This is a genomic window from Ancylobacter crimeensis (assembly GCF_023016805.1).
Classification (GTDB): Bacteria; Pseudomonadota; Alphaproteobacteria; order Rhizobiales; family Xanthobacteraceae; genus Ancylobacter; species Ancylobacter crimeensis.
Map to the genome: position 1 here is coordinate 1 of NZ_JALKCH010000002.1, position 56,268 is coordinate 56,268.

Below are 56,268 nucleotides of genomic sequence, written 5' to 3' on the forward strand. Positions count from 1 at the left end.
CATGGCCTAATCGCCAAGGGGGGTGTTTCCTTGCGCACCCACACAAACAACGCGCGACACCAAACCAAAAACCGGAAAAACCAAAAGCACGCCGCTTCCTCAGTCGGCAAATAAGCGGCCCACCACGCAAATCGCCAATCGCGGGCGAGCAGAAGACCCGCCGCAGCGCGGTCGGGTGGATCGGAAACGGATGCTCCCGACGCCTCCGGCGGAACAGCCGGTTGTTCCAGCCAGGAGCGCGCCGCTCGGGTGCTGTGAAGCGCCTCCGGGAACAGGCCGGCACACGGAAGGTCAGCGGCAGACATCCAGCGCGGTCAATGTCAGCACCCGCGCGACTTTCTCCATTTCGCTCAGCACCACATAGGCGCCTTCAGGGCCACCGGCGGCGAAGGCTGCGGTCGGGCCGTAATTCACGGCGGAAATGCCGGCCTTGCACAGCCAGGAGGTGTCGCAGGCCGAATAGGCGGTCGGTAGGATAGCGCCGATCGTCTTCGGCGGATGACCTTCCAGCTCCTCATACGCTTTCGCCAGCGCCTGCACGACGGGGGAGTCGACGGGCAGATCGACCGGCTCCATCACAAGGCGGCGGCGGCCTTCGATAAAGTCCGGCACCGGCATCTCGATGCGGTATTCGAAATCGGGATCTTCGGCCTTCAGGCCGTCGAGCACCGCGCGCACGTCATCGAGCACACCCTCGACGGTCTGGGTCGGCACGAAATGCACATCGACGACGATGGTGCACATGTCGGGAATGTAGGGCGGCTCGGACCGGTAGGTCTCGCCACGGCCCCCGATGATGCTGCCGACATTCAGGCGCGGCAAAGCGGGCAGGGGCGGATAGGGCTCGCAGGAAAAGCGGATCCCGTCGAGCGCCAGCAGCACCTTCGCCATCTTGTTGACGGCGTGCACCGTGTTCTCCACCTGGCTCAGATGGCCCGAACGGCCGATGACGTGGATCGCGAAATGCATGATGCCGCTGTGAATCGTGGCGATGTTGTCGGCGCCGAACGGCTCGGTGATGACCGCCATATCGGTGCGGAAGCCGCGATTCATGAGGTGGTTCATCCCTTCGCCGCCCTGCGTCTCGCCGACGACGAAGGCGAGCACGAGATCGCCGGAGAGCCGCGCACCCGACCGTCGAACGGCTTCCGCGGCCACCATGAAGGTCGCGAGCCCGCCCTTCATGTTCTGCGCGCCGTGCCCGTACACCCTGTCGCCCTCCACCCAGCCGGCAAACGGGTCCCGTTCCCAGCCGCGGGTGAGCGAGTTGGTGTCGAGATGGCCGTTGAACATCAAGCTCCTGCCGCCGCCGCTGCCCCGCAGCGTGGCGATCACCTGGAAGCGTCCCGGTTCGACCTCGTCGAGCTCGACCTCGTAGCCGCGCTCGCCGCACCACGCTGCGACATGGTGCGCGAGCGGCGTTTCCTGGCCCTTGAAGCTCGGAATGGCGACGAGTTCGCTGGTGAGGTCCACCAGGTCCCGGCGTGAGACGAGGCCGAGAGCGGCCGAACGAATATCCATGACGGTCATCGGTACTGGTCCTTGCGCTCAGGCGGACAGGCTCTCGATCAATCGATCGAGAAGCATGTCGCAGGCGGTAATCTGGGAAAGGAGGAGATATTCTTCCGGAGTATGGCATTGGGCGACATCGCCCGGGCCGCAGACGACCGTGGTGATGCCGAGCGTCTCGCGGAACAGGCCTGCCTCGGTGCCGTAGGCCGCCTTGCCGACGCCGTTTGCCCCGGCGAGCCGCTGGACGAAGGCGACGCCCGGTTCGTCGGGATCGGTGGCGAGGCCGGGATAGCGGTTACTCACCGCCACCGTCACCGCGCTGCCGGGATGGCGCGCCGCGAGTGCCCGGGCTGCCTCCGAGAGCTCGTCGAGAATGAGGTCGGGGTCGTCTTCGGGATGATTGCGGATCTCGAAGCCGATCGAGCAGTTCTGTGGAATGATGTTCACCTTGGTGCCGCCGGAGATCACCCCGACATGCAAGGTGGTGTAGGGCACCGACAGATCGGGATCCGGCCGTGCCGACGCCTTCAGCCGCAGCTGGATGGCGCGAGCCACCTGAATCATGTCGCTTGCCAGCAGAATGGCGTTGACGCCCTTCTCCGGTTCGCTCGAATGGCCGGCAACTCCCGTGATGTCGATCGAGCCCATCACCTTGCCTTTGTGGGCGGTGAGCACCCGCATGCCGGTGTTCTCGCCCACGATGCAGAGATCCGGGCGCGGCTCCAACCCGGCAAGCGCCGGCAGCAGCCGGCGCACGCCTATGCAGCCGATCTCTTCATCATGGGAGAGCGCGAGGATGATGGGCCGCGCAAGGGGGCGGCTGGCCGCTTTCGCCACCGCCCGCAAGGCGCAGGCGACGAAGCCCTTCATGTCGGCGGCGCCGCGGCCGATGGCCCGGTCCGGCGTCACGCGGAGCCGGAACGGATCGTCGAGCCAGGGTTGGCCGGCGACCGGGACCACGTCGGTGTGGCCGGAGAGGATAACGCCGGGCCGATCCGGCGGCCCGACAACCGCGAACAGGTTGGCTTTCTGACCGTCTTCCGTAGGAATACGGGTCGCTGTAACGCCGTGGCCGGCGAGAAAGCCTTCCACGTAGTCGATCAGCGGCACATTCGTGTCGGCGCTGATGGTCGGAAATGCGACGAGATCGGCGAGAAGGTCGAGGCTGTCGGGAACGACGGTCACGGATCGCCCTCGCATCAGACCGTGTCCGAGGCCGGAGCTTCGGCGGGTCGCAACGCCCGGGCGAGATAGAGCGGCAGGCGCGGCTCCCACACCGCCCAGTGGCGTCCGAGCTCGGCTATCGGATCGGCCTCGTGCCAGTCGACCCGCAGGTCGACCACCGGCCAGGGCAGGTCGGCAACGACAACGATGCCGGCCGAGCGCACCATCTCGGTCTCGCCACCCGCGGCCAGACCCGCCGCAAGCCCGGCCACCAGTCGGGCGGCAAGGTGTCCGCCCGTCGCCTCGAAGGCGGCGACCATGGCGGCGGGAACGCCCGTTGAAGCGAGCAGATTGCCGACCGCTACGCAGTCGCTGCCGAAATGCTCCGCGGTCTGCGCGAGGCAGCTTGCGCCGGTGAACGCCGCCGGGCTTGCGTGCGGTCCGATCGCGGCGAGCTGGCGGAACGGCGCGTCGGAGGCCGTGGCCGATACGATGTCGATGGACTGCGCCGCCGTGGCGCCTTTCTCCATCAGATCAAGGCCGCGACGTCCCAGCGTCGGATCGGTGAAATTCTGCGTCGCGAAGGCGCCGATGCCGGCCCGTGCATGGATGCAGCGGGAGGCGACGGCGGGTGAGGACGAGGACACCGCAAGGCCGAGCATGCCGGTATCGCGACAGCGTGCGACGAGTGTGAAGGTCACGCCGCGGCCTCCTTGCGTCCGTCGACGGCCTCGGACAGGCCCGCTGCCCTGGCGACGATACCGGCCGAGCGCTCCCAGTCGAAATTGCGGTAGACGGCACCGGCCTGCGCATAGGGCGGGCTCTGCGCGAACAGGTGGAAGGTCAGCCGGTGACCGCCATAGTCCGAGTTCATCAGATCGCGTGCATAGGCGAGAAGCTTGCGCCGGTCCTCCGCCTGCCAGTTCTCGTTCACGGAATAGAACTTGTTGAGCCAGGCCTCAGTTTCGGGATTCGCGAAGTCCGCGGCGCTCGGGGTGACGCAGATCTGACCACCGCACAGCTCCCGCGCGAGGTGGATGGCGTTGTGCATCTCGCCGCAGCCGAGCAGGCGGCCGGTATAGAGCAGGGACTGGTTGGGCATGCAGAGGCCGCCGGGGCTCTCCTGCGCCGTCTCGATCGCCGCGATGAGATGAGCGTCGATCCCCTCGCGGTAGCGGGCGAGCTGAACGAGTTTGTCCTGGACCGCCGGCTGCTTGTCGAGCCCCGTCTGCCGCACGTTGAGGAGCGCGGCGCCGATGAGCAGATCGGCGAAGCGCAGGATGCGCTGCAGGAAGGGGAAGGCGGCGTAACGATGCAGGGTCGAGCGGATGAAGGCCGCGGCCGCGGTGTGGCGGTTGAACAGCACGTTCTCCCACGGCACCAGCACGTCGTCATAGATGACCAGCGTATCGATCTCGTCGAGACGGTTGGAGAGGGGATAATCCTCCACCGACCCCCTGCCGGCGAAGCCGGCGCGGCAGATGAACTTCATGTTCGGGGCCGAGAAGTTCGAGATGAAGCCGACGGCATATTCCGACAGCTTGGCGTCGCCCCAATTGGCGATGGTCGGCTTCACGAAGGCCTGGTTGGCATAGGCGGCGGCGGTCTCATATTTGGCGCCGCGCACGATGATGCCGGCATCGGTCTCCCTGACGACATGCAGCAGCATGTCGGGATCCTGTTCCTGCGGGCGCTTGGAGCGATCGCCCTTTGGGTCGGTGTTGGCCGAGACGTGGAACAGATCCTGGTCGAGGATGCGGTCGATATGCGGCTGGATGTTGCCGGCGAAATGCGTGTCGATGGAGGTGAGAACGCCCGCGCCGTCATGCAGCGACCACATTTCGCCGATGGTTTCGTCGCCGAGCCGGGAAACCACGCCGCCGAACGCGTCCATCATCGTATCGACCGCCCGGCGCTTGGCGTACCAGTCCGCTTTGGCATAGGGCAGGGCAAGACCGGTCGCCACCTCGCGCCCCGTCGCATCCGTCGCGACCATCACCTCGCGCGTCGCAGCGTCGTGCTGCATGTCGTAGATGCGGGCCCGGATATCGACCAGCGGCCGAAAGGCGGGGTGAGCGGCAACGTCGTTCACGCGTTCGCCGTTGATCCATACGCGACGGCCGTCACGGATGGAATCGCGATACTGAGCGCCGGTGCGAAGCATGTCCGATTGTCCAATCTGTTCAAGGGCGTGCCGACGGGGAGTCCGCGATGCACACGCAAGAAGAAGTGAAGAGAAGATGTCGAGCTGTTTGCGGAGCGCCAGGCCGCCCCGTCGTCTTCATGTCCGCGGTCTTTTCATCCGATGGCTTGGGAACAGCGTGCTGCGCATTGCTCGATGCAGCAATTTGTTCTTGATGAAGTCGAACTTCGGAATTTCCGATCCCCTTCTCAGCGTGATTGCGACAGTTTCTCGAGGCCGATGACGCGATTGAAGAGGATCACCAAAGCGAGGGTGAGTGCCGAGAGCAGCGTCGACATCACCGCCACCAGCGGGTCGTCGAAATCGCGGATGTGCTGGTAGGCGACGATCGGCAGGGTGTTGCTGTCGAGATCGACGAGGAAAACGTTCACCGCGAAGTTGTCGATCACCTCCACCAGCACGAACACCCCGCCTGCGAGCAGGCCCGGCTTCAGCTGCGGCAGTGTCACCTTGAGATAGGCGAGCAGGGGGCCGGCGCCAAGATCGCGGGCGGCCTCCTCCGTAGCCCGGTCGACGCCGCCATAGTTGGCGGACACGGCCCGCACGGCATAGGGCAGGCAGACGACCATCATCGCGATCGACATCCGCACCAGCCCGATATCCTGGTGAAGAATGCGGAACAGGCTGAGGAAGGCGACGCCGGTGACGACTCCGGGTACGATGAGCGGCGACAGGATCAGCGAATCCACGAGGCGTTTTCCGCGAAACTCCCAGCGCGCCACCGCATGAGCGGTGCATAGCGCCGCCGCCAGGCAGCCGGGGGTCACGATCAGTGCGAGCAGGCCGGTCTCGATCGCCGCTTTTTGAAACTTGGCCGCGCCGAAGAACGCCGTGTACCAGCGCAGCGAGTATGACTGCATCGGAAAGCTGAAATAGCGGGCCTCGCTGAAGGAGAACAGTACCGTGAAAAGCGTCGGGGCCAGCAGGAATGCGAGCATCGTGGCGCCGAAGGCTGTCCAGAGCGTGCGGGAGATCAAGGTCCTCATGCCAGCCCGCCCATCGGAATCCGCCGCCGGGTGGCGATGCCCTCCAGCCAGAAGAAGCCGCACAGCGTGGCGACGGCCACGATGAGGAAGATGGTCGAGCTCGCCGCGGCGAAGGGCAGGTTGAAGGACACGAAGAGCTGGTCGTAGATGAAGTTGGAAATCAGCCGCACGCGTCCGCCTCCGAGCAGCAGCGGGAAGGCGAAGGCGCTGATGGCAAGCGAGAACACCAGCGCGGCGCCGCTGATGATCGCCGGCACGGTGATCGGCACCGTAATCCGGAAGAAGGTCGTGAGGGCACCGGCACCAAGGTCGCGCGCGGCCTCCTCAACCTGCGCCGGCACCGACCGGATGCTGCCGAACACGGTGAGGGCGAAATAGGGCAGCGTGAAGTGGAGCAGGGCGATGAACACCCCCGTCCAGTTGTAGACCAGCGCCACCGGCCGATCGACCAGCCCGAGCGCCAGCAGCGCATCGTTCACCACGCCCCGCCGGCCGAGCAGGATGAGCCAGCCATAGGCCCGGTTGATGCTGCCGGACAGGAAGGTCAGCACCAGCGCTCCGAGCAGGAGGCTGCGGATGATGCGGTGAGGAGAGCGCGCCATGATATAGGCGAGCGGATATCCCAGGAGGATCGAGACGATCGTCACGGCGATGGCGAAAACGATGGTTTCCGCCAGGATGCCCAGCGCCGTCGGGTCGGTGAGGAAGCGAACATAGTTTGCCACCCCGAACGGACCCTGATAGCCCGGCATGCCCGAGGCCGGCTGCAGGAAGCTGACGAACGCAAACACCGCGAAGGCGCCGAAGAACAGCGCCATCAGCACCGTCATCGGCAGCAACAGCCAGGGCAGCCCGCCGATTCTCATCGCGCCGCCCCTCATCGCGGGAACAGCTGGAGCTGTTCTTCGGCGATGGCGAGGCCGACGCGCTCGCCGATGACCGGTCCGCTGCCGTGTCGCGGTATCAGCGCGGTGAGCACCGCATCGTCGACCTTGATCTCGCAGCTCAGCCGGCTTCCCACCAGCGAGGTGAAGGCGACCGTGCCGGCCAGACGGCATGCGCGGTCGTCCAGCGCGCACAGCCGGACAGCCTCCGGCCGAATGGCAAGCGTGACGGGGCCGGACGGAAGCGCGCTGGCAACCGCCAGCGCCGCGCCACCGGGGAAGCGGAACGATGTCTCGCCGCCTCGCTCGAGCGTGCCGTCGATCAGGTTGGAGACGCCCATGAAGCTGGCGACGAAGCGGTTGGCCGGCCGGTCATAAAGCTCGATCGGCTCGGCGAACTGCTCGATGGCGCCGGCCCGCATCACCGCGATGTAGTCGGACAGCACGAGCGCCTCCTCCTGATCGTGGGTGACCACGACCATGGTGACGCCGAGCTGGCGTTGCAGCTTGCGCATCTCCACCTGCATTTCCTCGCGCAGATGCCGGTCGAGTGCGCCAAAGGGCTCGTCGAGAAGGAGAATCTCCGGCTCCACCACCAGGCAGCGGGCCAGCGCCACACGCTGCTGCTGACCACCCGAAAGCTCCGAGGGAAAACGCGCCTCGAAGGGGTCCATGCGGACCAGGGCGAGGGCGCGCCGCACCTTGTCGCCCAGCTGCGCGCGGGGCGTGGCGCGCAGGCGCAACCCGAATGCCACATTGTCGAAGACCGTCATGTGGGGAAACAGTGCGTAGCTCTGGAACACCATGGCGGTCGGCCGGCGCTCCGGCCGCAGCGGCAGGATGCTGCGGCCGTTTATCAGGATGTCGCCTGCGCTCGGCTCGACGAAGCCCGCGATCATGCGAAGAAGTGTGCTCTTTCCGCAGCCCGAGGGGCCGAGCAGGGTCAGCAGCGCACCTCGCGGGAGCCGAAGATCGACCTCCTGCACCACGGGGTGGTTGCCATAGCTCTTGCGCAGGCCGGCGAGTTCGAGGGCAGCGACGTCACCGGGCATCAGCGGGCGATCTCGGCCTTGAAGCGCTCGTTCCACCCGCCGATCGCGGCGTTGACCTTGGCTTCGTCGAAGCTCACCTGATCGGCGACCGCAGGCAGGACCGCCGCAAGCGACGGCGATGCCTTCACCGTCTTGTTCACCGGGCCCATGTCGATCTTGTTCGAGATGATCTCCTGGGCCTTGGGCGACAGCACGTAGTCGATGAATGTCAGGGCCATATCCTGTCTGGGCGTGTTCACCAGCGTCATGACGTCGAACATCACCGGCGAGGGCTTCGGGCTCAACACGGTCACGTCGATGCCATCGGTCCGCAGGGGGGCGGCCTGCGAGGGCGGGCCTACCAGGACCGAAACCTCCCCCTGGGCAAGCGCCCGTCGCGAATCGGAATCCGAGCCGTAAAACATCGCGATGTTGGGGCGCAGCTCCTTCCACGCCTTGAAGCCGGGCTCGACATTGTCGATGCTGCCGCCGTTCAGTAGCGCGGCGACCAGCAGCATGCGGCCCGCGTAAGTCTCGACATCCGGCACCGCGAGCGAATCCTTGAACGCCGGATCCCAGAGATCCTTCCAGCCCGTGATCGGCTTCTTCACGAGGCTGGGGCGGTAGATGATCGAGAGCGGGTAGTAATAGGCGGCGACATAGGCTTCCATCTTGGCGCCGTCGATCAGACTGCCGGCATTGGAGAGCTTGTCGGCAGGAATCGGCGCGAACAGCTTGCGGTCCGCGGTGGCGCGGGCGGCGAGGGAAGAGGTCGAGAACCACACGTCGATCTTCGGAGCGTCCGCCATCGACTGCAGCCGTGCGAGGCCGTCACTGGAGCCGGACTGCGTCACCGGAACGACATGGATGCCGGTCTCCTTCTCGAAGCCGTCCGCAACCTCCTGCAGGCCCTGTTCCCAGGTTGTTCCCCAGGCCTGAACGGTGATTTCCTTGTCGGCGGCGCCGGCAGGTCCCGCGAAGGCAGACATGAGGCCCAGCGCGGCCACGGCGAGAACGGAAACGGACTTCCACAAGGCGGGCTGAGTCATAGCGTGTCCCATCTGGATTTTTGGATGTGCCGCTTCAGCTCGGCGACAAAGCGCGTGCGCCGCGGGCCATCGTTTGCATAAAAATCCTTGCAGAACCAAAGGGGGTTGACCAGCCAATGCGGCCTTTCCGGCTCAACGGATTTTCCACAATACGACATAGATTTTTTATTGTTTGCTCCCGCGCGCCGCTTCGTCGATGATCGATTTTTAGTCCTGACCTATTTCTGCGCATAACCCCGAGGCGCCGTCTTGGCCACCAATTACTCGTTGCGACAGCTCCGCTATTTCGTCGCTGTGGTCGAGAGCGGCGGCGTGGCCCAGGCATCGCGGCATCTCAACATCTCGCAGCCCTCCGTCTCGGTCGCGGTCAAGGAACTCGAGACCAGTTTCGGCATGCAGATGTTCGTCCGGCAGCGCTCGTCGGGCATGACGCTGACGCCGGTGGGACAGCGGGTCTATCTGCATGCGCTGCAGCTCCTGAAGCACGCCCGGGAGTTCGAGCAGCGCGCGCTCGGCGAAAATGACGTCGTGGCGGGGGAAATATCGCTGGCCTGTTTCGAAACGCTGGCTCCGCTCTATGCCCCGGGGCTCATCGCTTCGTTCAAGGAGCGCTTTCCGGATGTCACCATCCGCCTGCATATCGGCGCACAGGAAAAGATCCTCGAGGGCCTGCGCTCGGGCGCCTATGATCTGGCGATCTGCTACGTGCAGGGCTTGAGCGCGAGCATCGAGCATGTCGCGCTTTTGCCCGATCTCTATCCGCGAGCGGTGCTGCCGAAGCGTCACCGCCTCGCCGCCCATGCCAGCCTTTCGCTCTCTATGCTGGCCGATGACGATCTCATTCTTCTCGATATCTGGCCGAGCAACGAATATTTCCTGACCCTGTTCGACGATGCCGGCATCACCCCGCGCGTGGCCTATCGGGTACCCTCGATCGAACTGGTCCGCGGGCTGGTCGGGCAGGGCCTTGGATTTTCCGTGCTGGTCACCGAGCCGCCGCACGCCATGACGTTCGACGGGCAGAAGGTCGTCACGGTGCCGCTCACCGATCGCATGATCCCGTCGCGAACCGTCATGGCCTGGCATGGCTCCGCCGCCCTCACGCGGCTGACCCGCGCTTTCCTGCACCATTGCCAGGCCGTGATCGAGATTCCGGCGCATATCGCGCCGCCCGAAGGTTACGTCGCCGCCCCCATTCCGCCCGGCTTCACCAGCAGGCCGAGCAAAGCCAAGCTTTCGACCTGAGAGGCCTCCATGAACAACCTAGCAATGCTCCGGAACATCGATGCCAGCGAACAGAAGCTGCGCTCCGACCTCGCTGCGGTCTTCCGCATGGTCGCCCGGCTCGACTGGCACGAGGGTGTCGCCAATCATTTCAGTGTCGCCTTGCCCGGACCCGGGCGCCGGTTCCTCATGAACCGGAAATGGCGCCACTTCTCGCTGATGACGGCGTCCGACCTCCTGCTGCTCGATGCCGACGATCCGAGCGTGATGGAGGGGCCGGAGGCGCCGGATCCGACTGCGTGGGCGATCCACGGAACCATGCATCGCGTTCTGCCCAACGCCTCCTGCATCCTGCATGTGCATTCGCCCTATGCGACGGCGCTGTCCGGCCTGAAGGATCCCTGCATCCTGCCGATCGACCAGACCACCGCGCGCTTCTTCAACCGCATGAGCATCGACACCGGCTATACCGGCATGGCCGACGATACCGACGAGGGCACGCGCCTCGCCCATATGCTCGGCAACAATGAAGTGATGATGATGGGCAACCACGGTGTGCTCGTCACCGGCAAGAGCATCGCCGAAGCCTATGACACCCTCTACCATCTGGAACGGGCCTGCCGGACGCTGATGCTGGCCTATGCCAGCGGGCAGGAACTCTCCATCCTGTCCGACGCGGTTGCCGAGCAGACCGCCCGCGACTGGGAGAGCTTCACCGATTCGTCCTTCACCCACCTCGCCGAAGTGCGCCGGATCCTGGATCGGCACGAGCCCGATTACGTCAACTGAACAGGCGCTTCGTCATCCGGCACCGATGACGGCCGGCTTGCTTCCATCGGCATCGGATGATCGCGATCATCGCGGCGCAGACAAGGGACCCGGCCGATCGCTCGGCTGGGCACATCATGCCGCGGCGCGGGCGCGGTTAGGCTGGCTTCACCCTGGCGCGGGGGAGCGGTGGCGAGGCGCTTGCTCGATCTATTGGGTGGGGGCGAGGCGTCGCCGTCTCTGGCGCCATCACCGCCTTTCGCTTGAGGCTCCCTTGCGCTCCCGCCCGCTTTTCGACCCTGTCGGAGCAATGGGCCGGCCGTCGATGATCGGGACGACATCGACCGCGACACCCAGTTTCTGTCGGCCGGAGCCGACCAGCACGCCGCCCACCGGCGCAACGTCGGAATAGTCCCGACCTACCGCGAGAACGACGTGATCGGTCGCCACCCGAAGATCGTTGGTGGGGTCGAGGCCCTGCCAGCCGATGCCCGGTCCGCACCACACATTGACCCACGCATGGGTCGCGTCCGCACCCTGCAGGCGCTCCTGACCCGGCGGGGGTTCGGTGCGCAGGAAGCCGCTGACATAGGCGGCTGGCAGGCCGAGGCCGCGCAGGCCGGATATCATGATATGCGCGAAATCCTGGCACACGCCGCGACGGATCGCGAAGGCTTCGCCCGGCGGAGTCGAGACGTCGGTCGCCTTGGAATCATAGGTAAATTCGTTATAGAGCCGACTCATCAGATCGACGGCTCCCGCAAGCATCGCCCGCCCGGGCGGGAAGCTCTGCTCGGCCCAGGCGGTGATCTCTGGATCGAGACGGATCAGCGGGCTCGGGAAAAGGTGATGCACCGGAGAGGCGGGGCCCAGGTCTCCACTCGCCGCCCCCTGCTCCCGCACCAGTTCCCAGGGCGGGCTGTCCTCGGGGGCCGGCAAGGGTCCGGCAACGACCTCGACCCGGACATGGGTGGTGACGACGAAGCGGGTATGGGGCGTTTCGATGCGGATGTGCGAGACGCGGTTGCCGAAGAAATCGGTGCTGTCCGTCCATTCCACCGGCTCGGGCTTTACGATGAAGCGGGTGCTCTCGATACGCTGGCCGAGGCGCTCCACCGGCATCATCCGCACCACGTGGCGCGCCACCGGCACCGGGGAGGCGTAGCTGTAGGTGGTGGTCTGGTGGATATCGTACTTCACGCGAGCTGTCCCCACGCCGTTTCAACCGGCGAGCGGTGAATGAAATAGCGCCCTGAAATATCATTGGAGAGCGCCATGAGCTGGCCCTCGATTTCCATCAGGCGCGCGGCGTCGAAATCGGCTGGCTCATAGGCCTTCATCGCGGCGGCGAGGCGGGCGGCGAGGCGCTCCTCGTCCTTGGGTGGCTCGTCCACATGATGACCGGGCATGGCCTCCAGATGGGCGGCGATGCGGTCGATCTGGAACGCGAGGGAGCGCGGGTTCACCGGGTCCAGCAGCACGAGGTCGACGACGGGAGCCTGCGCTTCCACCATCACATAGCGCGAGCGATAGGTGATCTGGCTGTCGCAGAGCTCCAGCAGAACGTCGAGCGTGCCGGCATGCACCGGCTCAGCGGTCAACGAGCGGGTGAAGCGGCAGACCGCGATGCCCCGCTCGATGCGTCGGCCGAGGTCAAGAAAGCGCCAGCCGGACAGCCGGTTCATGTTCTCGGAAGCGAGGCCGGAAAAGGCCGAGAGCGCGCGCAGGGCCCGGTCGGCGCGGTCATAGACATCGGGCTCGGCGCTACCGACGGGCATCGGTTCGCCCATGCTGACGGCGAGATCCTCCAGCGTTCGCCAGGCATCGGGGGACAGCCGGTCGCGGATCACCGAGGCGGTGTTGCGCGCCGCTTCGACGAGGCCGCGAATGGCGCCCGGCGGATCGCGCCGCGTCAGCGCGGCGATGGCGAGGCGCGAGGGGCGCCCGCGCATCAGTTCCGGCGGCACAGAGCCCCAATGATCCAGCAGGCCCACCAGCTTGCCGATCGAGCCGCCGCCGCCCTCGGCGGAGGAGGAGAGCCGGCCGGCGAGCGTGCGCAGCAGACGCAGCGTCGCCTCGGCGCGCTCCACATAGCGGCCCAGCCAGAAGAAATTGTCGGCCGCACGGCTCGGCAGCGGGCCGGTCTGGCGGCGCACGCTTACCTGCCCGGCCGCGGGCAGCAGGGTGGTCTGTTCGACTGGTCGCTCGTCCAGCACCCAGACATCGGCGGATCGCCCCCCATGCTGAATGGTGACGGCGCGGGAATCCCGGCTTTCGGACACGCGGCAGAAGCCGCCGGGCATCACCTGCCAGCCTTCCTCGGTCGCCGCGAGGAAGATGCGCAGGATGAAGGGGCGCGGCTCCAGCTTGCCCTTGCGCCAGACCGGCATGGTGGAGAGATGCACCGCTTCCTGGCCGACGAAGTCGACGCCGCGGGTGCGGATGGCCTGTTCGAGCTCGTTGCGCTCCTCCTCGTCGAGATCGGCGCCGATGCGCGGGCCGCGGGCCATGGCGCCACGCATCGGGCGGCCGAAGGCCGAGGCCACGACGAAATCGTCCAGCCCGGAGAGCACGGTCTCGCGCTCCAGCGGCTGGCCGCACCACCAGGTCGCGATATTGGGCAGGATGAGGTCTTCGCCCAGCACCTGCCGGCCGATCTTGGGCAGGAAGCTCATCATGGCCGGGGATTCGATGAGACCCGAGCCGAGGGCATTGGCGATCGCCACGCCGCCGGCACGGACCGCCTGTACCAGCCCCGGCACGCCGAGCCGCGAGCGGGCATTCAGTTCCAGCGGGTCGGTGAAGTCGGCGTCGAGGCGGCGCAGCAGCACGTCGGCGCGCTTCAGCCCCGCGACGGTGCGCATATAGACCTGGTTGTCGCGCACGGTGAGGTCTTCGCCCTCCAGCAGCACGAAGCCGAGATAGCGGGCGAGATAGGCGTGCTCGAAATAGGTCTCGTTCAGGGGCCCGGGGGTCAGCAGTCCGACGCGCCCCTCGCCGGAGCGATCCAGCCGGGTGAGGCTGGCGCGCAGCGACTGGAAGAAGCCGGCGAGCCGCACCACGTTGAGCGAGCGGGCAAGCTCCGGCAAAGCGCGCCCGACCGCGATGCGGTTCTCCAGTGCGTAGCCGGCGCCGGAGGGTGACTGGGTGCGGTCGGAGAGCACCCACCAGCGCCCGTCCGGTGCGCGGCCGAGATCGGCGGCATAGAGCCGAAGGAAGCTGCCGCCATGGGGGTCGACCCCTTTGAGCGGGCGCAGAAATTCCGGGCTGCCAGCCACCGCCGCCGCCGGCATGGCGCCTGAGCGGACGAGTTCATTGGGGCCGTAGAGATCGGCCAGCACGCTTTCCAGCAATTGCGCGCGTTGCACGAGGCCGCGGGCCAGCGCCCGCCATTCGCCGGAGCCGATGACGAGCGGAAGATGCGAGAGCGGCCAGGGCCGTTCGCCGCCGGTAGGATCGTCATAAACCCGGTAGAACACGCCGGAGCGGTAGAGATGACGGTCGGCCGCGGTGAAGCTGCGCTCCACTTCCTCGCGGCCCATTTCGGCGAGGCCGGCGAGCAAGGGCGTCCAATGTGACCTTGGCTTCCCGTCGGCATCCACCATCTCGTCATAGACACCGGGCAACGGGCGGTAACCGGCGAGCAGGGCCTCCACGGCCTCTTCCTCGAACCGGCGCGCGCGTGCCTGCGGTTCCGTGCTTCCCGCCATAATGCTGTGCGTAGCTCCCGGCCCTTGGCCTGTTTACCGTTCCCCTTGCCGAAGAGTAGCCGCCACGCCCCCTCTTGCGAAAGCGCCTGTGACGTAAACCATGCAGTAAACCGCATGAAAGCTGGTCCGCGCGCCTGTGGACGGCGTGCGGTCGGCGCGAAGGCGGGTCATATTCCTGCGGGGCGGCGCAGGTCGAGCGTGGTCGGAAACTCCGGCGCCGGCTCTTCGGCGGGCACGAAGAGATAGCCCGGCGTGTGACCATGGGGCTGGAAGCGGGCAAGGCGACGAGCCTGCGCTTCGTAGGAGTTTACCGGGAACGTGTCGTAGTTGCGCCCCCCAGGATGGGCGACATGGTACATGCAGCCGCCCAGCGAGCGGTTCGACCACAAATCCACGATGTCGAAGGTGAGAGGCGCCTGCACCGGGATGGTTGGGTGCAGCCCGGAGGCCGGCTGCCACGCCTTGTAGCGCACGCCGGCGACATATTCGCCGAACCGTCCGGTGGGAACGAGCGGAAGCCTGCGGCCGTTGCAGGCGACGATGTGGCGGGATGGATTGAGCCCGTCGACGCGCACCTGCAGCCGCTCGACGGAGGAGTCGACATAGCGCACCGTGCCGCCGACCGCGCCTTCCTCGCCCATGACGTGCCAGGGCTCCAGCGCCTGCCGGATTTCCAGCGTCACCCCGCCGTGCTCCACCTGCCCGTAATAGGGGAAGCGGAATTCGCGCTGCGCCTCGAACCAGAGCGGATCGACCTGATAGCCGGTGCGCGCGAGGTCGCCGAGCACGTCGAGAAAATCGGTCCAGACGAAATGCGGCAGCATGAAGCGGTCGGCCAGGGCGGTGCCCCAGCGCACCAGCTTGCCTTCCTGCGGTTCGCGCCAGAACCACGCGATCAGTGCGCGCAGCAGCAGTTGCTGGGCAAGGCTCATGCGCCAGTCCGGCGGCATTTCGAAGGAGCGGAACTCGACGAGGCCAAGCCGGCCTGTCGGACCGTCCGGGGAGAACAGCTTGTCGATGCAGATTTCGGAGCGGTGGGTGTTGCCGGTGACGTCGACCAGAAGGTTGCGGAACAGCCGGTCGACCAGCCAGGGCTGGGGGGCGTAGCCCTTGCCGGGTGCCGGGACATTGGCGAGCGCGATCTCCATTTCGTAGAGCCCGTCGTGACGGGCCTCGTCGATGCGCGGGGCCTGACTGGTGGGTCCGATGAAAAGGCCGGAGAACAGGTAGGACAGCGAGGGATGCCGCTGCCAGTAGAGCACGAGGCTCTTGAGCAGGTCCGGCCGGCGCAGGAACGGGCTTTCCGCCGGCATGGCGCCGCCGACGACCACATGATTCCCGCCGCCGGTGCCGGTGTGGCGACCATCCACCATGAACTTCTCGGTGCCGAGCCGCGAGAGGCGGGCTTCCTCGTAAAGATCGCGGCTGATCTCGACGCAGCTGCGCCAGTTCGAGGCCGGGTGTACGTTCACCTCGATCACCCCCGGATCGGGCGCGACGCGGATGACGTTGAGCCGCGGGTCGACCGGCGGGGTGTAACCCTCGATATGTACCGGCATCTTGAGTTCGGCAGCGGTCACCTCGATCGCCGCGAGCAGTTCCAGATAATCCTCGAGCCGTTCGGTCGGCGGCATGAACACGCAGATCCTTCCGTCGCGTGGCTCGATCGCGATGGCGGTACGTATGGCACCGGTGCCGGTCCCGGTGAGGATCTGGCTCACCTGATCCTGCGTCGGCTCTTCGTGATCGGTACGCCGGTAGAGCTGGTGCAACACCTCGGCGTCCGGCAGGTCGCCCGAAATCGACATCGGGTCGGCCGGGTTTACATAAGGATAGGAAGCGGGGGGAACCCAGGGCAGCGCATTCAGCGGCAGACGAAAGCCGACGGGAGAGTCGCCCGGCACGAGAAACATGCGGCCGCGCCGGAACTGCCAGACCTCGCTCTGCCAACCACGACTGCCGCGCGCCTGCCAGCGCTGGATCGGCAGTACGTAGCCCGATGGGCGGCCGAGGCCGCGTTCGAACACGCGGGCGATGCGGGCGCGTTCCTCGGCGTTCTCGATCTTGGAATCGAGCGGGTCCACATTGCCGGGCAAATCGGCTTCCTTGAGGATCCAATACGCCGGATCTTCATAGGCCGGCTGGGCATAGTCGTTCGCGAGGCCGAGCGTGCCGGCAAGGCGGCGGGTGAAGCTCTCGGCGCCTGCGATGGTGGCGCTGTTCTGGCCCTCACGCGCAACCAGATCGGGATTGCGCCAGATCGGCTTGCCGTCCTTGCGCCAGTAGAGCGAGAAGGTCCAGCGCGGCAGGCTTTCGCCGGGATACCACTTGCCCTGGCCGTAATGCAGCATACCGCCGGGGGCGAAGCGCTTGCGCAGGCGGCGGATCAGATCGTCGGCGCGCATCCGCTTGGTGGGGCCGACCGCCGACGTGTTCCACTCCGCGCCCTGATAGTCGTCGATCGAGATGAAGGTTGGCTCGCCGCCCATGGTGAGGCGCACGTCCTGCGCCGCGAGGTCGGCGTCCACCCGGTCGCCCAGCGCGTCGAGCGCCGCCCACGCCTCGTCGGAGAAGGGCAGGGTGACCCGCGGCTTTTCGGCGACGCGGCGCACCTCCATCTTGAAATCGAAGCTGGTCTCGGTGTCGGGCAGGGCCGAGAAACCGCCGGTGATCGGTGCGGCGGAGGCATAGTTCGGCGTCGCGCAGAGCGGCAGGTGGCTTTCCCCGCAGAGCAGGCCGGAAGTGGGGTCGAGGCCGATCCAGCCGGCGCCGGGCAGATAGACCTCGCACCAGGCATGCAGGTCGGTGAAGTCGACCTCCGTGCCGGTCGGCCCCTCCAACGCCTTCACGTCCGGTTTGAGCTGGATGAGGTAGCCGGAGACGAAGCGCGCAGCGAGGCCCAGCCGGCGCAGCATCTGCACCAGGAGCCAGCCGGTGTCGCGGCACGAGCCCGAAGCGCGGGTCAGCGTCTCGTCCGGCGTCTGCACGCCGGGTTCCATGCGGATGAGGTAGGAAATGTCCTGCTGGAGCTTCTGGTTGAGCTCCACCAGGAAATCGATCGTCGGGCTCGCGGCATGAGGGCGGGCCGCCTCCACATAGGCATCGAGCCGGGGTCCGCCGCCTTCCGCTTCCAGATAGGGCGTCAGCTCCTTGGCGAGTTCGGGCGGGTAGGTGAAGGGGAAGGTCTCGGCATATTCCTCGATGAAGAAGTCGAAGGGGTTGTAGACCGTCATGTCGGCGACGAGGTCGACCTCGACGCGGAATTCGGTGGTCGGCTCGGGAAAGACGTAGCGCGCCATCCAGTTGCCGAACGGGTCCTGCTGCCAGTTCACGAAGTGGTTCGAGGGCGTGACCTTCAGCGAATAGCTCTTCACCGGGGTCCGGCAATGCGGCGCGGGCCGCAGACGGATGATCTGCGGGCCGAGGGTGACCGGCTTGTCGTAGCTGTAGGCGGTGACATGGTGAAGGCTGGCGAAGATCGTCATGGGCACCCACTCGAAAGACTGGCGACGCGCGCGGGGAGACTGTATGCGGGCGGCCGCTCCGCGGCGAGGATTCGTTGCGGGTGCGGCGCCACGCTGCACGCACGATTCATGCCGTGGGCACACCGGTCCGGACGGCGTCCGGTCTTGCGGCAGGGCACGGCGCGGCATTGCGAGCCAGGTGCCGCTTTAGGCGGCAGACGGTATCTTCCATGCCGGAATGGCGGTCAGCCGGCAGCGCTCGGTTCGGCGGGCGCGGGTGCCTTGCGGCGTTGCCGCCATTCCTCGAAGCTCTGGAGCACGGTGTAGAAGGACGGCACGAACAACACCGCCAGGCAGGTGGAGGCCAGCATGCCGCTGAACACGGCGATGCCGATCGACCTGCGCGCGTTCGCACCTGCTCCGGTGGCCAGCACGAGGGGCAGCACGCCGAGGATGAAGGCGAAGGAGGTCATCAGGATCGGGCGGAAGCGAAGCCGCGCCGCTTCGACCGCCGCCTCCATGATCTCCATGCCGTCCGCGCGTTTCTCACGGGCGAATTCGACGATCAGGATCGCGTTCTTCGCCGAGAGTGCGATGAGCAGGATGAGGCCGATCTGGGTGTAGAGATTGTTCGCAATCCCCAACCCGGTAAGCGCCGCCACCGTACCGAGCAGGGCCAGCGGCACCGCAAGGAGCACGGAGAGCGGCAGGATCCAGCTCTCATACTGGCCAGCCAGCACGAAATAGACCAGCAGGACGGCGAGGCCGAACACCACATAGATCTCGTTGCCGACCGCCCGTTCCTGATAGGACATCGCGGTCCACGAACTGCCGGTGCCCGGCGGCAGGGTCTGGTGCGCCACCTGGTCCATGATGTCGAGCGCCTGTCCGGAGGAGAAGCCGGATGCCGGCGAGCCGACGATGGTGGCGGCCGGATAACGGTTATAGAGCGTGATCAGCGAAGGGCCGACGACCTCGTGGATCTCCGCGAGCGTGCCGATCGGCACCATCGCTCCCTGCGGGGTCTTCACCTTCAGCGCGAGCACCTCGGCACGGGTGCTGCGGAACGGTGAATCGGCCTGGATATAGGCCTGGAAGGTCTGGCCGAACCGGTTGAACTGGGTGACGAAGCTTGACCCGACATAGCCCTGGATGGTGGTGAAGACCTGCCCCACGGTCACGCCCAGCGTCTCGGCCTTGATGCGGTCCACCGAGATGAAGAGCTGCGGCACGCCGGCCCGGAATGTGGTGGTGGGACGCTGGATCGCCGACTGCGAGGTCGCGTTGGTGACCACCTGGTTGGTGACCGCCTCCAGCGCCGGGAAGTCGAAGCTGCCGTCGCGCTGCTCGACCATCATGGTGAAACCGCCGGCATTGCCGATGCCCTGGATCGGCGGTGGCGGGAGAACGAAGGTCGCCGCCTTCTCGATGGGCGCCATCGCCTTGCCGAGCGCGGTGTAGATCTCGAGCAGTCCCTGTCCTGCTTTGTCGCGCACGTCCCAGTCGTCAAGCATCACATAGGCGACGCCGGCATTGGCGAGGGTGGCATTGTTGTCCAGCACCGACACGCCCGAGATGGTGATGACCTCCTTCACGCCCGGCGTCGCCTTGGCATGCCGGGAGATGTCGTCCATCACCGCCTGCGTGCGTTCCAGCGAGGCGCCATCCGGCAACTGCGCGCCGATCACCATGTAGCCCTGATCTTCCAGCGGCAGGAAGCCGGTGGGGACCCGGCTGATGCCGTAGAAGGCAATGCCGATCAGAACCAGCGCGACGGCGATCGTCAGGTAGCTCGCCTTGACCATGTGGTGGATGACGCCGGCATACCAGCGCTCGGCCCGGTCATAGACCGCATTGAAGCCGCGATAGAGCGCGTTGCGCTTTTCCGGCGGCACCGGCGGACGCAGCCAGAGCGCGCATTGGGTCGGCTTCAGCGTCATCGCATTGATGGCCGAGATCAGCGCGGTGGCGGCGATGACGAGCGCGAATTGCCGGTACATCTGGCCCGTGAGCCCTGGCATGAAGGCGGCCGGAATGAACACCGACATCAGCACCAGCGTGATGCCGATGATGGGGCCGAACAGCTCGTCCATCGCCTTCTCGGCGGCGAGGCGGCCGGGCAGGCCGCGCTCGATGTGCCGCGCGACACCCTCGACGATGACGATTGCGTCGTCCACCACGATGCCGATGGCGAGCACGATGGCGAAAAGGGTGGAGAGGTTCACCGTGAAACCCATCGCTGCCATGGCAGCGAAGGTGCCGATGATCGTCACCGGCACGGTGGTCGCCGGCACCAGTGTGGCCCGCCAGTCCTGCAGGAAGACCAGGATGACGATGAGCACCAGCGCGCCGGCCTCGAACAGCGTCTTGTAGACCTCGTTGATCGAAGCGTTGACGAAGACCGTGGTGTCGAAGGGGACGGAATATTCGAGCCCCGGCGGGAAGGATTTGGCGAGCTTGGCCATGGTGGCCTTCACCTCGCCCGCCACGGCCAGCGAGTTCGCCTCCGGAAGCTGGAAGATGCCGAGCGCAGCGGCCGGTTTGCCGTTGAAGCTGAAAGACTGGCTGTAGGTCTGCGAGCCGAGCTCGACCCGCGCGACATCTTTCAGCCGGGTGATCCTGCCGCCATTGCCGCTCTCTACCTTGACGATGATGTTCTCGTAGTCGGCGACGTCGTTCAGCCGGCCGGCGAGGTTGAGCGTGTACTGGAAGTTCGTGCCGCGGGGCGTCGGGGGCATGCCGATGACGCCGGAGCCCACTTCCTGGCTCTGCTGCTGGATTGCGTCGCCGACATCCTGCGGGGTGAGGCCGCGGCTCTGCATCTTGTCCGCATCGAGCCAGATCCGCATCGCATATTGCCCGGCGCCAAACACCGAGACATTACCGACCCCGGGCAGGCGGGAGATCGGATCCTGCAGGTTGATGACGCCGTAATTGGCGAGGAACAGACTGTCATAGCGCTGGTCGGGCGAGAACAGGGCGACGAATTGCAGGATCGCGGTCGACTTCTTGCGCGTGGTGACGCCTTGCGTCTGCACCGCCTGCGGCAGCGAGGCCATGGCGATGGCGACGCGGTTCTGCACCAGCACCTGCGCCTGATCCGGATCGGTTCCGATGGCGAAGCTTACGGTCAGGGCGTAGCTGCCGTCCGAGGCGGCGGTGGACTGCATGTAGATCATGCCCTCGACGCCGTTCACCTGCTGCTCGATCGGCAGGGCGACGGTATCGACGAGGGTACGGGCGCTGGCGCCGGGGTAGCGCGTGGTGACCTGAACGGTGGGCGGCACGACATTGGGATATTGTGCCACCGGCAGCTCGATGAGCGCGATGGCGCCGATCAGCACGAACACCAGCGCCAGTACGTTGGCGAGGACCGGGCGTTCGATGAAGAAGCGGGAGATCATGGCTCGGCTCCGGAAGCGCTCTCGTCTCTGACGGGCGGCCGGCGCGATGAGCCCGGCCATGCACGGGGCGGATCGTCCGCCGGCCTCAGGGTGCGGGTGAGGTCGCCGGTGCCGGGGGCTGCGCCGCGGGTCTTCCCGGTGGTGCCGGCAGATCGTCGGGACCGGCCGGTTGCGGATCGACCTTCGCGCCCGGGGCGGCGCGCTGGATGCCGGTCACGATCACCCTGTCGCTCGGGGCGAGGCCCGAGCGCACTACCCGGTAGCCGCCCTGAAGGTCGCCGGTCGAGATGATCTTCTGCTCGACCACATTGTCGACATTGACGGTGAGCACGTAGCTGCCCTGCTGAGCCCGGCCGATGGCAATGTCCGGCACCAGGAGCACATCGGGGACTGGCCGGGTCGGCACCTTCACCCGCACGAACAGGCCGGGCATCAAGGCGTGGTCCGCGTTTTTTAGCAGCGCCCGCACCTGCAGCGTGCCCGTCGAGGGATCGACCTCCGGCGAGATGTAATCCAGCCGACCCTCGTGAGGGTAGCCCTCCTCGGTCTGCAGCCCGATGAAGACCGGTACCGCTCCAATGTCGCTGAGCGTCTGGCCGCCCTTCGCCAGTGCCTCCTTGATGCGCAGCACCTGCTGCTCGCTCACCGTGAAATAAACGTAGATCGGATCGACCTGGACGATGCTGGCGAGCGTGGTGGGGGCACCATGGCCGACCAATTCGCCCACATCGACCAGATGCCGGGTGACGATGCCGTCGAACGGCGCGCTAACCGTGGTGTAGCCGAGATTGATGTTGGCGATCTCGAGGTTCGCCTCGGCCGACTGGACACCGGCATTGGCCATGTCGAGGTTGGCCTTGGCCTTGTCGACATTGGCCTGGGAGGAGAAGTCCTGTTTGCCAAGCGTCGCCTGCCGGTTGTATTCGCCGGCGGCATTGACCTGCTGGGCCTGCGCCGAGGTCAGCGAGGCTTTGGCCGCATCGAGATTGGCGATGTAGGTGTTCTGCTGAATCAGGAAAAGCCGGTCGCCTTTCTTCACCAGCGCGCCGTCGGTGTAGTCGATCGCGGTGAGAAAGCCTTCGACCCGGGCGACGAGGTCCACCGCATTGATGGCCGCGGTGTTGCCGGTAAAGGCCAGGGCCGGGACGATGGATTGCTGGAGCGGAGCGGCAACCGTCACCCTGGCGGGCGGAGGTGGCACATAGGTGTTCTTCTCCTCGCAGCCGGAGAGCCAAAGCCCGGTTCCCGCCAGCGCGATTGCCGCCCAGACGCGCCGCGTCCGAGATCGCGCCCGGTGATCACGCCGCATTTCGCCCCTCCCGAAACCCGCCTCCACCCAGCCGCACCGAGGGCCGCGCATGGTGGACCGTCCGCCGACACCATTGGTAAAGTGTTTGCCGGTGCGTGAAAACCACCAAACGATGAGGGCGGCATGAAAGCGCGCGGGGGCATTGTCGAGCCGTTTCGGGATCCTCGGCTATCTCCGACCTATCGACCCATTTTCCTCGGCTGCCGGCGACCTTTGCGGAAGGCCGGAGCACCGGCGGAGATGCGGGGCTGGGTATAGTTCGGCATCGTGCGCGATGCTGACTTGCCAGAGCTACCGCTTTCGTTATATCTCGCGGCTCTCCGGACCGGAAGCGCCAAGCCGCCTCCCGAAGGACGGCGCCTTGGGTGCCATGGAGGGGTGGCCGAGTGGTTGAAGGCGCACGCCTGGAAAGTGTGTATACGGGAAACCGTATCGCGGGTTCGAATCCCGCTCCCTCCGCCACCTTCAAGTTGCAAACCTGCCACGAGGCCCCCAAGCGGGGCTTTTTTCTTTTTATCTCAAAGGGGTTTGGCGGCTGGGCCCGCCCTGCGGAGACTGGCGCCGCGGCTGATATTGGTCTCTGAACCGCCAGCGTCTCTCTTCGAGCGCCCTGCCCGCACAGTAGGTCGGGTTCAGAAAATGGCGCCATACCAGCATCTTAACAAAAACCAGCCTCGGCGAAGTTGAAGTGGAGACATCCGGTAGGCGGCGGATCGGAGACACCCGCAGGCGGCGTGGTCTCGCGCAGCGGCGCGGGCAAGTATGCAGAAGGCGGCCGAAATAGGATTCCCTCATTTGCCACAATCGCTTAGAGTTATCCACAAAAGGGTATGAGGCATGGCACAGAAATCCGAGATCGAGTGGACGGACGCGACATGGAATCCGGTCACCGGCTGTACCAAGGTCGGTCCGGGTTGCGACAACTGCTACGCAGAGCGCTTCGCGGAACGCTGGCGTGGCATTGCCGGCCACCCCTACGAACAGGGCTTTGACCTGAAGCTCTGGCCCTCCCGGCTAGAGCAGCCCTTCCTGTGGAAGAAGCCTCGCATGATCTTCGTCAATTCGATGAGTGATCTCTTCCATAAAAACATAGACCGCACCTTCATCGACCAAGTGTTCGACGCCATGGAGCGTGCGGACTGGCACGTCTATCAGGTGCTGACCAAGCGCAGCTCGCTCATGCGCAACTATGTCCGAGCGCGCTATTCAGGTGGTCCGGTACCACGTCATATCTGGCTTGGCGTCTCGGTGGAGGATGCTGCACATACCAGCCGTGTCGAGCATCTGAAGGGAGTCAACTCAGAGGCGCGCTTCATTTCGTTCGAGCCTCTGTTGGGGCGGATTGAGGAGGTAGACCTGCGCGGCGTCGCTTGGGCAATCGTCGGTGGCGAAAGCGGTCCTGGTGCCCGACCGATGCAGGCCGACTGGGCACGACGGCTCCGTGACATCTGCGATCGCGACGACGTGGCTTTCTTCTTCAAGCAATGGGGCGGTGCCCGGCCGAAGTCAGGCGGCAGACTGCTCGATGGCGAGGAATGGAACGGGTTCCCTTGGCAGATAGTCCCCAAACCGATTCTTGACGCTCTGCAACCCGAGAGCGTTTAATGCAGCTTAACATCAACCATTACCAGGGCCGCGAACAGTCATTTATCAAACACCTATTCTTGCAGAAGTATCTGGAGAATGCGGCCTATAAGCTTTTTCAGGGACGTTCGCCCGTCTTCAATTTTGTCGATGCTTTCGCCGGTCCTTGGCGGAATTCGGACTCCGAATCCCTGTCAGATACGTCGTTTGCTCTCGCGCTGACAACGCTCGAAAATGTCCGCGGTATCCTCACGAATCTCGGCCACTCGAATCTCAGGGTCCGTTTCCGGTTTTGCGAGAAGAACCCCGAGTCTCTCGCCAAGCTCCAAGCATTTGCTGAAAGCAAAACTGATTTCGATATCAAGGTGTTCTCAGGCGCGTTCGAGGACAACCTTGCAGGTATTCAGGCAGCTTGCAGCGACGTTAGAGACAGCTTCACGTTCACATTCATCGACCCAACCGGATGGAATGTCGATAGCCGCCCGATCTTCTCGTTTTTGAAGGATCTGCGTGGTGAGGTTCTGTTCAACTTCATGTCGGAGCATGTGAACCGTCATGCGGGATGGGATGGTGTTGCGACGTCGGTCGGGCGCTTCCTTGCTGACCCGGCCTGGCGGCCGGCCTTCGAGGCTCTTCCCGACATTTCCAACGAGGAGAAGGTTCTCAGGCTCTTCAAGGGCAAGATGAAGGAAGCGGGTGCTGCCACGCATCTGCCCGACATCATGATCCGTAAGCCTCGGGAAGACCGCATCAAGATGCGGCTGATCCTTGGCACGCACAATTCGCACGGAGTTTCGGTTTTTCGTGATGTGCAGGCACTCGTCGAAAAGGAAGCCATTCGTACAAGGCAGAACATCAAGATAACCGAGAGCGGCCAACCGTCACTGTTCTCAGAGGAACAGATCATTGAATTCGAGGCCCAACGCGATGGTGTCGGTTGCGCAGCAAACATGGGTTGGGCGACCGAAACGCTGCTCGGGCTGGTGCGATCACAACCAGGCATCGCGTTCGAGAGCGCTGCGCCTCTCGTCATGGAGCAGGTTCCTGTACGCGGGACCCACGTCAAGGATATCGCTGTGGGCCAGCACAAGGCGGGCTTTTTGCGTTTCGATCTGCCGCAGGGGAAGCGCAAGCCCCAAGCCGACACAAAGCTCTATCCCGCGGCATCAGAAGCTGCTGATGACAGGCCGACTTCTTCCCTCTAGCCTGGCGCAATGTCGAACGGGCCCTGGACGGATGAAGAGAACGACTTGATCGTCGCGGATTACTTCGCGATGCTGGCCGACGACATCGCTGGGCGCCCCTACAATAAGGCTGAGCACAACCGGCAGCTTCAGGAACGGATCGACCGCACACGCACGTCGATCGAGTTCAAACACCAGAACATCAGTGCGGTGCTGAAGGGGCTCGGCGAGGACTGGATCCCCGGCTACAAGCCAGCGTTTAATTTCCAGATGACGCTGGTCGATGCGGTGGCGCGCTGGCTCGCGTTCCATCCCGACTGGCTCGGCCGGATGCCGGGCCTGCGTCCGGTCACCGGTCTACAGGAGGCCGCGCAGCTCTGGATCGGCCCACCGCCCACGCTGTCCAACCAGCCACCGCCGCAAGAGCTCGAGCAGATGCTGCACATCGCCCGCAAATTCGATGTTGCGGGCCGAGACGAGCGCAACCGCGCTCTCGGTCGCGCAGGCGAAGAACGTGTGCTGGCGCATGAGCGGGCTTCGCTTCAGGCCGTGGGGCGGGAGGATCTGGCGCGGAAGGTACGCTGGGTGTCGGAAGAGGATGGTGACGGCGCAGGTTATGATATCGAGAGCTTTGCACCGGATGGGCTGTCTCGCCTGGCTCAGAGACGAGACGTTCGAATTTCGCGGCGACAAGCATCGCAAGCTCCTCGAGCAGCTGTTCGACGCCTACTGGGCGGGGAAACCAGTGCTGCGTGTCACCGTGACACTCGCGGAGGCCGGGTTCTCGGACAAGACGAACAGCCTGTCGAAAGCGTTCAGCGGGCGAGACGACTGGCAGAAGTTCATCCGACAATCGGAAGGGAACTGCTGGATCGAGGTCTGATCCAAGCCATTGGATTTCATGAGTAAGGCCGTCCGGAAGGGCGGCCTTTCGCATTTCCGGGGCGCCTACCGTTTCCCCTACCGCTGCCCTTCCGAAGCCCTACCAGCCCCTCTGCGATCTTCACCCCCGCAGGTTTTCGAACAAACCCGAAGGAGGTTCAGATGGCGCTCAGGCACCTGTCGCAGATCGAGCTGGCAGCTCGCTGGAACATTTCCCACCGCACGCTGGAGCGTTGGCGGTGGACGGGCGAATACCATCACTCTGACCGCGCCCTATGCCGTCGTCTCCGGCGAGGGCCTGCTCGTCGGCTCCATCTTCGGCGTGGGCGCGGGCACCGCGGCCAGTGGCGAACCCGTCGAGACCGCGCTCGTTGGCGTCTTCGACCTGACGAAGGTCGGCAGCCAGGCCTGGACCGTCGGCGCGAAAGTCTATTGGGACGATACCAACAAGCGCACCACGACCGTCTCGACCGACAACACGTTGATCGGTGTGGCCGTCGAGGCGGTGGCGAGCGGCGCGGGCGACACCATCGGCAGGGTGCGCCTGAACGCGAGCTTCTGATGAGTGCTTTCGCCGCCGCCGTCGACGCGCTCTTCGCCGATCCGAACATTGGGCGGGCCGCAGTCTACATCGCCGATGGCGGTGCGCCCGTTCCGGTGCGCGTCGTCCCCCGACGGGCCGATGCGATCACGGACTTCGGTGATGCGCGGCTCTGGTCGGAAGCAACGCGGATCGATCTCCGCGTGGGCGAGGTTCCCAACCCGCGTCCCGGCGATCGCATCGAGATCAGCGGCGACGCCTTCCTCATTCAGGGTGAACCCGTCCGCGACCGCGAACGGCTCGTATGGACGCTCGATCTGAGGCCCGCATGAAACTTGGCATCGGCATCGTCGGCGATATCGTCCGCTTGATAGAAGGGGAAGTGAAGGCCGGGGAGAAGGCCGTCACCACGGCGATGCGCGATGCCGGGACCGGCCTCAAGACCGCCTGGCGCGCGCAGATCACCGGCGCGGGTCTCGGGGCACGGCTTGCCCGCACCATCCGGTCGGAGCAGTTCCCGAAAGGCAGGACCAGCCTCAATGCGGCAGCGCTGGTCTGGTCGAAGGCGCCGGTGATCGTCGGCGCGCACGATACCGGCCCGCTGATCCGCTCGAAGAACGGGTTCTGGCTGGCGATCCCGACGCCTGCGGCGGGCAAGTCCCTGCGCGGCGGACGGATCACCCCCGGTGAATGGGAACGTCGCACCGGCCTGCGCCTGCGCTTCGTCTATCGCCGGACGGGTCCGAGCCTGCTGGTCGCCGAGGGGCGACTGAACAAGAAGGGCCGTGCCGTGGCATCGCGGTCGAAGACTGGCCGGGGACTGACCACCGTGCCGATCTTCCTGCTGGTCCCGCAGGTGAGACTGCCGAAGCGGCTGGACCTCGCGCGGGATGCCGAGCGGGTGCGCGATGCGGTGCCGGGGCTGATCGTGGCGAACTGGGTAGAAGTGCAGTTACGATAAAGTGTGGAAGATTGCCGCTTGGGATATTGGCTCGTGCGTGCTCCAGCCCAGCCGTTGTTCAATGAACCAGAACCTCGGACGCATTTCTAAGAAGTTGCCCCAGAATCGTCGCCCGCGAGTCCCCGTTGTTTGGGCGAGCCTTAAGATAGTGTCCGGCTTGCTGGATGAGATTAACGTTCCGCTTGAGCCCAGTCGGAAAAAGGGCACCGGCGTCGAATGCCACGTTCAGCCTGTCTAGAGAAGACTTACTACGGTGCGCAAGATTATTTCTCGCTGCTATCGCGGCGTTTACGACCGCCCGTTGCTGGGCGTTCATATTTGTGAACCGCTGTGCGTGTGCCGCCACGAGCCATTGCTGAGCCCGGTCTTCGATTGCTCCAAAGTCGGGAAAGGACGTGTTCCGGCCTTCCGGATCGAGAATTTCTTTGAGTTCAGCCTTCGTGAGATGATCTCTATGCTGGAAATCCCCAAACTTATTAAATGCGGCTTCTGCTTTGGGTGATGCGTGCAAGCAAGCGCGAAGGCTGTTCTCAAGGTGCTCCATGACTTTCGAGCAGTCTCTGTTGGCATATGCGAAAATTAGATCGTTTACATATCCCTCAAACATAACGCCGATGGTCAGTACGTAGTTTTCGGTCGCGATCTTTCTGTCGTCTGCTCCCGCGAGAGTGTTCCACGATTTTTGGTAATACGCGAATTGCTCGTCAAGCTGCGCAGCAAAATCGTTCCAAACACCATCCGGACTGATCTTTCGCATGTGATTCCGCCTCCCGCAGCTCCCATACTTGGCAAGGTAATCGGAACTAACTCACTGCGCCACATAGAGAAGACGGTTCGAGATGCCCACCCACCGTGAAGCCATCCTCGCCGCGCTGCACACGCGGCTTTCGGCGCTGCCCGCCGCCGCCCTCCGCGGCGAGGTCCTGCCGGAACGTGTGCCGGCAGCCGGGTTGCTGATCCTGCGCGACGGAGAACCCGGCGAGCCCGAGGTGACGCTCTCGCCCTTGCGCTATCACTACCAGCACCGTGCCGAGATCGAAGCCGTAGTGCAGGGCGCGAGCCGGGACACGGGTTTCGACACGCTCTGCACCAGTATCGGCGCGGCGCTCGCCGCCGACCGCACGCTCGGTGGTCTCTGCGACTGGGTCGAGGCGGAAGCCCCGCAGCCCGTCGATCTGCCGGTGGACGGCGCGGCCAGCCTGAAGGCGGCCGTCATTCCGGTGGTGCTGCATTATTCCACGGCCGATCCGCTCGGCTGAACCCCTTCTACAAGGAGACCGACATGGCACGCGCCCAAGGGGCGCGGGCGCGGATGGCGCTCGCGTTCGAGACGACCTATGGCACGCCGCCCGGCAGCGGCTATACGAGGATGCCCTTTGCCAGCGCCACGCTCGGGGCGGAACAGCCGCTCCTGAACTCGGAGCTTCTGGGCTACGGCCGCGATCCTCTTGCGCCCATCAAGGACGCGGTGACCGCCGATGGCGATGTGGTGGTGCCGATCGATGCCGAGGCCTTCGGCTTCTGGCTGAAGGCGGCCTTCGGCGCGCCCACCACCACCGGAAGCTCTCCCGGTCCATATACCCATACGTTCCAGTCCGGCAACTGGACGCTGCCCAGCATGGCGATCGAGACCGCCATGCCCGAGGTGCCGCGCTACGCCATGTATTCCGGCGTGGTGCTGGACCAGCTTAGCTGGCAGATGCAGCGATCCGGCCTGCTCACCGCCACGGCACGGCTGGTGGCGCAGGGCGAGACGGTTGCTACCACCAGCGGTGCGGGAACACCGACGGAGCTCGACCTGATCCGTTTCGGGCATTTCAACGGCGCGATCAAACGCAACGGCACCGCCCTGGGCAACGTGATCTCGACCGAAATCACCTATGCCAACAACCTCGACCGGATCGAGACCATCCGTGCCGACGGCATGATCGACGGCGCCGATCCCTCGATCGCCGCGCTCACCGGCCGCACCGAGGTGCGTTTCGCCGACAGCACGCTCGTCAGCCAGGCGATCAGCGGTACCCCCTGCGAACTGGAGTTCGCCTACGGCCTGACCTCGGGCCAGAGCTTCACCTTCACCGTCCACGCCGTCTATCTGCCGCGCCCGCGGATCGAGATTTCCGGACCGCAGGGCGTGCAGGCCAGCTTCGACTGGCAGGCCGCCCGCGACGCCGCGCTGGGACGGATGTGCACCGCCGTTCTCGTCAACGATATCGAAAGCTACTGACATGATCCGTCTCGACCTTTCCAGCGAACCGAAATGGCTCGATCTGGGCCACGGCCTGCGCCTGCACATTCTGCCCGTCACCACCGCGATCATGGTCGCCGCACGCAACGACCCAGTTGTCGAGACGCTGCCCGAAGGGACGAGCAAGGAGGAGCAGGCACTGATCATGGCGAAGGCGGTCGCCCGCCGCGTGGTCACCGGCTGGGAAGGTGTCGGCGATGCCGACGGCGATCCAGTTCCCGTCACACCGGAAGGGATCGACGCGCTTCTGAACATCTGGCCGGTGTTCGAGGCCTTCCAGACCCGCTGCCTCGCGCCGCACCTGATGTTGGACGCGGAAAAAAACGCCTCCGCGCCCTCGCAGACTGGCACCTCGGCGGGGGCGAAAGCTACTGCGAAGCCTGCGCGGGCCCGTGCCCGAACTGCCCGGCGCGGCTGAACTACCCGCTGACGCCGGAAGGCTGGCAGGTCTGGGATCTGGCGCTGCGCCTGACCGGGCAGCTTCGCGTCGCGGCCGGCATGGGCGGGACCATAGTGCTCGGCTGGGACATGACGGCCGCGCTCGCGATGGCGCGGGCGCTCGGGGTCGATCCGCTGATCGCCGCCGAATGCCTGCCAGAGATCGAGGCGGTGATGGTCCGCAAACTCAACGAGCAGATGGCCCGCGACGAAAGGCCGGATTTCAGGGCTTGATCTTCTCGATCAGCGTCACGCCCGGCAGCCCGTCGAAATGCGCATCGCAGGTGATCAGCGTGGCGTCCTGCGCGCGGGCGGTGGCGAAGACGATGGCGTCGGCGGTCGCGAGCTTGTGCACACGGCAGGCCTCGGCCGCCGCCAGAGCGACTTCGGTGTCGAGCGGTACGACGTGGCAGAGCTGCGTGAAGGCGATCACCTGATCGGCCTTGTCCTCACCCACCTCGCGGGCGAGCCATTTCGCCAGTTCGAGCTGCACCATGGTCGGCACCAGCCAGTCGGATTGCTCGGGCAGATGCGCAGTCACTGCCTCGCCGGTCGGCGAACCGATCAGCCATTCGATCCAGGCGGACGTGTCGACGAGACGCATCAGACGCGATCCGACCGGTCCCGGTAATCGGTCGCGGACGCACCTTTCGCGATCCCGGCCAGCGCCTCGCGCTTCGGCACCGGCACGAGCAGCACGCCGGTTCCCTTGGGGATGAAAGCGAAGGTCAGCCCGGCTTCCCAGTGCTGGGCCGCGCGGATCGCCTTGGGGATCGAGATCTGGAACTTCGAGGACAGGGTGGCGGTCTCGGACATGTTCCTACCTTCGGTTTATCGATGCAAAAAACGTAAGACAAACGCTCGCCGTTTTCAAGGACTCCCCGACAGATGAGCCAGAAACGAGTCTCCGTCCGCCTCGTCGCCGAGGGCGGCCGGCAGGTGAAGGCCGAATTCCAGGGGATCGGCGACGCAGGCGAGAACAGTTTCAAGCGGATCGAGCGGCAGGCGGACATCACCGGAGCCGTGGTGCGCCGGGTCATGGGTGTCCTCGGCGCGGCGATCAGCACGCGCCAGCTCATCGCCTATGCCGACCAGTGGACCGACCTCCGCTCGCGTGTCGATCTCGCCACCGGCTCGCAGGAAGCAGGCGCGGCCGTCATGGACCGGCTCGCCTCGATGGCGCGCCGGACCTATTCGAGCCTCGGGCAGACCACGGAGTCCTGGCTCGCCAATGCCACGGCCCTGCGCGAGCTGGGGCTGACGATGGCGGAAAGCCTCTATTTCACCGAGGCGCTGAACAACGCCATGGTCGTCTCGGGCGCGCGGGCCGAGCGTGCGGCTTCAGTGCAGAACGCGCTCTCGAAGGCCATGGCCCTCGGCACGCTCAGCGGAGACAACCTCAATACCGTGATCCAGAGCGGCGGGCGGCTTGCGGAACTGCTCGCGTCCGAACTCGGTACCACGGTCTCGGGCCTGCGCACCCTCGGTCAGCAGGGGGCGATCACCGGCGATGTCATCCGCACGGCGCTGATCGGCAATCTCGAACTGCTGCGCGAGGAAGCCGACAGCATGCCGGCGACCATCGGCGATGCCTTCACGCTGATCGGCAACGCCGCCCTGCAACTGGTCGGGACCTGGGATCAGATGGCGGGCGCCTCCTCGACGGTGGCCGAGGGGCTGATCCTGCTGGCCGACAATCTGGAGAGGCTCGCAGCCATCGGCATCGCCTTCGCGGCCTTCATGGCCGGGCGCTGGGTCGCGGCGTTCGTTGCCGCCCGTGTCGTGACCTTCAGCCTGTCGGGTGCGCTGACGCTGCTGCGCGGCGCCATCATCCGCACCGGGATCGGCGCGCTGATCGTCGGCGCAGGCGAGCTGATCTACTGGTTCGGCCAGCTCGTGAAGGGCGCGGGCGGTTTCGGCTCGGCACTCGAGCTGATGGGCAACGTGGCGCGCGCCGTCTGGGACGGGATCAAGGCCACGCTCGGCTCTTTCGTGGACGACTTCCGCGCCCTGCGCGCCGATATCGAGGCGATCTGGCTGCGGCTGATGGCCTTCCTCTCGCGGCGAGAGGCAGCGGGTTACGGCGCCACCGCCGCGCAGACCGTCAACGTCACGATCAATGCCCGCGATGCCGAGAGCTTCCGGCAGTCCCGCACGCAGATCGCGGCGGACATCGCCCGAGCCGTTTCGCTGGGGCGGAGGGGGATGTAATGGCTTTCCACGAGGTCCGTTTCCCGGACGACATCAGCCGTGGTGCGCGCGGCGGACCGGAGCGGCGCACCCAGATCGTGGAACTGGCCTCGGGCGACGAGGAACGCAACGCCAGCTGGGCGAACTCGCGCCGCCGCTATGACGTGGCCTATGGCATCCGTCGTGCCGACGATCTCGCGGCAGTGGTCGCCTTCTTCGAGGCGCGAAACGGCCGCCTTCACGGCTTCCGCTTCAAGGACTGGGCCGACTTCAAGTCCTGCCTGCCGTCGCAGGCACCGAGCGCAACCGACCAGCAGATCGGCACCGGCGACGGCACGACAACGCAATTCCAGCTCGCGAAGCGCTACGCCTCCGGCGCGCAGTCCTGGACACGCAGCATCGCCAAGCCGGTCACCGGTAGCGTGCGTGTCGCGCTCGCGGGCGTCGAACAGATGTCGGGCTGGTCGGTCGATACCACGACCGGCCTCGTCACCTTCGGCTCCGCACCCGGTGCAGGCGTCGCCATCACGGCGGGCTTCGCGTTCGACGTGCCGGTCCGCTTCGACACCGATGCGCTCGACGTCACCCTCGATCTCGAACGCCTTGGCTCGATCACTTCCATCCCGCTGCTGGAGATCCGCAGATGAACGACGAGACCGGGTTCCTCGCCGCGGTGCTGAAGGAGCTCGCAACATCGACGGCGGTGATCCTGGCCGCCTGGGGCGCGCTCGGCGGGGCGACCAACGCACTGACCACGAGGATGCGCCTGCGCGACGCGCTGCGGCACATCCTGCTCGGCGGGTTGATCGCGGCAGGGATGGGCAGCCTTTCCATGGCGCTCATCACCAGCTGGCTGGGCCTGCCGCCCGAGGCGATCCCAGCCGGGGGCGCAGCAGGTTCGGCGGCCTATCTCGTCGGCGTCTTCGGCCCCGCCTTCATCGAGCTCGTCCTCGCCCGGCTGCGCGGGGAGAAGAAAGGCGACGGCGATGCATGAGCTGCTCCGCCTCGCGCGCTTCATTCGCTGCGACCCCATCGCCCCGCGTCAGGCTTTCGCCCACCGCCTGCGCATCGGCATCGCCGTCGCAGCTCTCATTCTGACCCTCTCGCTTCTGGGGTGATCCCATGCACACGACCGATCGGGGCCTGCTGGCCCTCGTCCGGCACGAAGGCATCGTGCCCGGAACCTATCTCGATGTGAAACAGGTCTGGACCTTCGGCATCGGCCACACCGCCGAAGCCGGGCCTCCCGATCCGGCTCGGATGCCTCGTGGCATGCCCGCCGATTTCGATGCCGGCATCCGTGAGGCGTTCAAGGTATTCCGGACCGATCTGGTTGCCTACGAGGCAGCGGTGCGACGGGCCGTGACCGTGCCGCTCAAGCCGCACGAATTCGATGCGCTGGTCAGCTTCCACTACAACACCGGTGGCATCGCGCGAGCCGCGCTGACGAGGCATCTGAACACCGGCAACCGCGTGGCGGCGGCCGAGGCCTTCATGGGCTGGCTCAAACCCGTCGCGATCCGCCCCCGGCGCGAGGCCGAGCGTGACCTCTTCCGCCATGGCCGTTACCCCACCGGGACCATCCCGGTCTGGGCGGTCGACCGCAATGGCCGGGTCGATTTCTCGCGACCCATCCGACGGCTGACCGAGGACGAGGCACTTGCGCTGCTGCGACCGGATGCGACGCCTGTTCCGGCGGCCGCTGCCCCCACGCCGACCCCGACCCTGCCAGTTGCACCCACGCTGCTGTCTCGCCTCACTGCATTCCTCGCCACCCTGATCGGAGGACGTCCATGAACTGGAACCTTGCCCGCGGCCTCGTCTACCTGGCCTGTCTTGCCGCATCCGGCCTCGCTATGGCCGGGCTGGCGGATTTCGATCTGGCCACCGGCACCCTCGATATCCGGCCCTTCAACCTCTACGCCCTGACCGGCGCGGGCGGCGGCGTGGTGTCTTCGCTTCTGGCTTCCGTGGCGCTCCTGCGCGGCTGGGGGCGGAAGTGAAGTCCCTCTCGCCCGCATTTCAGGCCCATCTCGACGAAGGCACGACGACGCTCGCCTGGTGCTGGCGGATCGTGCGCGCCGATGGCGTGAGTCTCGGCTTCACCGACCACGACCGGACGCTCGCCTTCGACGGCACCGACTTCGAGCCAGAGAGCGGATTGACGGCATCGGAGGTCCGCTCGGGATCCGATCTCTCCGTCGACGCGCAGGACGCCGAGGGCGTGCTGACCTCCGACCGGATCACCGAGACCGACATCCTCGACGGTCGCTGGGACAATGCAGAGGTTGATGTCTGGCGGGTGAACTGGAGCGATCCGGGGCAGCGCGTGCTGATGCGCCGCGGGGCCATCGGCCAGATCCGGCGAGGACGACTCGCCTTCGTGGCAGAGGTCCGTTCGCTCGCGCATGTCCTCGGACAGACGGTCGGGCGGACCTTCCAGGCGACCTGCGATGCGGCGCTCGGTGACGGACGTTGCAATATCGATCTGGACGCATCGGCCTTCAGGGGAACGGGTTCCGTCATCGACCTGCTGCGTGACCGGACGTTCACGGCTTCCGGCCTCGGCGACTTTGCCGCGGGCTGGTTCACCTTCGGCACGGTCGGATGGACCAGCGGCGCCAATGCCGGTCGGCGTGCAGAGATCGTCGCGCATGACCTGACCGACGGCATCGCCGTGCTGACGCTGCTCGAAGCGCCGGTGCGGTCCATCGCCGGGGGTGACGGTTTCGTCGTTCGCGCGGGCTGCGACAAGCGCATGGAGACCTGTGGCGTGAAGTTCGCCAATGTCGCCAACTTCCGGGGCTTCCCGCATATCCCCGGCCAGGATGCCATTCTCCGTTACGCGACGAAGGACGGCGGGCACGACGGGAGCGTGCTGTGACGAGCCTACCGGAAGAACGCGCTCCGCGCGGGGCCGAGCCGAACAGGGTGATCGCGGCGGCGCGATCCTGGCTCGGCACGCCCTACCACGATCAGGCGAGCCTGCGCGGCGTGGGCTGCGACTGCCTCGGCCTCGCCCGCGGGCTCTGGCGCGAGCTCGTCGGCCCCGAGCCATTCCCCATCCCGCCCTACAGCCGCGATTGGGGTGAGACCGGACCACGCGAGGTGCTGGCCGAGGGCGCAAGGCGCATGATGATCGAAGTGGAACCTGCGGCGACCGAACCCGGCGCGCTGGTCCTCTTCCGGATGAAGCCCCGCGCCATCGCCAAGCATGTCGGGATCCTCACCGGGCCCGGCATCTTCCTCCACGCCTACGAGCGGCTCGGCGTGATCGAGGAGCCGCTCACCTCCGTCTGGCAGCGGCGCATCGCCTTCGCCTTCCTGTTCCCGCAACGCTGAGCATCTGCCATGGCCACCCTCGTTCTCGGCGTCGCCGGCGCCGCCATCGGCGGCAGCATCGGCGGTGCGATCCTCGGTGTCAGCGCCGCCACCATCGGCGGCTTCATCGGCTCCAGCATCGGTTCGGTCGTCGACAGCTGGATCATCTCGTCGCTCGCGCCCACCCAGCGTATCGAGGGCGCGCGTCTCGACACGCTGCGCATCACCTCCTCGACGGAGGGCGCCGTCATCCCGCGCCTCTATGGCCGCATGCGCATGGGCGGCAACATCATCTGGGCGACCGATTTCCGCGAGGAGACCAGGACCACCACGCAAGGCGGCGGCAAGAGTGGTGGCGGCGGCAAGGTCAGGACCACGGAATATCTCTACTATGCGAGCTTCGCGGTCGCGCTCTGCGAGGGGCCGATCACCGGCATCGGTCGCATCTGGGCCGACGGCAAGCCGATGGACCTCTCCGGGGTCACCTGGTGCTGGTATCCGGGCGACGAGGTGCAGACTGCCGATCCCTTCATCGCGGCGAAGATGGGAGGGGCGAACACGCCCGCCTATCGTGGCATGGCCTATGTCGTCTTCGAGGAACTGCCGCTCTCCAGCTACGGCAATCGCCTGCCGCAGCTCTCCTTCGAGGTGTTCCGGCCACTCGCCGATCCCGACACCGCCGAAGGACTGACCCGCGCGGTCACGGTGATCCCGGCATCGGGCGAGTTCACCTATGCCACGCAGGCCATCCGCAAATCCGCAGGCGGCGCAACACAACCCGAGAACCTGAACGCCCTACCGGACGCCACCGACATGGTGGTTGCACTCGACCGGCTTCAGGCCATGGCCCCTGCGGTCGAGAGCGTCAGCCTCGTCGTCGCCTGGTTCGGCGACGATCTGCGCGCGGAATCCTGCAAGGTGCGGCCGGGCGTCGAGGTGTCCGCCAAGTCGACCACGCCGCTGTCCTGGTCGGTCAATGGCGTCAGCCGCGCCAATGCGTTCCTCGTCAGCCGCGACGATCAGGATCGGCCGGTCTATGGCGGCACGCCGTCCGACTTCGCCGTCATGCAGGCGATCCAGGAGATGAAGGCGCGCGGGCTGCGCGTCACCTTCTATCCCTTCATCCTGATGGACGTCCCGCCCGGCAACGCGCTGCCGAACCCGTATTCCGACAATGCTGCCGAGACGGGTCAGCCCGCATTCCCCTGGCGGGGACGGATCACCTGTTCCCCCGCAGCGGGTTATGCGGGATCGGTCGACAAGACCGCCGCCGCAGCAGCGCAGGTTTCGGCGCTCTTCGGCACGGCCACGCCTGCGAATTTCAGCGTCTCGAACCAATCGGTCATCTGGACCGGCCCACCCGGCGACTGGGGCCTTCGCCGCATGGTACTGCACTATGCCCTTCTCTGTGCGGCCGCAGGCGGGGTCGACGCCTTCCTGATCGGCACCGAGATGCCGGGGCTCACCACCATCCGCTCGGGCGCATCCACCTATCCGGCCGTGCATGCCTATCGGGACTTGGCCGCCGATGTCCGGTCCATTCTCGGGGCTGGCACGAAGATCGGCTACGCCGCCGACTGGTCGGAATATTTCGGGCATCAGCCGGGCGACGACGGCGGCGACGTGTTCTTCCACCTCGATCCGCTCTGGGCCGATCCGGAGATCGATTTCATCGGCATCGACAACTATATGCCGCTGTCGGACTGGCGGGACGGGTTCGAGCATGCCGACGTTGCCGCAGGCTGGCCTGCGATCTATGACCGGGCCTATCTGCAGGCGAACATCGCGGGCGGCGAAGGCTTCGACTGGTTCTACGCCAGCGCCGCCGATCGGTCGGCGCAGGTCCGCACGCCGATCACCGATGGCGCCCACGCCAAGCCGTGGGTCTTCCGCTACAAGGACCTGCGCGCCTGGTGGTCGAACCCGCATTACAACCGCCCGGGCGGGGTGGAGAGCGCGACGTCGACGCCATGGGCGCCGCAGTCGAAGCCGATCCGGTTCACCGAACTCGGCTGCCCGGCCATCGACCGGGGCACCAACCAGCCGAACGTCTTCTTCGATCCGAAGTCCTCCGAAAGCTTCACGCCGTATTTCTCGCGGGGCTGGCGCGACGATGCGATCCAGCGCGCCTATCTCGAGGCGAGCTATCTCTGGTGGGGCGAGGCCGCCAACAACCCGGTCTCCGCCATCTATGGCGGCCGGATGGTCCATGTCCCGGAATGCGCTGCCTGGACCTGGGACGCACGCCCCTATCCGTTCTTCCCGGAACTGACCGACGTCTGGACCGATGGTCCGAACTGGCGGCTCGGGCACTGGCTGACCGGCCGCCTCGGGGCGGTCTCGCTGGCGGCCCTCGTGCGGCACCTCTGCCTGCGCGCGGGGATGCCCGAGGACCGGATCGATGTCACCGGGCTCTGGGGCGCGGTCGAGGGATACGCGATCGGCGCGCTGGAAAGTCCGCGCGCCTCGATCACCACACTGTCGCGGCATTTCGGCTTCGACGCGGTGGAGACCGAGGGTGTGATCCGCTTCATGATGCGCGGCCGGGCGTCCATCATCACCATCGCGCCCGAGGATCTGGTTTCCACCCGCGAGGGTGACGTGCTGGAACTGACGCGGGGCCAGGAGACCGAACTGCCGCAGGCGCTGAAGTGGCAGCTGGCCCGCGCCGACGAGGATTACGACGCCGCGCTCGTCGAGGCGCGGCGCATCACCGTCGACACGGCGCGGATCACATCGGAGAGTTTCCCGATGGCGGTTCCGCCGGAAGAGGCGGAACGCCGCTGCCGCCGCGCGCTGCTCGAAGCCTGGACTGGCCGCGAGAGCGCGGCCTTCCGCCTTCCGCCCTCGCGGCTGGCGCTCGATCCCGCCGACGTGGTCCGGCTCGCACATGACGGGCGGGAGATCGAGTTCCGTCTCGTCTCCGTCGCGGATGCCGAAGCGCGCGGAGTGGAGGCAATCCGCCAGGACCGCGCGACCTACGATCTGCCGCCCGGCGATCCGCGTGCGGCTTCACTGACGCGCCCGGTCGTGTTCGGAGCCCCTGACGCGACATTGATGGACCTGCCGCAACTGACCGAGGATCAGCCGGCGCATCGTCCCTTCGTCGCAGCCCATGCCGTTCCATGGCCCGGGGAGATGGCGGTGTTCCGCAGCGGCTCGTCCGATGGCTTCGAGCTGCTGACCACCTTCGGCGGTCGGGCGCGGATCGGCGTCCTGGTTTCGGATTTCTGGTCGGGGCCGACCTCACGCTTCGATCTCGGCAACGTGCTGGTGATCGATCTGCTTTCGGGCACGCTGGAGAGCGTCACGGATCTGGCGCTGTTCGGCGGCGGCAATGCACTCGCCGTCGAGAGCGCACCAGGCATCTGGGAAATCGTGCAGGCGGGGGCGGCCGAACTGATCGCACCGGGGCGCTATCGTCTGACCCGGCTCCTGCGCGGCCAGCGCGGTACGGAAGGCGCCATGGGCAATCCGGTCCCAGCCGGGGCGCGGGTCGTGGTGCTGGACGAGAGCATTGCCTCGCTGCCGATCGCCGAGGCCGATCTCGGGCTTCCCTGGAACTGGCGCATCGGCCCGGCAAGCCGTCCGGCCAGCGACGAGACCTATCTTGCCACCACCTTCACGCCCGAGGGCGTGGGGCTCCGGCCGTTCTCGGTCGCTCATGTCGAGCAGCCATGGCGAAAGCCACGCACACCGGGTGATCTGACGATCCGCTGGACCCGCCGTTCGCGATCCCTCTCGGCCGACAATTGGGGCACCGGCGAGGTACCGCTCGCCGAGGAGGTCGAAGCCTACGAGGTCGAGATCCTCGATGGCCCGGCCGTCAAGCGAACCTTGGCCGCCGCCAGCACCAGCGTGGTCTACACCACCGCCCAGCAGTCCGCCGACTGGGGCGCACCGCTCGGGTCTGGCGACACGCTGACCGTCCGCATCTTCCAGCTCTCCGCCCTGATCGGGCGGGGCATGCCCAAGACCGTCACACTGACATTCTGAGAACGCCCATGTCCGATGCCACCACCCATCTGCTCCTGCCCTACATCCTGGCGGCGCAGGCACAGAAGCATGTCACCCACAACGAGGCGCTGCGGCTGCTCGACGGACTCGTCCAGCTCTCCGTCCTCGATCGGGATCTGACGGCGCCGCCCGGCAGCCCCGCCGACGGTGACCGCTGCATCGTGGCGTCAGGCGCAACCGGGGCCTGGACAGGGTGGGATTTGAACGTCGCGCTCTGGACCGACGGCACCTGGCTTCGCCTTCCGCCGCGGACCGGCTGGCGGGCATGGGTGGAGGACGAGGGGTTGCTGCTGGTCTATGATGGCTCCGTCTGGATCGTCACGACGCCCGTCGAGCTACAGAACATGGTGCTGCTCGGTCTCGGAACGACCGCCGATGCGGCCAATCCGTTCTCGGCGAAGCTCAATGCCGCGCTCTGGACCGGCAGGACCGTCGCCGAAGGAGGCACCGGCGATCTCTTCTATACCATGAACAAGGAGGCCGCCGGTCGCGACCTCGGGCTCACCTTCCAGACCGCCTATGTCACCAAGGCGCTGATGGGCCTGTTCGGTTCGGACAGGTTCCGGCTGGCGGTCTCCGCCGACGGCAGCGCCTTCTTCGACGGGCTGATCGTCGACAACGCCACCGGCATCGTCGACCAGCCCCGGCTGCCGCGCTTCAAGGGATATACCAACTACGACAACTATGTTGCCGTCGACACCTGGACGAAGATCGCGATCAACAACACCGACTACAACGACCAGAGCGCCTTCGACGCAGGCAACAACCGTTTCGTCGCTCCGGTCGCCGGCACCTACCTCCTCGGCGCCACGCTGCTCTACAAGGTCAATTCCAGCACCACGGCGCGCATGCGCGGGCGACTCGTGCTGAACGGCTCGGCCGAAATCCGTGGGTCATTCGGCGAGATATCCGGGGCGCACGCTTCCGAGGCGACGGCGCTCTGGCTGCAGACCATGGTGTCGCTCGCACAAGGCGACACGGTCGAGCTGCAGGGCACCTTTCGTGTGGCCGACGGGTATTTCGCCGCCGACCACACGTCCTTCTGGGGCGCGAAGGTGGGTTAAATGTCAGCAAAACTGATGGCTGGTCCCTGAGCACCTATAACAGTCAAAGTTGGCTGCACGAGCCGCCCGCCGCATCCTGGTTTGCCTCCCAGTCCGCGTAGGTGCGTCCATCCGGAAGCTTCCAGAGAATTCGACCGTTGGCGCTCGCGCCGATAACCGCCGCAGCCGCAGCCGAGGCAGACGTGAAGCTGTATGCGCTTGTGAAAATGAGAAAATCGCCTTCTTCTCGAAGAACACCCTTCTCGACCAGCGTGTTTCTGAGGGTGACTGTGCCTCTTGGTATCGTTCGTGTCGTCCGGCCCCTCGCCCTCGATCCGGCTGTAACCACGAAGTCCCCCGAGGGTCCGATCTCCATCTCTGCTGCGAATCCTTCGCCCCGGAAATAGAAGCGAGGGCTTTCGTGGGTCTCAGCCTTTGGCAGATCCCGTTCCAGTATCTGATCGGGTGTTCGTCCGCGGACTTCGCGAAACAGATCCCAGCCCAGTGCGCCTACCAGGGTTTTCGTCTGATCCACAAACTCATCCATCGCCGCGCGGTCGGGCAACGGCAGCTTGCCAGCGTCGTCGGAGGGTGTCCGCGTGAGCGGCTCGTCGATCTTCTGTCGGATCAGCGCAAGCAGATGCTGGAGCTTGGCATCATCGGCCGGGGTCACCTTTTCCATCGAAGCGATCAGTTCCTCGATGAGAGCAAGGTCCGCAGCCAGGTCATGCTTCCATGACGGCAGATCCATATCGGTTAGGCTGATCTGCACCTTCTTTCCGACCGTGAACTCGTCCAGGCCGGAAAGATCATCATCTTCCGGGTCAAAATCGCTCGCTTCCGCAAGGTAGTCGCTCACGCTCCCGGCGCGCCCGGTTCTCTCGAACTCGTCGATGGCGTCAAGGGTGCGAGAGATATTCTCACCCAGCGATCGCAGGGTAAGCCGGAACGCTGCGACGGAGCTTTCGAGGCGCTTCAGCAGGTTCGTCGTCATGAGCGCCTGCAGGCTGCGCTCACGATCAGCCTGGCGCAGCTTACCCCCTCCGCCTTCAACTTGCGTGTCGTAGAGCTCCTCGTATTTACGCAGGCGGCTTTGCAAGATGTAGCTGATAGGCGCATAGACCGCGAGCTTCAGCACCGACAGTCTCGTGAATATGTCGTCCAGCCCCATGACGTCGGGGCGTTGGGTGATGGGGCAATGGAACGAGAGCGGCTTCCGGCGCTCCGGGAACTTGCCGATGTCCTTCGTGTCATAGAAGGTCTCGATATGCTTGCGTGACCGAGCGATAGTCACGGCGTCAAGCAGCTCAAAGAAATCGAAGTCCAGCGCCTTCAAAATTGAGGCCGCCGTCCGTTCATCGGGTGGCAAAGAAGACCACTCGTTGAATGCTTTTTGGGCGCGACGGAAAATCTCTTCGACGCTGGTCTCTGTTTTCAGATTTTTGCTAAGGGCCTCTGAGTGCCCCTCATAGGCCAACGCGAGCTGGTTTCGCAGATCGATGAAGCGATTGTTCACCGGAGTTGCGGAAAGCATCAGAACCTTGGTCTTCACACCAGCGCGGATGACCTTGTTCATCAGTTTCTGGTAGCGCGTTTCTCGATCCTTGTAGACGTCGTTGTTCCGGAAATTATGGGATTCGTCGATGACGACCAGGTCGTAATTACCCCAGTTCACACGGTTAAGTGGGATGCCGAACGACTCGCCGGTCGTGCGAGACAGGTCAGTGTGGCATAGGACATCGTAGTTGAACCTGTCCTTGGCGAAGATATTGGTGGTCAGGTTGGTATTGTAGTTTCGCCAGTTGTCCGCGAGCTTCTTTGGGCACAGCACCAGAACGGAGCGGTTGCGCAGTTCGTAATATTTGATGACGGCCAACGCTGTGAACGTCTTACCAAGACCGACGCTATCGGCAAGGATGCAGCCGTTATAGGTCTCCAGCTTGTTGATGATGCCGGTGGCCGCGTCCTTCTGGTAGTTGAAGAGCTTGTTCCAGACCACGCTGTCGCGGTAGCCAGTGAGATCGTTCGGCAGAACGTCCTCATCAACCTCTTCCAAGAAGTCCTGAAAGATGTTGTAGAGCATCATGAAGTAGATGCGCTCTGGCGAGTTTTCCTGATAGACGGACTCAATATGTTCGCAGATTGCGGCCGTGACATCCTTTACCTTCTCTGCATCCGACCAGATTTGATCGAACAACTGAAGGTACATCTGGGTGTGGTTCGGATCGTCAAACCGCGTGACAAAATTCGAGACAGCATCTCCTTTTTGATAGCCCAGATCGACTGCCGTGAAGCCGCTGATCGGCATGTAGGCAATGCCGCCGTCAGTGCCCGCCACATGCAGGAACTGCTGCATCGGGGCCTTGGTGGTGTTCGAGCGGAATTTGGCCTTCTTGCGAATCCAGTCGGCGCACTCGCGCGCCACAGCTCGCTGGGTGAGTTTGTTACGGAGCTGAATCTCGAACTCTGTCCCGTATAACCCGCTCTCACGTCGCGCCTTTGGAATGAAGAACTCGCGACGCTCCTTACGCATGCGATCGGTGACCTCGTTCGGCACAAAGGTGGGAGCTGTGAAAATGAACTGCAGGCTGTCGATCTTCGAGAGTTCCGATTTGAGAGCCTCAAACGCATAGATCGAGAAGCAGGACGCGGCGATCCGTAAACGCGCACCCCGACCGACTGAAGCCTTCAGGTCATCCCCGAGAAGGTGAGAGGTGTTATCGATGATCTGCATCGATGACCTCTCGATTCAGAAGCACGATCTGCTGATCCTGGGGCCGCCTGGCGGCCGGGTCTGTATCGAGTCCAAGACGACGCAGAGCGTAATACAGGAGCGCGCGCCTGACTTTGATCCTGGCCTTACCACCGCGCATGCCGTAGTCGAGCGCAATCACCTTTGCCTGTGTTTCAGAGAGTGCGGGGTGCGGTCCCACCTCCAGCGTAACCTCGGAGTTCCAGTCACAGTCGTTGTCCGCTGACACGCCGCTCTCCCGCGAACCGCGAATTTCAAGAATCCGGGAGAGCAAGAAATCCTTGAAGGCCTCGTCAGTCAGGCAGAACGCGCGGGTGTGCCAGCGGAACCCGTCAAACGCGATGGCGTGCGGAGCGATCCACCGCCACCGGGGCTCCGGGCTTGAAAGGGACTGGTACTTCACCTCAATCGCCTCGGCCCGCCGAATGGCACCGACGACCGACCGGAGCATTGCGGGGTTGACGCCGCGAACCGGCGTCGGAGCGGATGCGTAGGGCGGGAGATCGGCGATCCAGGAATCCTCGCGATCAAGGATCCCATCGGCCACCGACCGCAACTGGGCGAGGTAGCGGCTGGCGTCGGGTTCGAGGAACTGCGGCTTGAACTCGGGGCCCCGGACATAGGTCCGCGCACTCTTGTCGTAGACCATGTTCTCCGGAGCGAAGCCAATATAGCGATTCAGGTCGGTGGACGCCTGGTTCACCGAGACCCCGAACTGGTCCATCAAATCGCTACGGTTCACATGGCCCTCCCAGAACAGACGGAACTCTATGAACTCGAGGCGCTGCTCGACCCCCCAACGAAGTTCCGCCCTGTCGTTATCCACCGTGCTCTCTCGGCTTGGCTGGTGCGCACGTTAACTATGCACACCCAATTTCTGTGCTGACGCTACCCGAGTGGTAAAGCGTGAGCAATCGAAATTGCGCGTAAAGCGTTTGAATCGGTAGGTGATCTGACTTTGTGGTGTTGACGAGAAAGGGGCGTGCCGAGATGCATCAAGCCTCGACACGCCCAGAGAATGACGCAGCCGCACATGCGGCCACGCGGCCGGCGAAAACTCGAGCCGGCCTGGCGGGCTCCGAGCGGGTTCTTCCGGAACGCCACGCTCGATGGCACGCCGGATCATCTTGTGCTCCTGGACCGGCGACAACCGGCTGATCCGCTTGTTGTAGGTGAAGGCTTCGTCGTCGGTGGAGACCAGGCACTCGACCTGTTCGATGCCGAGGTCTTTAAGCACCTCGATGCGAACATGCCCGTCCAGCAGAAGGAAGGTGCCCGGATTTGCGGGATCGCGGGCGACCACGGGCGGTTCGACGAGACCGACCTCGCGGATCGACGCGGTGATCTGCTGGTATTTCTTGCTGGATTTCGTGGCCGTCCGAAGCACCCGCACCGGCAGAAGGGCGTCCACGGCCAGGGTCACGCAGTCGTCTTCAAAGGCATGGGCAACGACATCGGGAAGGCGGCGATCTTTCCGTGTCATGGATCCGTCCTCGCGTGTTCCTCCAGATAGGTGGGCATCACCGCGAGGCTTTCGGCACGCAGCAGCGTCAGGAAGTTCTCGTCGCTCCGCAGCGAGCGGAACGCCTCCGTGACGAAGAGAAGCCGGCCTTGGGTCAGCTCCGCCTTCTTGATCATCAGCTTCTGGCGATCGGCTTCCTGACGATAGGCGCGCACGAGCGCATCGCTGGTCAGGGGGCGCCCGGAGCGGTTCACTTTGCGGCCGAAGGGCGTTTCATCGACGCGCCGCCCATGGCGCTGGCGTCGTTCGAGCAGGCGCCGCACGGCCGCGAATTTCTTCCCGCGCAGCTTCTTTTCGGTATAGGCATCCATGAGCGCGCGCTGGGCACCTTCGTCGTCCGCTCTGGAGATTTCGATCGCGAGGTTCGTCCATGCGTATGGCGATGGTGATGTCCGGCAAGAGTCCCGTGTCGAGGCGGATGCGCCAGCGCAACGAGCCTGCCGCGGTCTCGAAGCATCGCGACAGCACGACCGATACCGTGAATTCGCCATTGACGGTCAGAAGCTCGGTCCGGGGGTCCTGAACGGCATTGCCACCGGCGTTTTCGATCCCAGCGACGACGCCCGCGACGATCTGCGGATGTGCCTCGCGGAGCTTGCGGTTGATCTCGATGTATCGGTAGTCGCGGTCGGGCTGATAGCCGACCATCTCGTAGGCGCGCAGCAGGCTGCCGAAGCCGGATATCTTCAATACCGACCAGGGCTCGCAGTTCACCAGCCGCGAGTTCACCGGCCTGCTGATCGCAGCCGACATCAGGATCAGCATGGACGGCAAGGGCGCCTGGCGCGACAACGTCTTCGTCGAACGCCTCTGGAAATCGGTCAAATACGAGGAGGTCTATCTGCGCGCCTATGCCAGTGTGTCGGAAGCACGCGCCTCGATCGGCCGATATCTCGACTTCTATAACAGCCGGAGGCCTCATCAGGGACTGGCCCGGCAGACGCCCGACCAAGCCTACTTCAACGCGCTGCTGCCAATCCCGGCGGCGGCATAACCGAGGCCGAAACCCACTTAGCGACAACGCCAAAACTGTTCAGATCAACCGAGCCAGCTCTCAGCGGCATGATCTGCCGCATCATGACGTGCATGGGGTCATCCCCCATTTCCTGAGTGATCGAAACCAGCTTCACGCCATTCTTCGCCAGCTTGCGGACATAGAACTCAAGCTCGAAGTGATCGCGGAAGAACCGGCTGAACGAATGGACCACGACTACATCAAAGGGTGCGGGCTTGGACGTTCCCGCCTCGATCATGCGCTGGAACTCGGGGCGGCGGTCGTTGGTGGCCGATGCGCCGGGTTCGATGAAGGTTTCGACCAGTTGCAGGTTGCGGGACTCGCAATAGGCTTCGCCCTGCCGCTTCTGATCGGGAATGGAAACGTCATGCTCGGCCTGCCGCGCAGTTGAGACGCGCAGGTAAAGAGCAGCGCGTAGCGGCACGGTGGAAGCGGTCATAATCTGTTTCCTTTCAAAGCCGGTCGAACGAACGAGGTCGCTATTCAGCGGCCTCCCGGATCGTCCCGACGATCCATTCATTCAGGCTCTTGCCCGATGCTGCTGCGGCAATGACTGCTGCGGCATGGTCGTCAGGGGTGAGGCGGACATTGAACTTGCCGGAGAACTTCCGGCGCGGCTCGATGCCCTTCTCCCGGCACATTTCGAGATAGACGGCCAACGACTTGCGGCCTTCCTCGATCAGATCGTGGACGCTCTCGGCATAGAAGTCGGCCCCGCCATTGAGGCCGACAAACTCGCCGCGCAGCATTTGAATCTCGGGATCGAAAGCGATGACCGCCTTCTCGCCATTGATTTCAACGACATTGTTCATAGCTTTACTCCGTGTTCGTCCAGCCATTTTCGGATGCTGGCAACCGCACCTTTGTCCGTGTCCGGTGACGGATGCGGACGATGAAAGACGCGCACTTCACCGAACAGGAACACGCCGACGCGCGAACCTTCCCGCTCGCTGACCTCCGCCCCGAGGCTCACAAACAGCGCCTCTATGTCGGCCCAGCGGATCGACCCGTTGACCGGGCGGGCGAAGATCAGTTCCAGCGTGGCTCTGTGACGCTTTTTCATAGAGCGTCCAGTATCATTATTTAGTACCGTTTTCAAGATCGATTTCGGTCCCGGCATCGGGCGATCCGATATCGGGGCCAAAGAGTTCATCGAACAGGTCGCCGAACCAACGCTCGAACACCTCGATCTCGGCTTCCGTGACCGGAATGGGATCGGGCCAGTCATCGGTGACAGTCCATGAGCTAAGGTCGTGCTTGGGCGGCCTGCCGGGGAACGGCCAAGGATAGCCCAGCAACTCCTCAAGCTGTTCTGAAGCCGTAGGCGGTCGTTTGGTACGCCGGGATCGGGATGCCGTCACCGGCTTGTGGTCACCGTTGCGGTCAGAAGTCATCGAGGAATTCAAATTCGTTGAACGAACGCTGCCGCCATCCGACCGGGTTGGCGACCCAGCGATTGATGTCGGATTCCTTCCAGCCCGCGCCATTGGTGCTGATCTTGATCTGGGCGGGAAAGGTGCCTTCGACGATCTTGCGATAGATGGTGGTCTCGGTCTTGCGCCTTGAAGATCGCATCCACGGCACGAGCATGACGGACAAAGGCCCGGCCACGGGCGCGGCGCGCCGCGGCCTCCGGGTCTTCCCCGATTTGCTGCTCTGCCAACGGCTTGCCGGTCCTTTCCCTTTCCCGGCCAGTTCCGGCTTCGGGGCCAGGCACGCCGTCGCCCGGCGCGCGCAATATGTCGAGCATGTCATCGACGGCATCGCGCACGCGCTCCGGCATCAGGCTTCGCATGATCTGGGCGACACGGGCGCGGAAGGTGATGCCGCGCCGCTCGGCATAGTCCTGTGCCGGGTCGTAGTCCGTCGCCATGTCCTTGGCGCGGTCGCGCGACAGAGTGCGGGCAAGACGATCCTGACTGGCGAAGTCGTCGCGGCCATAATGCAGGTCCATGCCGTCGCGGTGACGTGACAGGGCAACATAGCTGCCGTGGGCGTCCATGCCGGGCGTTGCCAACACATGCGTCCGGTCCACCGTCATGCCCTGCGCCTTGTGAATGGTCGCAGCATAGCCGTGGTCGATGCGATCATAGTCTTTCAGGTCAAAGGCGATGGATCGGCCATCGTCTGTCTGCACGGTCATGCTCTGCGCGCTGACCTGTTCGATGGTGCCGAGCGTGCCGTTCTTGACGCCAAGGCCGCGCTCGTTTTGCAGAAACATGACGCGATCCCCGCTGGCAAAATTCCGGTCGCCGCGCTTGACGGTCACGCGCATGTCCTCGCCCAGATCACCAGCCTCCCGCATCCTGTCGCGGGCAGCTTCTTTGAGTTCGCGCACCTCTGCATTGGTGTGGGTGAGGATGATGCGGCTGCTGTCCGGTTCTGCCTGACGCTGACGGTCCCATCTGTCGATCAGATCGCCGCGCGCCTGCTCGCGCGTTTCGGCGGAATGCACCATGCCGTGACGGTCATAGGCGCTGATGGCATTGCCGGTTCTTCCTGTCGCTAGATCACGGGTCGCGCCACGCTGCCAGTCCTCGCGCTGGCGGCGCACCTCATGGATTTCCACGCCACCATGACGCTCATGAATCGAACGGAACGCTGCACCTGCTTCGATAGATTGCAACTGCTGCGGATCGCCGACCAGAACAACCTTTGCGCCTGCCTCGGCGGCATGGGACAGCACCCGCTCCATCTGCCGCGCGCCGACCATGCCCGCCCCGTCGATGACAAGCACGTCGCGGCTGGTGAGCATGTCGCGGCCATTCTGCCAGCCGTGTTCCATGCTGGCGATGGTGCGCGAGGCGATGCCCGACCCGCCTTCCAGATTCTCGGCGGCGATGCCGGACAGGGCAACCCCGCGAACCTCAAAGCCCGCCGCTTCCCATGCCTCGCGGGCCACGCCAAGCATGGCGCTCTTTCCTGTACCGGCATAGCCGACGACAACGCCAAGATCACGCCCGTCCGTGACATGCGCCAGCGCGTCGGCCTGCTCGCCGGAAAGGATAAGGCCGCGCTGTTCCGCTCGGGCAAGGGCTTCCTGCCTGTCCCGGTCGCTGACCTCGTGCAATTCCTTCTCGGCCATCAATTCCGCCGCACGATGCAAACGCTGTTCGGTCTCGATCATGTCGCGGGTGGTGAATCGGTCCTCGCCGCGTCCGTCTTGACCCAATTCGACCAGATCGGGCGAATTGCGCATCGCACCCATGACCTCGTTGAACTGGTCGATGCCGTCGCTGTGCCGGTGCGCAAACTTCACCATGTCGCGCCGTGTGAAGGTCGATTGTTGCTGCGTGATGGCGTCCAACGCCACGGATGGATCGGCGATGATCCGTTCGCCATTGTTGGGGGCGATCTCCCGGTGCATGTCGGCGCGGTCGGCGGCTTCGATACCTTCGCCCTCGATGCGTTGCGCGGGCGCGCCGATCTGGCTTTGCGGCTCCAGCGCAATGCCCTGCGCCTCAAGGCTGCGATGGTCGATCCGCGCGTCGATGTCGAGTTCGGAAAGCCGTTCGTTGACATGCTTGTCTTCGGCGCTCAGGAACAGGACGGGACCGGCGGCGGGAACGGTGTTTAGCCAGCAGCGATTTGCCCGTGCCGCCATCGCCGCCCAGCAGGGTCACGGTGCGGGCCGGGATCAGATCGCGCACCAGCCATCGCCGCTCCGGGACAGGGTGGCCTGCCAGATCGGAGGCCGGGAAGGGGCCGGGAGCCGATGGCGGTGCGGGGATGGTGGGCGGCGGTTCATGACCGAAGACAAGCGCTCCGCGCATCGCGGGTGAGAGACGCTGCACCATCCAGCCCCAGCCGAGTGAAGTCCCCTTGTCGAATGAGCGCCATAGCCGCTCGTTGGCGCGCAGATCGTTCGCTCGATAACCGGCGCACCATCCATCGAACACCGCACGGGCCATGGTGTCGGGCATGATGCCGGTGGCGGACTGGCGAAAAGCAGCGGTCACGTCCCGCCACTCGTCATACCCTAGATCATTCGGCCGGAAGCTCATGAGCGCGAATGTGGCGGCATCGGCGGACGGCGCACGTTCCGTCCCGAGCGGCATCCGGCCTGCCGCCGCTGCCCCACCGTGGCGCGCACCGGGCATCAGCAGCCAATCGGGTGCCGGCACGGCGGGCTGGCTCAGATCGGCCCCGTAATAGACGACATAGCCGCCATCCCCGCGCCGGTCGAGGCCCGGACCCAGCACCCCGGCATCGGTCGGTGCGTGCACCCCGGCAGCGAAGCGAAAGAAGACATGCAGCCCGCCCGATGGCGTGGGAGACTGGACGGCATCGGCTGGGATGGGGATGCCCAGCCCTGCGAGCGTGGCAAAACCGTCCCTGCCGGGCTTTCGATCAATATCGAGAACCAGCCAGCCCGACGCAGCGCCGGTCGGGATACCGATACCTGCATCCGGCCATTGGCTCCACCACGCTCGCAGGGCGTTTTCGTCCGTGGTGGCAGATTTGAAGCCGCCGGGTACGTAGGGGGCCTTGTCGGAGCGGACAGGAAAGACAGGAATGCCGAGCGCGGCAAGGCGCAGGGCCTCGACCACACCGGAGGGGCGCGTTATCATGGGGCACTCATTCGATGTGACTTCGGCCGGCGCCTTCGGGTGTCCGGCCGTTTCTTTTGGCCGGTAAGCCGAATACTGAAAAATAACGTAATTAAATCAAATCATTATCGACGATATGGCGGAGGATCACTCCTCCTTCACGCGCTCATGGCCTGATTTTCCCAAGCGAGAACGTCGCTAAGACGCCACCGGGTGCAGCCGGCGGACAGGCGCACGGGCTTGGGGAAGGTGGGCTCACTACCGGCACGACGCCATATCGTTGATGGTGATACGCCGATGCGCTCAGCGAACCCGGGCGGTTCGGTGCCGATTCATGCCGAGAGTTGCAGCGCGGCACCAAGAAGCAGCATCAACAGCACCAGAAGCAGCGCCGCGACCGGCCAGCGCCGCAAGAAGGCATCGAGCCGCTCGACATCCTCCGCCAGCCGCCGCAGGCGCGGCAACAGGCGCTCGGCCCACACGATGACATCGCCCGGCGGGATGTGGGGAACGCGGTCGGCGAGACGCAGCGGTGGGAGCACGAGCAGCACGCCGATCAGGATCGGCCAACTCGCCTTCCACACGGTGGCGGGGGAGAACAGTGTTGCGGCGGAGGTATTCGTCACCACCGGGAACAGCGCCCAGGCGGCGACCAGGGACGCGGCGCCGACGCCGAGCCAGGAGGCCAGCAATACCGGCCCGGCCCGTTTGGCCTCGGCTGCATGGGCGAGCCGATGCAGGAAATGCAGCATCAGGGCGGCGCTTCCCGCTGCCGAGAGCGTGACCAGCCATAGCGCCGGGCCCGGCGCGAACACATCCTTCACCACGTATTTTGCCAGCATGCCGCTGGTGAGGGGAAGTCCGGCAAGGGCAAAGGCGAGCACGGCCATGACTACACGCTTCCACCCGTTCCTCTGCCCCGCGGAGAGCCCGGTGCCAAGGAACAAGGCGCCTTTCACCAGCATGTGGTGCAGCGCGTAATAGGCGGCGAGCGTGCGGGTGCGCGGGTCGCCCGCCGCCAGGCCCGCGCCCAGCACGGCGGCGATGACGCCCATCTGGCTTACCGTGGAATAGGCCAGCACCACCTTGGGGTGCCGCTGAGCCAGTCCCACCGCTACCGCATAATAGGCGGTGAACAGGCCGAGCACGACCAGCGCCGTGCCCCAGCCTTCCGCGCCCGCCTCGAACGGCAGAAAGCGGATCAGCCCGATGATGCCGGCCTTCACGATGATGCCGCTCAGCACCGCTGAAGCAGGCATCGGCGCCACCGGGTGGGCGAGCGGCATCCACACATGTAGCGGCACCAGCCCCATCTTCAGGCCGAAGCCGAGTATCAGCAGGGCGAGGATGGCCTCACGCCACGGCGAGGCCGGCAGGCGCTCCAGCGCCTGCGCGATCATTGGGTTGCCGTCCGCCACGCCCACCGCCATCAGCACGAAGCCCATCAGCAGGAACGCTTCGCCCAGGAGCGCCAGCACCATGTAGACCCGCGCCGCGCGCTCTGCCTCCGGGTTGCGTTCCTGCGCCACCAGCCCGTAGGCCGCGAGACTCGCCAGCGAGAAGGCGAGATAGAAGCTTGCGAGATCCGCTACCACGAAAAGGCCGAGAGTGCCGGCCATGGTGAACAACCACCACAGCGTGAAGGAGGTGCGGTGGCGCGCGCCGGCCATGTAGCGGGCGGCATAAAGGCCGGCTAGGCTCCACAGCATCCCCGCCCCGCCAAGCAGGAGGGCGCCGGGCAGATCGAGCGCGAGGGTGAGACGCAGCGGATCGGGTGCCAGTACCAGCGAGCCGCCCGGCGCAAGCAGGGCGGCGGCGAGCGCGGGCAGCGGCGCCACCGGCAGGACCCGCAGCAGATGCGCGCGGGCGCCGCGCCAGAGCGCGCTGGCCCCCAGCAGTAGCGGGAAAGTGGGGGCGGCGGCGAGCAACAGGCCGGCGGCACTCATGAGCGGCGCCTCGTCGCACAGTTCCTCGTCGCACGGTTCCTCGTCGCACGGTTCCTCATGGCTGCCCCTGCGCAAGCTCGCCCCGGCCGATGGCGAACAGCGCCAGTGGTTGAAGAGGCACGAAGCCCAGCGCCAGCGCCAGCAGGGCCAGCGCCAGCACGAGGGCGTGCCGGCCGGTGGCGGGCAAGGTCGCGGCGGGTTGGGCGGCCTCGCCGTCACGGTCCTTCATTGCCGCGCCGATGACCCGGAACACGTAACCCGCCGCCAGCACGCCGCCCGCCAGTATCACCGCCGCGATCCACCATTGGCCGCTGGCGGCGGCGGCCGAGAGCAGCATCAGCTTGGCGACGAAGCCTCCGCTCGGCGGCAGGCCCATCAGCGACAAGCCGGCTAGCCCGAAGGCGAAGATCGCCAGCGGCTGCCGGCGCGCCAGACCGGAGAAGTCGGCGATGCGGTCGTGACCCATGTCCTCCGCGATCAGCCCTGCCGCAAGGAACATGGAGGCCTTGGCAAGTGCGTGGGAGAGGAGTTGCAGCACGCCGCCGGTCCACCCGAGCCCCGCGAACGGCGCCGGTCCCGCCGTGAGCGTGAAGACCAGGAACAGATAGCCGATCTGTGCCACGGTGGAATAGGCGATCATCAGCTTGAGCCGGGACTGCCCCAGCGCCACCACCGAGCACATCAGGATCGCCGCCGCTCCCAGCGCGGCGAGAAGCTGGCCGGCGAGAGGGCTGTAGGGCGCGGGCAGCAGCTCGAACCACAGGCGCAGGATGAGAAAGAACGGCGCCTTCACCACCAGTGCGGAGAGCACGGCACTGGCGGCGGGCGGGGCGCCGGCATGAGCGGGCGGCAACCACAGGTGAAGGGGAAACAGAGAGGCCTTCGCCATGAGCCCTACCGTCATCATCGCGACCGCCGCGAGCGTGATCGGGCCGGGCTGCGCCAGCTCGCTCAACAGGGCGAGATCCAGCACCCCGTAGCGCCCATAGATCAGTCCGACGCCGAGCAGGTAGAGAACCGAGCCCAAAAGGGCGAACAGCAGGTAGCGTAGTGCGGCATGAAGCGTCGTCGCCCGTCCGTCGAGGCACACCAGCGTCACCGCGCTGAAGGTGAGCAGTTCCAGTGCGACGAAGAAGTTGAACAGATCCTCGCCGACAAACACCAGGTTGAGCGCGCTCCACATCGCCATCAGCATCGACCAGAAGGCGAAGGGCGCGCGTGTGTCGCCGGGCGCGTCGGGCGGGGTGCGGAACTGATGCTGTGAGAACAGCGCGGCGGCGCCAATAACGAGGGCGGCCAGCACCAGCATCACCGCCGAGACCCCGTCGGCGCGCAGCTTCAGTCCCAGCGGCGGAGCCCAGCCGCCCAGCGTATAGTCGATGGCCGAGCGGCCCTCCCACACTTCAGCGAGAATGGCACAGGCGAGCAGGAGGCCGAGCGGCGCGACCACGCGCGCCACACGCTCGGGATGCAGCGCGCGCAGGCCCAGCATCGCGATCAGGCCGAGGATCGGCAGCAGCACCGCGAACACCAGCAGCAGGCCGGGCAGGTTGATCCCCTCCGCGGGGGGCAGAACGTGGCTCATGCCTCATCCTCTTCCCGTCCGGCGTCCGGCAGCGCATTCTCGGCGTCGGAGATCTTCACCAGCAGGGTGGCGGCGAGCGCGGTGGCGGAAAAGGCAACCACGATCCCGGTGATGACGATGGCCTGCGGCACGGGGTCGCCCTCCAGCCCGGCGGCGGCGCCCCGGCGGCCGATCACGCCGAAAAGCAGAAACACGCCACTGCCCAGAATGTTGAAAGACAGCAGCTTGCGCAGCGCGTCGGGCCTCACGATCAGCCCGTAAAGCCCGATGCCGACCATGCCGCAGGCGCACAGGCCCAGAAGTGTGGCGGCGGAAACCAGCGAGTGTGTCATGGCGTATTCCGCTCTGCCGGCCCCGCCACCATCAGCGCCAGCGCCGCCACGATCGAAACGGCGAGAGCCGCCTCTATGAGCAGGATCAGTGGTTTGGCGAAGCGGTCGGGATAGGCGAGAAAGCCCTCGCCCCAGCCGATACCCGCAAGGCCGACGACGAGAAAGACCAATGGCCCGAACGCCAGCGCGCCGCGCAGCGCGGGAGAGCCGGTGCGTGGAGCGGCAACGAGCCCGGCCATCATGGTCAGCAGCCACATCGCCGCGAGCAGCGTGCTGGCCTGGAATTTCCCGCCCGGCTCGTCGGCGCCGATCCAGAACAGATAGCCCGCGATCACGATGCCGAAGGGCGGGAGCACACGGGCGAGGAAGGTCAGGGCGGAGGAGGGGGTGCCCTCGTACCAGGCCGCGGGTCGGCCGCCCCAGAATCGGTCCGGCCCCAGCGACCACACCCCGATCAGGGCGAGCAGCAGCACGATGATCTCAAGGAAGGTGTCCAGCGCGCGATAGGCCAGCAGCACCGCCGTCACCGGGTTGCCAAGCCCGGTCCGCGCGAGCGGCTCCATCGCCGCCCCGGCCAGTGAGGGCGCGGGGTCGGGCAGCGCCAGTACCAGCGCCATCAGCGCGAGGCTCACCCCGGCACAGACCAGGCCGGCGAGCCATTTGAGCATCCTGCCCGGCTGCGCGCTCATCGGCCGGAGGTCGCCGAGCCGGGCGGCAACGCGCAGCAGCAGCACGCCGGTCGCTCCGCCCCCGATGGCCGCCTCGGTCAGCGCGACATCGACCGCGGCGAGCCGGATCCACACCAATGCCAGGAGCAGCCCGTAGGCGATGAAGCCGAGGACGGCGGCGCGCCGCTCTCGCACCGTGACGATCCAGCCGGCGGTGAGCAGTACCAGAACAGTGAGCAGCAGAGCGAAGGGTTCGCTCATTCCCCGCTCTCCTGCCGCTTGGCGAGTCCGGCGAGCAACTGGCTGGTGCCTGCGCTCGCGATCTGCACCAGCCCCCAGATCACGACCAGCTTCATGCCCGCCCAGAACCCCGCAAGCTGCGGCAAAAGGCCAAGCACGACCAGACCGAGGCCGAGATTGTCGGCCTTGGTGAGGGCGTGCAGCCGGGTGAGCGTGTCGGGAAAGCGCAGCAGTCCCACCGTGCCGGCGAAATAGAAGAACACGCCCGCGCTCACCGTTGCCACGGTGAAGAGGTCGGCGACGAGGCTCATCGCGACCCCTCTCCGGCGCGGATCTCGGGTAGCCCTCTATGCGCCATCTCCCGTGCGGGCAATTCGGGCGCCCGTCTTTGACGTGCCCGGGGATCAAGCGCATGAGGGATGGTCGGATGGGGTGCGGGAGGGACGCGCAATTTCAGGCTCATGGTCGCGGCGGCGAAGGCCGCCAGTAGGGTGAGCACCAGCGCGACATCTATGATGGCGGGAAGGTCGGCGGCGATGGC

Annotated in this window: 52 protein-coding genes, 1 tRNA gene and 4 pseudogenes (1 of these 57 only partly in view); 24 read left to right on the plus strand and 33 right to left on the minus strand. The window is 65.5% G+C overall.

Going from position 1 to position 56,268, the window contains the following annotated elements; translation table 11 throughout:
* Nucleotides 1-291: 291 nt before the first annotated feature.
* The 8 genes from MWN34_RS02180 to MWN34_RS02215 form a co-directional block, all read right to left on the minus strand.
* Nucleotides 292-1,530 (minus strand): M20 family metallopeptidase, encoded by a 1,239-nt coding sequence (locus MWN34_RS02180; RefSeq protein WP_247026163.1) that lies wholly within the window; start codon nt 1,528-1,530, stop codon nt 292-294.
* 18 nt (nt 1,531-1,548) lie between these two features.
* A complete protein-coding gene (gene argE, locus MWN34_RS02185; protein WP_247026164.1) occupies nt 1,549-2,697 on the minus strand; it encodes an acetylornithine deacetylase in 1,149 nt (382 codons plus the stop codon).
* A 14-nt stretch (nt 2,698-2,711) separates the two neighbouring features.
* Nucleotides 2,712-3,377, minus strand: coding sequence for a DUF1028 domain-containing protein (locus MWN34_RS02190; protein ID WP_247026165.1), 666 nt, complete (start codon nt 3,375-3,377; stop codon nt 2,712-2,714).
* Entirely contained in the window at nt 3,374-4,840 is a 1,467-nt protein-coding gene (locus tag MWN34_RS02195; protein WP_247026166.1) for a 4-hydroxyphenylacetate 3-hydroxylase family protein, read from the minus strand. The genes MWN34_RS02190 and MWN34_RS02195 overlap by 4 nt, the downstream gene beginning before the upstream one ends.
* A 227-nt stretch (nt 4,841-5,067) precedes the next feature.
* A complete protein-coding gene (locus tag MWN34_RS02200; protein ID WP_247026167.1) occupies nt 5,068-5,865 on the minus strand; it encodes an ABC transporter permease in 798 nt (265 codons plus the stop codon).
* The gene (locus tag MWN34_RS02205; protein WP_247026168.1) at nt 5,862-6,731 is read right to left on the minus strand and encodes an ABC transporter permease; all 870 of its coding nucleotides are present in this window, start codon (nt 6,729-6,731) and stop codon (nt 5,862-5,864) included. Before MWN34_RS02205 ends, MWN34_RS02200 begins: the two co-directional genes overlap by 4 nt.
* Before the next feature lie 11 nt (nt 6,732-6,742).
* On the minus strand, nt 6,743-7,801 hold the full coding sequence (locus MWN34_RS02210; RefSeq protein WP_247026169.1) for an ABC transporter ATP-binding protein: 1,059 nt from the start codon (nt 7,799-7,801) through the stop codon (nt 6,743-6,745).
* Nucleotides 7,801-8,829, minus strand: a complete 1,029-nt coding sequence (locus MWN34_RS02215; protein ID WP_247026170.1) for an ABC transporter substrate-binding protein — start codon at nt 8,827-8,829, stop codon at nt 7,801-7,803. The genes MWN34_RS02210 and MWN34_RS02215 overlap by 1 nt, the downstream gene beginning before the upstream one ends.
* A 249-nt stretch (nt 8,830-9,078) precedes the next feature.
* Between MWN34_RS02215 and MWN34_RS02220 the strand changes: the two genes are divergently transcribed.
* Both MWN34_RS02220 and MWN34_RS02225 read left to right on the plus strand, forming a co-directional pair.
* The gene (locus MWN34_RS02220) at nt 9,079-10,074 is read left to right on the plus strand and encodes a LysR family transcriptional regulator (RefSeq protein ID WP_247026171.1); all 996 of its coding nucleotides are present in this window, start codon (nt 9,079-9,081) and stop codon (nt 10,072-10,074) included.
* A gap of 9 nt (nt 10,075-10,083) precedes the next feature.
* Nucleotides 10,084-10,842 carry a class II aldolase/adducin family protein gene (locus MWN34_RS02225; protein ID WP_247026172.1) on the plus strand — a complete coding sequence of 253 codons (759 nt, stop codon included), beginning with the start codon at nt 10,084-10,086 and terminating at the stop codon, nt 10,840-10,842.
* Between the two features lie 228 nt (nt 10,843-11,070).
* Here the strand turns inward: MWN34_RS02225 and MWN34_RS02230 are convergent, their stop codons facing one another.
* The 5 genes from MWN34_RS02230 to MWN34_RS02250 all read right to left on the minus strand — a co-directional run bounded on the left by MWN34_RS02230 (nt 11,071) and on the right by MWN34_RS02250 (nt 22,708).
* The gene (locus MWN34_RS02230) at nt 11,071-12,021 is read right to left on the minus strand and encodes a transglutaminase family protein (RefSeq protein WP_247026173.1); all 951 of its coding nucleotides are present in this window, start codon (nt 12,019-12,021) and stop codon (nt 11,071-11,073) included.
* Nucleotides 12,018-14,531 carry a circularly permuted type 2 ATP-grasp protein gene (locus MWN34_RS02235; RefSeq protein WP_247026174.1) on the minus strand — a complete coding sequence of 838 codons (2,514 nt, stop codon included), beginning with the start codon at nt 14,529-14,531 and terminating at the stop codon, nt 12,018-12,020. Before MWN34_RS02235 ends, MWN34_RS02230 begins: the two co-directional genes overlap by 4 nt.
* A 167-nt stretch (nt 14,532-14,698) precedes the next feature.
* Nucleotides 14,699-18,016, minus strand: coding sequence for a transglutaminase family protein (locus MWN34_RS02240; protein ID WP_247026175.1), 3,318 nt, complete (start codon nt 18,014-18,016; stop codon nt 14,699-14,701).
* A 224-nt stretch (nt 18,017-18,240) separates the two neighbouring features.
* Nucleotides 18,241-21,399, minus strand: coding sequence for an efflux RND transporter permease subunit (locus MWN34_RS02245; protein ID WP_247026176.1), 3,159 nt, complete (start codon nt 21,397-21,399; stop codon nt 18,241-18,243).
* An 85-nt stretch (nt 21,400-21,484) separates the two neighbouring features.
* Entirely contained in the window at nt 21,485-22,708 is a 1,224-nt protein-coding gene (locus MWN34_RS02250; protein ID WP_247026177.1) for an efflux RND transporter periplasmic adaptor subunit, read from the minus strand.
* A 372-nt stretch (nt 22,709-23,080) separates the two neighbouring features.
* On the opposite strand from MWN34_RS02250, the gene MWN34_RS02255 reads away from it, so the two are divergent.
* The 7 genes from MWN34_RS02255 to MWN34_RS02285 all read left to right on the plus strand — a co-directional run bounded on the left by MWN34_RS02255 (nt 23,081) and on the right by MWN34_RS02285 (nt 27,860).
* Nucleotides 23,081-23,170, plus strand: a tRNA-Ser gene (locus MWN34_RS02255).
* Between the two features lie 375 nt (nt 23,171-23,545).
* Nucleotides 23,546-24,313, plus strand: coding sequence for a DUF5131 family protein (locus MWN34_RS02260; protein WP_247026178.1), 768 nt, complete (start codon nt 23,546-23,548; stop codon nt 24,311-24,313).
* The gene (tcmP, locus tag MWN34_RS02265) at nt 24,313-25,497 is read left to right on the plus strand and encodes a three-Cys-motif partner protein TcmP (RefSeq protein ID WP_247026179.1); all 1,185 of its coding nucleotides are present in this window, start codon (nt 24,313-24,315) and stop codon (nt 25,495-25,497) included. The genes MWN34_RS02260 and tcmP overlap by 1 nt, the downstream gene beginning before the upstream one ends.
* A gap of 45 nt (nt 25,498-25,542) precedes the next feature.
* Complete coding sequence (locus tag MWN34_RS02270; protein ID WP_247026180.1) at nt 25,543-26,385, plus strand: DUF3883 domain-containing protein; 843 nt, start codon at nt 25,543-25,545, stop codon at nt 26,383-26,385.
* On the plus strand, nt 26,378-26,920 hold the full coding sequence (locus MWN34_RS02275; protein WP_247026181.1) for a DUF2190 family protein: 543 nt from the start codon (nt 26,378-26,380) through the stop codon (nt 26,918-26,920). The genes MWN34_RS02270 and MWN34_RS02275 overlap by 8 nt, the downstream gene beginning before the upstream one ends.
* A complete protein-coding gene (locus MWN34_RS02280; RefSeq protein WP_247026182.1) occupies nt 26,920-27,231 on the plus strand; it encodes a head-tail joining protein in 312 nt (103 codons plus the stop codon). Before MWN34_RS02275 ends, MWN34_RS02280 begins: the two co-directional genes overlap by 1 nt.
* Entirely contained in the window at nt 27,228-27,860 is a 633-nt protein-coding gene (locus MWN34_RS02285) for a DUF6441 family protein (RefSeq protein WP_247026183.1), read from the plus strand. Before MWN34_RS02280 ends, MWN34_RS02285 begins: the two co-directional genes overlap by 4 nt.
* Before the next feature lie 58 nt (nt 27,861-27,918).
* Here MWN34_RS02285 and MWN34_RS02290 read toward each other — a convergent pair whose 3' ends face one another.
* Nucleotides 27,919-28,617 carry a hypothetical protein gene (locus tag MWN34_RS02290; RefSeq protein ID WP_247026184.1) on the minus strand — a complete coding sequence of 233 codons (699 nt, stop codon included), beginning with the start codon at nt 28,615-28,617 and terminating at the stop codon, nt 27,919-27,921.
* An 82-nt stretch (nt 28,618-28,699) separates the two neighbouring features.
* Here MWN34_RS02290 and MWN34_RS02295 point away from each other — a divergent pair, with 82 nt between their 5' ends.
* The 4 genes from MWN34_RS02295 to MWN34_RS02310 all read left to right on the plus strand — a co-directional run bounded on the left by MWN34_RS02295 (nt 28,700) and on the right by MWN34_RS02310 (nt 30,780).
* Nucleotides 28,700-29,119, plus strand: coding sequence for a hypothetical protein (locus tag MWN34_RS02295; RefSeq protein WP_247026185.1), 420 nt, complete (start codon nt 28,700-28,702; stop codon nt 29,117-29,119).
* Nucleotides 29,120-29,142: 23 nt separating this feature from the next.
* On the plus strand, nt 29,143-30,087 hold the full coding sequence (locus MWN34_RS02300; protein WP_247026186.1) for a phage tail tube protein: 945 nt from the start codon (nt 29,143-29,145) through the stop codon (nt 30,085-30,087).
* Nucleotide 30,088: 1 nt separating this feature from the next.
* On the plus strand, nt 30,089-30,526 hold the full coding sequence (locus MWN34_RS02305) for a hypothetical protein (RefSeq protein WP_247026187.1): 438 nt from the start codon (nt 30,089-30,091) through the stop codon (nt 30,524-30,526).
* 80 nt (nt 30,527-30,606) lie between these two features.
* Nucleotides 30,607-30,780: a DUF7697 family protein gene (locus MWN34_RS02310; protein ID WP_425532043.1), complete on the plus strand. Its 174-nt coding sequence runs from the start codon at nt 30,607-30,609 to the stop codon at nt 30,778-30,780.
* Here MWN34_RS02310 and MWN34_RS02315 read toward each other — a convergent pair.
* Together MWN34_RS02315 and MWN34_RS02320 are read right to left on the minus strand one after the other, a co-directional pair.
* Nucleotides 30,770-31,150 carry a type II toxin-antitoxin system VapC family toxin gene (locus MWN34_RS02315; RefSeq protein ID WP_247026189.1) on the minus strand — a complete coding sequence of 127 codons (381 nt, stop codon included), beginning with the start codon at nt 31,148-31,150 and terminating at the stop codon, nt 30,770-30,772. The two genes, MWN34_RS02310 and MWN34_RS02315, sit on opposite strands and share 11 nt — an antisense overlap.
* A complete protein-coding gene (locus MWN34_RS02320; protein ID WP_063184944.1) occupies nt 31,150-31,362 on the minus strand; it encodes an AbrB/MazE/SpoVT family DNA-binding domain-containing protein in 213 nt (70 codons plus the stop codon). The genes MWN34_RS02315 and MWN34_RS02320 overlap by 1 nt, the downstream gene beginning before the upstream one ends.
* A gap of 72 nt (nt 31,363-31,434) precedes the next feature.
* On the opposite strand from MWN34_RS02320, the gene MWN34_RS02325 reads away from it, so the two are divergent.
* From MWN34_RS02325 to MWN34_RS02365, 10 genes are read left to right on the plus strand one after another with little or no spacing between them, the layout of a single operon-like run.
* On the plus strand, nt 31,435-32,757 hold the full coding sequence (locus MWN34_RS02325) for a tape measure protein (protein WP_247026190.1): 1,323 nt from the start codon (nt 31,435-31,437) through the stop codon (nt 32,755-32,757).
* Nucleotides 32,757-33,383 (plus strand): DUF2460 domain-containing protein, encoded by a 627-nt coding sequence (locus tag MWN34_RS02330; protein ID WP_247026191.1) that lies wholly within the window; start codon nt 32,757-32,759, stop codon nt 33,381-33,383. The genes MWN34_RS02325 and MWN34_RS02330 overlap by 1 nt, the downstream gene beginning before the upstream one ends.
* The gene (locus MWN34_RS02335) at nt 33,380-33,730 is read left to right on the plus strand and encodes a hypothetical protein (protein ID WP_247026192.1); all 351 of its coding nucleotides are present in this window, start codon (nt 33,380-33,382) and stop codon (nt 33,728-33,730) included. Before MWN34_RS02330 ends, MWN34_RS02335 begins: the two co-directional genes overlap by 4 nt.
* Nucleotides 33,723-33,854 (plus strand): hypothetical protein, encoded by a 132-nt coding sequence (locus MWN34_RS19555; RefSeq protein WP_281502831.1) that lies wholly within the window; start codon nt 33,723-33,725, stop codon nt 33,852-33,854. Before MWN34_RS02335 ends, MWN34_RS19555 begins: the two co-directional genes overlap by 8 nt.
* Before the next feature lie 4 nt (nt 33,855-33,858).
* The gene (locus tag MWN34_RS02340) at nt 33,859-34,533 is read left to right on the plus strand and encodes a lysozyme (RefSeq protein ID WP_247026193.1); all 675 of its coding nucleotides are present in this window, start codon (nt 33,859-33,861) and stop codon (nt 34,531-34,533) included.
* Complete coding sequence (locus tag MWN34_RS02345; protein ID WP_113450927.1) at nt 34,530-34,739, plus strand: hypothetical protein; 210 nt, start codon at nt 34,530-34,532, stop codon at nt 34,737-34,739. Before MWN34_RS02340 ends, MWN34_RS02345 begins: the two co-directional genes overlap by 4 nt.
* The gene (locus tag MWN34_RS02350) at nt 34,736-35,620 is read left to right on the plus strand and encodes a DUF2163 domain-containing protein (RefSeq protein ID WP_247026194.1); all 885 of its coding nucleotides are present in this window, start codon (nt 34,736-34,738) and stop codon (nt 35,618-35,620) included. The genes MWN34_RS02345 and MWN34_RS02350 overlap by 4 nt, the downstream gene beginning before the upstream one ends.
* Nucleotides 35,617-36,078: an NlpC/P60 family protein gene (locus MWN34_RS02355; RefSeq protein WP_247026195.1), complete on the plus strand. Its 462-nt coding sequence runs from the start codon at nt 35,617-35,619 to the stop codon at nt 36,076-36,078. The genes MWN34_RS02350 and MWN34_RS02355 overlap by 4 nt, the downstream gene beginning before the upstream one ends.
* A 9-nt stretch (nt 36,079-36,087) precedes the next feature.
* On the plus strand, nt 36,088-40,053 hold the full coding sequence (locus MWN34_RS02360) for a baseplate multidomain protein megatron (RefSeq protein WP_247026196.1): 3,966 nt from the start codon (nt 36,088-36,090) through the stop codon (nt 40,051-40,053).
* Between the two features lie 8 nt (nt 40,054-40,061).
* Nucleotides 40,062-41,138 carry a DUF2793 domain-containing protein gene (locus MWN34_RS02365; RefSeq protein WP_247026197.1) on the plus strand — a complete coding sequence of 359 codons (1,077 nt, stop codon included), beginning with the start codon at nt 40,062-40,064 and terminating at the stop codon, nt 41,136-41,138.
* Between the two features lie 43 nt (nt 41,139-41,181).
* Here MWN34_RS02365 and MWN34_RS02370 read toward each other — a convergent pair whose 3' ends face one another.
* Genes MWN34_RS02370 through MWN34_RS02385 form a run of 4 tightly spaced genes read right to left on the minus strand, consistent with a single transcriptional unit; the run spans nt 41,182 to nt 45,882 of the window.
* A complete protein-coding gene (locus MWN34_RS02370) occupies nt 41,182-43,851 on the minus strand; it encodes a DUF4357 domain-containing protein (protein ID WP_247026198.1) in 2,670 nt (889 codons plus the stop codon).
* On the minus strand, nt 43,835-44,695 hold the full coding sequence (locus MWN34_RS02375; RefSeq protein ID WP_247026199.1) for a BrxR family helix-turn-helix transcriptional regulator: 861 nt from the start codon (nt 44,693-44,695) through the stop codon (nt 43,835-43,837). Before MWN34_RS02375 ends, MWN34_RS02370 begins: the two co-directional genes overlap by 17 nt.
* Nucleotides 44,696-44,725: 30 nt before the next feature.
* Complete coding sequence (locus tag MWN34_RS02380; protein WP_247026200.1) at nt 44,726-45,352, minus strand: ParB/RepB/Spo0J family partition protein; 627 nt, start codon at nt 45,350-45,352, stop codon at nt 44,726-44,728.
* Nucleotides 45,349-45,882 (minus strand): plasmid partitioning protein RepB C-terminal domain-containing protein, encoded by a 534-nt coding sequence (locus MWN34_RS02385; RefSeq protein WP_247026201.1) that lies wholly within the window; start codon nt 45,880-45,882, stop codon nt 45,349-45,351. The genes MWN34_RS02380 and MWN34_RS02385 overlap by 4 nt, the downstream gene beginning before the upstream one ends.
* Before the next feature lie 164 nt (nt 45,883-46,046).
* Between MWN34_RS02385 and MWN34_RS02390 the strand changes: the two are divergent.
* Nucleotides 46,047-46,385: pseudogene (locus MWN34_RS02390) on the plus strand (transposase); the annotation flags it as partial.
* 61 nt (nt 46,386-46,446) lie between these two features.
* On the opposite strand, the pseudogene MWN34_RS02395 reads toward MWN34_RS02390, so the two are convergent.
* The 13 genes and pseudogenes from MWN34_RS02395 to MWN34_RS02455 all read right to left on the minus strand — a co-directional run.
* Nucleotides 46,447-46,845: pseudogene (locus MWN34_RS02395) on the minus strand (recombinase family protein); the annotation flags it as partial.
* 40 nt (nt 46,846-46,885) lie between these two features.
* Entirely contained in the window at nt 46,886-47,218 is a 333-nt protein-coding gene (locus MWN34_RS02400) for a type II toxin-antitoxin system HicB family antitoxin (RefSeq protein WP_012090880.1), read from the minus strand.
* The gene (locus MWN34_RS02405) at nt 47,215-47,469 is read right to left on the minus strand and encodes a type II toxin-antitoxin system HicA family toxin (protein WP_247026202.1); all 255 of its coding nucleotides are present in this window, start codon (nt 47,467-47,469) and stop codon (nt 47,215-47,217) included. Before MWN34_RS02405 ends, MWN34_RS02400 begins: the two co-directional genes overlap by 4 nt.
* A 16-nt stretch (nt 47,470-47,485) precedes the next feature.
* Complete coding sequence (locus MWN34_RS02410) at nt 47,486-47,800, minus strand: hypothetical protein (protein ID WP_247026203.1); 315 nt, start codon at nt 47,798-47,800, stop codon at nt 47,486-47,488.
* Nucleotides 47,790-47,960: pseudogene (locus MWN34_RS02415) on the minus strand (helix-turn-helix transcriptional regulator); the annotation flags it as partial. The pseudogene MWN34_RS02415 and the gene MWN34_RS02410, both read right to left, overlap by 11 nt.
* Nucleotides 47,920-49,923 (minus strand): annotated as a pseudogene (traA, locus tag MWN34_RS02420) (Ti-type conjugative transfer relaxase TraA); the annotation flags it as partial. The pseudogenes traA and MWN34_RS02415, both read right to left, overlap by 41 nt.
* On the minus strand, nt 49,868-50,977 hold the full coding sequence (locus MWN34_RS02425; RefSeq protein WP_247026204.1) for a bifunctional DNA primase/polymerase: 1,110 nt from the start codon (nt 50,975-50,977) through the stop codon (nt 49,868-49,870). The gene MWN34_RS02425 and the pseudogene traA, both read right to left, overlap by 56 nt.
* Nucleotides 50,978-51,288: 311 nt before the next feature.
* On the minus strand, nt 51,289-52,902 hold the full coding sequence (locus tag MWN34_RS02430) for a complex I subunit 5 family protein (RefSeq protein ID WP_247026205.1): 1,614 nt from the start codon (nt 52,900-52,902) through the stop codon (nt 51,289-51,291).
* Between the two features lie 55 nt (nt 52,903-52,957).
* The gene (locus tag MWN34_RS02435) at nt 52,958-54,487 is read right to left on the minus strand and encodes a complex I subunit 5 family protein (protein WP_247026206.1); all 1,530 of its coding nucleotides are present in this window, start codon (nt 54,485-54,487) and stop codon (nt 52,958-52,960) included.
* Nucleotides 54,484-54,819 (minus strand): NADH-quinone oxidoreductase subunit K, encoded by a 336-nt coding sequence (locus MWN34_RS02440; RefSeq protein WP_247026207.1) that lies wholly within the window; start codon nt 54,817-54,819, stop codon nt 54,484-54,486. Before MWN34_RS02440 ends, MWN34_RS02435 begins: the two co-directional genes overlap by 4 nt.
* A complete protein-coding gene (locus MWN34_RS02445) occupies nt 54,816-55,748 on the minus strand; it encodes a hydrogenase subunit MbhD domain-containing protein (protein WP_247026208.1) in 933 nt (310 codons plus the stop codon). Before MWN34_RS02445 ends, MWN34_RS02440 begins: the two co-directional genes overlap by 4 nt.
* A complete protein-coding gene (locus MWN34_RS02450; RefSeq protein WP_247026209.1) occupies nt 55,745-56,038 on the minus strand; it encodes a monovalent cation/H(+) antiporter subunit G in 294 nt (97 codons plus the stop codon). The genes MWN34_RS02445 and MWN34_RS02450 overlap by 4 nt, the downstream gene beginning before the upstream one ends.
* Nucleotides 56,035-56,268, minus strand: the 3' portion of a protein-coding gene (locus tag MWN34_RS02455) for a monovalent cation/H+ antiporter complex subunit F (RefSeq protein WP_247026210.1). It continues 150 nt past the right edge of the window; only the last 234 of its 384 coding nucleotides appear in the window; its start codon lies beyond the right edge, outside the window; it ends in the stop codon at nt 56,035-56,037. The genes MWN34_RS02450 and MWN34_RS02455 overlap by 4 nt, the downstream gene beginning before the upstream one ends.

Coding starts and splice junctions, on each gene's coding strand:
- MWN34_RS02380 (WP_247026200.1), bottom strand. CDS start 45,352: ATGACACGGAAAGATCGCCGCCTTCCCGATGTCGTTGCCCATGCCTTT.
- MWN34_RS02280 (WP_247026182.1), top strand. CDS start 26,920: ATGAGTGCTTTCGCCGCCGCCGTCGACGCGCTCTTCGCCGATCCGAAC.
- MWN34_RS02210 (WP_247026169.1), bottom strand. CDS start 7,801: ATGCCCGGTGACGTCGCTGCCCTCGAACTCGCCGGCCTGCGCAAGAGC.
- MWN34_RS02450 (WP_247026209.1), bottom strand. CDS start 56,038: ATGAGCCTCGTCGCCGACCTCTTCACCGTGGCAACGGTGAGCGCGGGC.
- MWN34_RS02385 (WP_247026201.1), bottom strand. CDS start 45,882: ATGGCGAATTCACGGTATCGGTCGTGCTGTCGCGATGCTTCGAGACCG.
- MWN34_RS02430 (WP_247026205.1), bottom strand. CDS start 52,902: ATGAGTGCCGCCGGCCTGTTGCTCGCCGCCGCCCCCACTTTCCCGCTA.
- MWN34_RS02250 (WP_247026177.1), bottom strand. CDS start 22,708: ATGCGGCGTGATCACCGGGCGCGATCTCGGACGCGGCGCGTCTGGGCG.
- tcmP (WP_247026179.1), top strand. CDS start 24,313: ATGCAGCTTAACATCAACCATTACCAGGGCCGCGAACAGTCATTTATC.
- MWN34_RS02315 (WP_247026189.1), bottom strand. CDS start 31,150: ATGCGTCTCGTCGACACGTCCGCCTGGATCGAATGGCTGATCGGTTCG.
- MWN34_RS02360 (WP_247026196.1), top strand. CDS start 36,088: ATGGCCACCCTCGTTCTCGGCGTCGCCGGCGCCGCCATCGGCGGCAGC.
- MWN34_RS02405 (WP_247026202.1), bottom strand. CDS start 47,469: ATGAAAAAGCGTCACAGAGCCACGCTGGAACTGATCTTCGCCCGCCCG.
- MWN34_RS02180 (WP_247026163.1), bottom strand. CDS start 1,530: ATGACCGTCATGGATATTCGTTCGGCCGCTCTCGGCCTCGTCTCACGC.
- MWN34_RS02240 (WP_247026175.1), bottom strand. CDS start 18,016: ATGACGATCTTCGCCAGCCTTCACCATGTCACCGCCTACAGCTACGAC.
- MWN34_RS19555 (WP_281502831.1), top strand. CDS start 33,723: ATGCATGAGCTGCTCCGCCTCGCGCGCTTCATTCGCTGCGACCCCATC.
- MWN34_RS02295 (WP_247026185.1), top strand. CDS start 28,700: ATGCCCACCCACCGTGAAGCCATCCTCGCCGCGCTGCACACGCGGCTT.
- MWN34_RS02340 (WP_247026193.1), top strand. CDS start 33,859: ATGCACACGACCGATCGGGGCCTGCTGGCCCTCGTCCGGCACGAAGGC.
- MWN34_RS02345 (WP_113450927.1), top strand. CDS start 34,530: ATGAACTGGAACCTTGCCCGCGGCCTCGTCTACCTGGCCTGTCTTGCC.
- MWN34_RS02445 (WP_247026208.1), bottom strand. CDS start 55,748: ATGAGCGAACCCTTCGCTCTGCTGCTCACTGTTCTGGTACTGCTCACC.
- MWN34_RS02235 (WP_247026174.1), bottom strand. CDS start 14,531: ATGGCGGGAAGCACGGAACCGCAGGCACGCGCGCGCCGGTTCGAGGAA.
- MWN34_RS02400 (WP_012090880.1), bottom strand. CDS start 47,218: ATGAACAATGTCGTTGAAATCAATGGCGAGAAGGCGGTCATCGCTTTC.
- MWN34_RS02425 (WP_247026204.1), bottom strand. CDS start 50,977: ATGATAACGCGCCCCTCCGGTGTGGTCGAGGCCCTGCGCCTTGCCGCG.
- MWN34_RS02440 (WP_247026207.1), bottom strand. CDS start 54,819: ATGACACACTCGCTGGTTTCCGCCGCCACACTTCTGGGCCTGTGCGCC.
- MWN34_RS02370 (WP_247026198.1), bottom strand. CDS start 43,851: ATGCAGATCATCGATAACACCTCTCACCTTCTCGGGGATGACCTGAAG.
- MWN34_RS02225 (WP_247026172.1), top strand. CDS start 10,084: ATGAACAACCTAGCAATGCTCCGGAACATCGATGCCAGCGAACAGAAG.
- MWN34_RS02305 (WP_247026187.1), top strand. CDS start 30,089: ATGATCCGTCTCGACCTTTCCAGCGAACCGAAATGGCTCGATCTGGGC.
- MWN34_RS02195 (WP_247026166.1), bottom strand. CDS start 4,840: ATGCTTCGCACCGGCGCTCAGTATCGCGATTCCATCCGTGACGGCCGT.
- MWN34_RS02290 (WP_247026184.1), bottom strand. CDS start 28,617: ATGCGAAAGATCAGTCCGGATGGTGTTTGGAACGATTTTGCTGCGCAG.
- MWN34_RS02335 (WP_247026192.1), top strand. CDS start 33,380: ATGAACGACGAGACCGGGTTCCTCGCCGCGGTGCTGAAGGAGCTCGCA.
- MWN34_RS02365 (WP_247026197.1), top strand. CDS start 40,062: ATGTCCGATGCCACCACCCATCTGCTCCTGCCCTACATCCTGGCGGCG.
- MWN34_RS02310 (WP_425532043.1), top strand. CDS start 30,607: ATGGGCGGGACCATAGTGCTCGGCTGGGACATGACGGCCGCGCTCGCG.
- MWN34_RS02200 (WP_247026167.1), bottom strand. CDS start 5,865: ATGAGGACCTTGATCTCCCGCACGCTCTGGACAGCCTTCGGCGCCACG.
- MWN34_RS02215 (WP_247026170.1), bottom strand. CDS start 8,829: ATGACTCAGCCCGCCTTGTGGAAGTCCGTTTCCGTTCTCGCCGTGGCC.
- MWN34_RS02260 (WP_247026178.1), top strand. CDS start 23,546: ATGGCACAGAAATCCGAGATCGAGTGGACGGACGCGACATGGAATCCG.
- MWN34_RS02300 (WP_247026186.1), top strand. CDS start 29,143: ATGGCACGCGCCCAAGGGGCGCGGGCGCGGATGGCGCTCGCGTTCGAG.
- MWN34_RS02245 (WP_247026176.1), bottom strand. CDS start 21,399: ATGATCTCCCGCTTCTTCATCGAACGCCCGGTCCTCGCCAACGTACTG.
- MWN34_RS02325 (WP_247026190.1), top strand. CDS start 31,435: ATGAGCCAGAAACGAGTCTCCGTCCGCCTCGTCGCCGAGGGCGGCCGG.
- MWN34_RS02285 (WP_247026183.1), top strand. CDS start 27,228: ATGAAACTTGGCATCGGCATCGTCGGCGATATCGTCCGCTTGATAGAA.
- MWN34_RS02330 (WP_247026191.1), top strand. CDS start 32,757: ATGGCTTTCCACGAGGTCCGTTTCCCGGACGACATCAGCCGTGGTGCG.
- MWN34_RS02435 (WP_247026206.1), bottom strand. CDS start 54,487: ATGAGCCACGTTCTGCCCCCCGCGGAGGGGATCAACCTGCCCGGCCTG.
- MWN34_RS02410 (WP_247026203.1), bottom strand. CDS start 47,800: ATGACTTCTGACCGCAACGGTGACCACAAGCCGGTGACGGCATCCCGA.
- MWN34_RS02320 (WP_063184944.1), bottom strand. CDS start 31,362: ATGTCCGAGACCGCCACCCTGTCCTCGAAGTTCCAGATCTCGATCCCC.
- MWN34_RS02205 (WP_247026168.1), bottom strand. CDS start 6,731: ATGAGAATCGGCGGGCTGCCCTGGCTGTTGCTGCCGATGACGGTGCTG.
- MWN34_RS02275 (WP_247026181.1), top strand. CDS start 26,378: ATGAGTAAGGCCGTCCGGAAGGGCGGCCTTTCGCATTTCCGGGGCGCC.